Here is a 57,345-nt window from a genome sequence, read left to right on the forward strand (position 1 = left end):
CAGCGTCGGGGCCAGCACGGCTGGCAGTGCGTCGGCGGCAAGGTCGGGTCGTCCGCCCCTCGACACGATCGCGCCGATCCGATCTCCCTGCTGGGCGCTGGCCACGAGCGCCGCCGCGGCGCCGGTGCTCGCACCGAAGTAGCCGACTGCCGCCGTCCGGCTGGCCCGGTCGTCGAGCCACGCGACCGCGGCCACGAGCCGCCCAGCAAGAAGCGGGATGTCGAAGCGCAGACGACCTGCTCGCGCGTCGATCGCTTCCTCGTCCCGCGTCAGCAGGTCGACGAGCATCGTGCCGAACCCGCGCCCTTCGAGCCGGCGCGCCACCTGCTGGTTGCGGGGGCTGTGGCGGCTGCTCCCGCTGCCGTGGGCGAACACGATCACTGCGCGCGCGTCCTCGGGGAGTCGCAGGTCCGCCCCCACGACCGCATCCCCCGCTCGGACCTCGACCGCTTGGTGCGACGTCACGGCACCAGCTCACCGGCCGCGAGGAGGTGATCCTCCCGACGCGGGCGTGCGGTGGCGAGCCTGGAGCGGCGCCACCGGCCGTGGCGCGAGCCCCATCGACAACGCACCGGGCGAACGGGCGCGGGTGTACCGGGAGTTCGGCTCAGCCGGCGCGCGACAGCACCTGTCGCTCGTAGGCGACGACCGTCTGGATCTGTCGGCGGCTGAGGATGCCCGCGCCGAAGGCGGGCATGACTCCCTTGCCGTTTGACACGAAGGTGACCTGGTCTTCCGCGTTGGGAAAGTCACGCACCAGTCGGCCCATCGTGAACGATGGCCCGACGCCGCCCTGGCCGCGAAGGCCGTGGCAGGTCACGCACTCGGCCGTGTAGACCTTGCGCCCGGCAAGCAGGGTCGGGTCGTGGGCCAACGCGCCGGTGGGAAGGGGCGCCGAGGTGCTCGCGCCTCCGCCACCCCCGCCGCAGGCAGTGAGCGCGACGACCGCGGCGATCGCAAGTGTCCCCGTTCCCGCCCGCAGGTGCCACCGGTGAGGCACGGCTCGCTCTTACTCCGGCGGAGCGGACGGCGCAACCACAGGCGCTCTCGCTCCGACTCTGTCCGGGCGCTCAGCCGCCCCTCGCGGCCTTGGTGAGCAGGAGGACGGGTGCGGGATGCTGAGGAGCGGGTGCGCCCTTGGTCGGAAGCTGGATCCACGACACGACGTCCCCGTTGCTGTAGGTCTGGATCGCCTTGAACGTGAGCTTGTTCGTGTTCTTCGGCAGACCGGCGAAGACCGGGAAGAGGTCGAACGCCCCCGGTGCGATGCCGCCGTTCGTGGCGGTCCAGGTGACCTCGGTGACGGCGCTGGTGAAGGTGCCGTCGTCGGTGGTGATCGGCTTGGCCAGCGTTTGGCTCTGGGAGGTGAAGCTCCACCCCGTCTTCTGGCCCACCAGGACGTTGGCGAAGGGATGGTCGAGGGGGAACTGGACGTCAACCTTGACCGTGTTGGCGTTCGGCTCCTCGTTGGGGACCCGGAACGAGAACACGGCGGTGCTGCCCTTCGGCTCGGAACCCGGGTCGATCTCGACGTGTGCCCACGCCGGGCTCGCCGTAAGGACCACGCCCCCGAGGACGGCAAGTGCGCTCAGGATCCGCGAGCGGCGACCGGGATGGCTCATTCGGGGCTCTCCTTGTGGTGGAACGGGTCGTGAGGTAGTCGCTTGACCGGCCCGGCGAGTTCCCAGATTTGCTTTCTTCGACCGGCGAAATTGTGGACCGGGGGAACTCCGGCGCCTCCGGCGGCGACTATCTGGGCATGGACTGTGTACAGATGCGTGCTGCGATCTCGGCCGATCTCGATGGCGAGGACCTGCCGGTGGCTCGGGCCGTCCTCGAGCAACACCTGCTTGGCTGTCCGGGCTGTCGGGAGTACCAGACCGCGGCGGACGTGCTGAATCGGCGGGTGAGGCTGACTCCCGCCCCGCTCGTACCGAACCTGACCGGTCGGATCCTCGGCACGATCGGCGACGGGGCTCAGCCGGCACCAGCGACCCAAGGGCTTCGACTGGGCGTGGGCGTGCTGGGCTTGCTCCAGCTCGGCCTGTCGACCCCGGCGCTCGTCTTGGGAAGCGACGCCGGCCTGCCCGTGCACCAGGCTCGCCACCTGGGCTCGTTCGGGGTGGCGCTCGCCATCGGCTTGCTGGTCGCGGCATGGCGGCCGGAGCGGATCGCCGGGCTCTTGCCGCTGGCCACGGTCCTGGTGGTGTGCCTCGTCGGGAGTGCGATCGCCGACACGAGCACCGGTGCGGTCGCCTGGACCGCCGAGTTCCCACATCTCGTCGAGGTCCTCGGCCTGGTCGGCCTGTGGCTGCTGGACCGCGCCGACCGAGGGGTCGACCCGGAGATCTCCCTCGCGTGACCTCGCGTCGCGCTCTCGTGCGCGTTGGCGCCCTGGGCGGGCTCTCGGCGGCGTTCGTGGTGATGCTGGCGACGCCGGCCTTCGCGCACGCGGTGCTGCTCCAGACGGTCCCAGGTGAGGGAGCGGTGCTCACCACGCCACCACGAGCCGTGAGCCTGCGGTACAACGAGCAGGTCACCGTCAGCCCCGGGTCCATCCGCGTGTACGACAGCAGGAGCAACCGGGTCGACTCGGGAGCGATCAGTGCCAGCGGCGACACCGTCCGCGTCGGAGTCCGCCCCCATCTCGCCGACGGCGCCTACGTGGTCACGTGGCGGGTGATCTCCGCTGACACCCACCCCGTGGAGGGCGCGTTCGCGTTCCAGGTCGGGCTGGCCGCCAACGCCACGGCGCCCAACGTCACCGGGCTGGCGCAGAGCTTGCTGCACAACCAGAAGGGCGACCAGACCGTCGGCGTGGTCTACGGCGTCCTGCGCGGGACGTTGTATGCCGGCGTCGCCCTTCTCGTCGGCGCGGTGGCGTTCGCCCTCTTCGTCTGGCCCGACGCTCGTGGCTTGCGCCGCACCGCTCAGCTGCTCTGGGCGGGCTGGATCACCACCGCCGCCGTCACGGTCGTACTGATACCCGTCCAAGGGGTCTACGGCGCGGGCTTGAAACTGGACGCGCTGCTCCGCACCGATCTCATCCGGGGAGTCCTTGGCACCCAATTCGGGCACATGTCGGTCCTGCGCCTCGCGCTCCTCGTCGGCTCGGTCCCCTTGCTGCGCCTCCTGCTCCGCGATCCGGCCCGGCATCCCGTGCCCACCTGGGCCCGGCCCGCCGCGGTCGGCTTGGCGGGCGTCCTCGCGCTCACGTTCGCGCTGTCAGGCCATGCCCACACCGGCGACTACACCCCGGTCGCGATCACCGGGGACCTCGTCCACATCAACGCCATGGCCGTCTGGCTCGGCGGGCTCGCGGTGCTGGCCTACGCGGTGTTCCCCGGACGGCCCGTCGACCAACTCCGTGAGGTCGTCCCGCGCTTCTCGCGCACTGCGGTGGGCTGTGTCGCGGCGCTCGTCATCAGCGGCAGCTTTCAGTCGTGGCGTCAGGTTCGAACCTTCCACGCCCTCCGCACGACCACCTACGGCCACACCCTCATGGTCAAGCTGTTCCTCGTTCTGATCCTGGTCGTCTTCGGGGCCCTCAGTCGCCAGGTCGTCGGCTTCCTCTTCCCCTCCCGGGCGCCCGGCCGCGAGGATCGCCGGGTGCCGGTCGTGGCCGGCGGCGCCGATGACGACCGATCCGGCGCTCAGGACTCGTCCAATGCGGAGTTCGACGACGAGGACTGGGAGATCGACGAGGAGTTCGAGCTCAAGCGGCTCAAGCGGTCGGTCGTCGCGGAGGTGCTGCTCGGCGTCGCCGTCATCGCGGTCACGGCGCTGCTCGTCAACGCCGCCCCGGCGAAGGTCGCCGCCGCCAACCGCAACGGGGGCGTGGCGGGCGTCACGCTGAAGGCGTCCCAAGTCTGGGTGGACGTCACCGTCGCACCCGGCGTCGCGCCGGGCGCCAACGACGTCCACGTCACGGCCATCCTGCCCAGCGGCGCGCCCACCAATCTGCTGAACCTCACCACGACCATCGACTACCCCAATCGCCACATCGCGCCCCTGACGATCCCGATGCGACGCCTTGGACCCGGCCACTACCTGTCACCAGGTTTCACCATCCCCTTTCAAGGCAACTGGCGCATCACCGCGCACGCCCAAACCGACCCGTTCACCGAGGTCACGCTCGTCGGAACGGTCCCGATCGCGTAAAACACGAGTTTGAGTTGGGCGCGAACGAGTCGGTCTCATCGATGCCCTGAGTGAATGCCGAAAGGCACGGCTCGGTACGAGTACCGCGGTGGGCGGCCTCGTAGCTTCCGCAGCTGGGCTAGCGGGCCCGGTCCGGGCGGGCCTGGCGAGCTCGACCCGGACGAACGAGGGAGCAGGACGATGGAGCTGCCGCGGATCAGATCCGCAGCTGAAGTGCTGGCAGGTTCTCGAGCCGTTCGACCGCGCTGCTTGCGCTCGCGATCAGATCATCAGTCTCGAGGTCATCCGCATCTCGGGAGATGGCCAGCCCAAGCTCGGCCAGCGCCGAAGCGGTTGCGACTTGATGGTCATCCACGTGCTCTCGATAGGTAGCCCGTCGGGGGATGACGACCGGACAGCGACCCGCGTCAAGTGCAAGCAAGACCGAACCCACGCCAGCGTGCGACACGACGACGTCGGCCTCGGCGATTGCCTTGGTCAGAGCCGTGTGGGTCAGGAAGCGGGTCACCGCTGTATCAGCTCTTGGTGGTTCGGTATGGCCGACCTGCCACGTGAGTTCGGCCCCCTCGGGCAGCGCTCGCAACACTCCGCGGACAAGTCGATCGAATGTGAAGCGCATCGTCCCGAGCATCACGACGACTCGCAGGGGTCGATTCGGCGTTCTTCTCGGAACGGAAGGACAGAATGCCTCGAAGACCGAGCCGGCGAAATGCCAGCGACTTCCATTCCAACCGCGGGACTGGTTGTAGAGCCGTACGCCAGGAACCGCGGCGACGAGGCGGCCCGTGAGCGACGGTCCCGTGGTGCGGGCTGCGCTCTCAATGAAATGGGCCGGGAGCCCAGTGAGCCGGGCCGCGGCGAGGTACGGAACGGCGATCGCCGCGCCCGTGCTGAGCACGAAGTCCCAACCCTCGGCTACCTGTCGGCGAGCCGGGCCAAGGGCTGCCAACGCACCGCGCCAATCGCGCGGCGGCAAGTGCGGGGCTAGATAGACGTGCTCGGAGACCGGCAACTCCTCGGCCCGTTCTCCGGGGGACGTAACCCACCCAACATGGTCCACGCCGGCCATGCGCCGACGAAGACGGACGAGCTCTGACAGATGACCGCCAGCGGACGCGACCAGTAGCGCGTTCACTCAGGAGCCCGTCGAAAAGCAGCCGGCAGGTCCTTGGTCAGGCTCCCCAGTGCGGCGGTTCGGACAGTTCTCGGCTGGGATGCTCGTTGCCGGTCGAGACATCCGAATATTCGACAACGAAGGCCAACTCCCCCTCGACCCGACCCGCGACTACTGGCCCCGGCCGTGAACTACGCGCCGTCCGTCTCGCGACATCCGCCTCCGATGTCTTGCGACAGGACATGCGTCCGTGGGCGAGGGGGGACTTGAACCCCCATGTCCTTGCGGACACAGGAACCTGAATCCTGCGCGTCTGCCAATTCCGCCACTCGCCCGGCAGGCGAAGACCCTACTTTCAGAGGACACGCGCCCGAGACTCGGGCCCGAGCGATACTGCCTCCGCTGCTCGCGTCTCCTGGTCGACATTGGTAATCGCGGGTGGTCTAACTACTCGGGACACACGGCTGGTGCGGTTCAATGGGGTCACAGATGATCACGTGGTGGGTTGTGGGTGGCGTGCCCGGCTGCGATGGGCCTCCTTGCTGCGATGGGCCTCCTGGCTGCGGCACGGACGGGGGCACCGTGTACTGCGGGGGCGCCTGGTAGAGCGGATACGTCGTCGATGTCGTTGGCAACGTGAGCGTGGTGGAAGCGCTTGGGTGGACCGTCTTGACGCCGCCACTCGATCCGCTGCGGCTCCATGCCCACCCACCGAGCGCGAGCAGGGCCGCGATGAGGACGCCGGCCCCCACACCCGCCCAGCCGCCGGGGGCCCCCCGGATCCCTCCCGCGACGAGGGCGCGCAGCGTCTGCCCGGCGGCGGCCCGTGCCGCACCCACGGCCACGGGAATCGTGACCAAGGCCGCCGGGTTTTCCTCGACGCCTGCGACCAACCCTTCGGCCTCGGCCTCGACGGCCGGCGCCACGCCCGACAGCCCCATCCGAGCCCTGAACCAGCTGTCGTAGACGTTCGCGCGGAAGAAGTCCACGATCGCTTGGCTGCTCTGGCCGACCATGGCTCGGGCCTGGGCCAGTTGGGCTCGGACAACGGCGATCTCCTGGCGGGCCAGGTCGATGGAGGACTGTTCGGTCCACCCCCCGGAATCCTCGACGGCCCATCGAAAGTTCGGGTCGATTCCTTTACTGAGTTGGGCCTGCAAGCTGCGCTCAGCGGATTGCTGGAGGGTCTGGAGGCCCTGGATCCACTGATCCAGCACTTGGGCCTCAAACCCGGGGACTGCTCCCATCGCTCAGTCCTCGACCGACGATTCGTCCGGAGCGCGGGCCGGAAGTTCCAGCGTTTGCAGACTCAGCCCGTCGTAGCGGTGGACCCGCTGACCTTGCAGGTCAACGAGCCACGCGGTGTCATCGCGCACCACGAGGCCGATCTCGAACGCCTTGCGCCGGAAGGTGTCGGCGTCAAGGCGCCGGGCAGCGAGGTCGTCGAGGAGCCGCCCGTACTCGCCGAGCGTGCCCTCCAGGACCGCGAGCACCTCGTCGGCTGCCTCGGCAGGCGCGTCCAGGGCCACGAGCCGCCGGCCGTCCGTCCACGCGGACCACCCGTTGGAACACAACACCCTGGCCCAGCCATCAGCGCGCTGCTCCAAGACACGCACCTCGAGACCAGCGTCCAAGGTCGCGTCTGCCGACCGGGTCGGGTCGGGCTCATTCCAGGCCCACAGCCCTCCCGCAGGAACCCGATGCGTCGGAACGAACGGCTCGGTCATCACCATCCCCACGTGCCGATGGGCGGTCGCCGATCGGCGCGGGCGGCGCGCTCTACGCCCCAGCGCCCGCGCATGCTGCCGCGATACCGCCGACCTCGATCACGAGAACCACGGGCGGCCGACCGGAAGTTGCCGACACCCACCCTGACCACCCCCCGACGCCGCCCGTCGGGCCCTTCACCCCAAACCATGCGCCGGTCTCACCCACCTGTCAATCCTGCCGAAGCCAGCGGTCACCCGGAACAGCGGGGCGCGCCGCGGTACCGCCCGCCGGGACGGCGGGTCACGGCGACTCGCGGGAACGGCACGCACAAGCAGGTCAACGGGAGTATGCGTTACCGATGCGGACGAAGGCGCAGGAGCCCGAGAAACCTGAATCCTGCGCCTCTGCCGATTCCGCCACTCGCCCGCGCGGCGAGGGAGCGTACGAGTCAGCTTCGCAGCATCCCGCCGGACACGACGTGGTCCTCTCCGGTGACGAAGGACGAGGCGTCACTCGCGAGGTAGACGACGGCGCCGACGATCTCGGTCGGTTCCGCGACCCGCCCGAGCATCGTGGCTGCCGCCGTCCGCTCGAGGAGCCCGGGGCTGGCGCGCTCCGCGCCCAGCATCATCTCAGAGACGAATGGTCCTGGCGAGATGACGTTGGCGCGCACCTTCCATGGCGCCCATTCACGGGCCATGACCTTCGTGAGCACGACAAGGCCAGCCTTGCTGGCCGCGTAGGCGCCGTTCCCCCAGCCGCCGACGTACGCGCCGACCGAGGAGACGTTGATGATGCTGCCTCCCTGGCCGTCTCGCATCCGCGGCGCGATGAGCGCGCTGAGCCGCAACGGCCCCTCGAGGTTGACCGCCTGCAGCTTGCGCCAGTACTCGAGCGTGAGGTCGACGACGGGCGTCGAAGCGGGGTTGATGCCGGCGTTGTTGACGAGCACGTCGATCCGCCCAAAGCGCTCGAAGACCCGGTCGACGAAGGCGGGAATGGCGTCCCACTCGCCGACGTGGCAGGCCAGCCCGACCGCGTCGCGTCCGGTAGCGGCGGCTACGTCGGCGGCGACGGCGACGCACCGCTCTTGCTTCCGGCTCGACACGACGACGGACGCCCCGGCGCGGGCGAGTCCCTCGACCACGGCGCGCCCGATCCCCTTCGTGGCGCCCGTGACCACGGCGACTCGGCCAGTCAGGTCGAACAACTCGGGGAGCTGCCGGGTCGTCATTCTCTGGCCCCCTGCGGGTCCGGACGGGATGGGCACCCTGAGTGCTCAGTCATCACGCTGATCTCCTCGGGGGGCGTGAGTCTGGCAGCGTTCTCCGGGCGCCGCCGCCGTACACTCGCTGGCCGTGGGACTCCAGGGTTTCGAACGCAGGCTCGAGCAGCTCGTCGAGGGCACGTTCGGGAAGGCCTTCCCGAGCGGCCTCCAGCCGGTCGAGGTCGGCCGGAAGGTCACCCGGACCCTCGACTCTGAGCGCACCGTCGGGGTCGACGGCGTGCCGATCGCCCCGAACAATCTGGGCGTGTACCTGGCCCCGCAGGACTTCGACCGGTTCCACGACTTCGCTGACGTCCTCGCCCGGGAGCTCGCCGAGGTCGCCCGCGAGCACGCCCGCTCCGAGGGCTACCACTTCGTGGGGCCGGTCACCGTCACGCTCGTCGCCGACGACGAGCTGCGAGCCGGCGAGTGCGACATCGCGGCGGAGATCCACGAGGGCGGGCGAGTCGGCTCACTCGTGCTGCCGGACGGCCGGCGCATTCCCCTCGGGGAGGAGCCCGCGCTCATCGGGCGCTCCCCGGACTCGACCGTCGTGATCGCAGACCCGCGGGCGTCCCGACGACACGCCGAGATCCGACCCGCGGGGCATGGCTTCCTCGTCGCCGACTTGGGCTCCATGAACGGGACGGTCGTGAACGGGGCCGCGGTGCGCGAGCACGTCCTGCAGGACGGCGACGAGCTCCGCATCGGATCGACGACGCTGCGGTTCGAGGAATCGTGAGCCACCAGCGCCGCCGCGAGGCGGCGCTGGACGCGGGGGTGCCGTGCCCGAGTCGGTCCTGACCGTCCTCAAGTTCTGCTTCCTGGCCCTCCTGTACCTCTTCTTGTTCCGGGTCGTCCAGGTCGTCGTGCGCGAGCTGCGCGCCCCCGAGGCGGACGAAGTGGCGGACGGCCGCCGGGACCGCAAGACGAGGAAGGGCGTTCGCCTGCGGATCCTGGAGCCGCAGGAACACGAGGGTGAGCTCTACCAACTCGGGGAGGAGATCACGGTCGGACGTGGTGGCGGTTGCAGCATCGTGCTTCCCGATGACCACTACGTCTCGACACTCCACGCTCGCGTCTTCCGGCGCGGCGACGAAGTGCTCGTCGAGGACCTCGGATCGAGGAACGGCACCTACCTCAATGGCAGCCCGGTCACGTCTGCGACGCGACTGCGCCGCGGCGACCGAGTCCAGTTCGGCCAGACCGTGGCCGAGGTCGTCCGATGACGCTTCGGCTGGTCGTCGGCGCCGCGACGGATGTCGGGCGCGTCCGTGGTCACAACGAGGACGGCTATCTGGTCGACGACCAGCTGGGGCTCGTCGCCGTCGCTGACGGGATGGGGGGCCATCAGGCCGGCGAGGTGGCCAGCGCCACCGCGCTCGAGGCGCTGCGCGCCGCCGTCGGCTCGGGTGCCGGCGTACGCGACGCCGTCAACTCGGCCAACGACGCCGTGTACGAGAAGTCGACGACCGACGAGCGGCTCCGAGGGATGGGCACCACCCTCACCGCCGGCACGCTGGCCGCCGGTGGCACGCTCCTGCTCGGCCACGTCGGAGATTCCCGGGCCTACGTGTTCCACGACCACGAGCTCCGGCGTGTCACGACCGACCACAGCCTCGTCGAGGAGCTCATCCAGGCGGGCGAGCTCACTGAGGTCGAGGCCGAGGGCGACCCGCGCCGGTCGATGATCACGCGGGCGCTCGGGATCGAGCCCGCCGTCGACGTTGATCTGTACCCGGTTCAGGTGTCGAGCGGCGACCGACTGCTGCTCTGCTCCGACGGCTTGACCGGGATGGTGACCGAAGGCGAGATCACCGACGTGCTCTCGAGTGAGCTCGATCCCGCGGCCGCGGCCCGGCGCCTCGTCGAGACCGCCAACCAGGCCGGTGGGATCGACAACGTCACCGCCTTGGTCGTCGACGTCGTGGACGACGAGGACGCCACCGCGTCCCTGCCCGCCGTTCAGCCGGCCCCAGCCGAGGAGCCGCCCGCGGTCGAGCCGGCGCCCCCGGCCGGGCGCGTGCCCCTGCGACAGCGACGCTGGTTCCGCATCCTCCGCTGGGCCTTGCCCATTCTCCTGGTCGTCGGCGTCGGCCTCGGCGTCGTCGCGTGGTACGCCCGGAACACCTACTACGTCGGGTCCGACCTCGGGAATGTCGCCATCTTCCGTGGCCGCCAGGGGGGCGTCCTGATCTGGAACCCGACCCTCGAGCAGCGCACGAACGTGCTCGTCAACGACCTCCCGCCGCAGCAGCGCCAACAGGTCAAGGGCGGGCACGGCCAGTTCTCGTCGCTTGGTGACGCGCGTGCGTACGTTCGCCAGCTCCGCCGTCGGGCGGTCCAGCACCCGACGCCGACGACCGCCGCCCCGCCAACGACGTGAGCACCGCCCCGACGCGCCGCCGGACGTCCGAGCTCGGCCTCGGAGTCCTCGCCGTCATCGTGGCCGCCTTCGGCTACCTGCTCGTGCAATTGGCCCAGAAGCCCGACGTGCCCCCCGACCTCTGGGTGATCTTCGTCGCCGTTCTCGGGCTCTTCCTCGGTGCCCACGTCGCCGTGCGCCGGCTGGCGCCAGAGGCCGATCCGGTTCTCCTGCCGCTGGCCGCGCTCCTGAACGGCCTCGGCTTCGTGACGGTGGCCCGCATCGACAGCGGGCTCGGACGGATCCAGGCCATCTGGACCGCGGTCAGCATCGTCGCCTTCGTGCTGACCCTCCTCTTGGTCCCACGGATCCGGACCCTCGAGCGCTACCGGTACACCTTCTTGTTCCTCGGCATGGTCGCGCTGCTGCTGCCGCTGGCGCCGGGTCTCGGCAAGACGATCAACGGCGCCCGACTCTGGGTGGGGATCGGCCCCGTCAACTTCCAGCCGGGTGAGGCGGCCAAGGTCATGCTCGTGCTCTTCTTCGCGGCCTACCTCGTCGACAAGCGTGAGCTGCTCGCCAGCGGCACCCGTCGGATCGGCCGCCTGCACCTTCCCGAGCCGCGCCACCTCGGTCCGCTCCTGCTCGCATGGGGCATCTCGATCCTGATCATGGTCCGGGAGACCGACCTCGGACAGGCGATGCTGCTGTTCGCTCTGTGCGGGGTGATGCTCTACGTCGCGACCGACCGCGCCGCCTACACGCTCTTCGCAGTCGTTCTCTTCCTCGCGGCCTCGCTCGTCGCCTACCAGGCGTTCGGCCACGTGCAGACGAGGGTCCAGACCTGGGTCGACCCGTTCCGGTACGCAAACAGCAAGGGCTACCAGCTCGTGCAGGGTCTCTTCGGCTTCGCCGCCGGGGGCTTCGGTGGGACTGGCCTCGGCCTCGGCAACCCGAAGCAGATCCCGAACGCAGCCACCGACTTCGTCTTCGCGTCGATCGGCGAGGAGCTCGGCCTGCTCGGCGGCGTGGCTGTCCTCGTGGCCATCCTCTTGTTCGTCGGCGCCGGACTGCGGATCGCGGTGCGAGCTGATCGGCCGTTCCCGAAGCTGTTCGCCACCGGGCTCACCGCGATCATCGGACTCCAGAGCTTTGTGATCATCGGCGGCGTGACCCGCACGATCCCGCTCACGGGCGTCACGCTCCCGTTCATCTCGTACGGCGGCTCATCGCTGGTGGCCAACTGGGTGATCCTCGCGCTGCTGCTCCGGATCTCGGACGACAACGCACGCGGAACGCCGGCGCGACGGCGCGGCGCCGTGGCGCGCGCCCCGTGAACCCGGCCATCCGAAAGCTTGGGGTCGCGCTCGTCGTACTCCTCCTCGTGCTCGTCGGTCAGCTCACATACCTCCAGATCGTCGACGCGAATAGCCTCAACCACAATCCCCACAACACCCGAGCCTTGCTCCAGAACGCCAACCGGGCGCGAGGCGACATCGTCACCGCCGACGGCACCGTGGTCGCCCATTCGGTGAAGGTGTCCGACGGCACGGTCTTCAAGTACCTGCGCGAGTACCCCACGCGTGAGCTGTTCTCGCAGGTGGTCGGGTACCAATCGTTCGTGTTCGGGGCGACCGGCGTCGAGAAGACCTACAGCCGCGATCTCACCGGCCAGAGCCTGCAGCTCCAGTTCAACAACGTCGGCGGGCTCCTGTCGGGCAACCAGATCACCGGCACAGCCGTTCTGTCGCTGCGTGCGGACGCGCAACGGGCCGCGCAAGCCGCGCTCGGCTTTCAACGGGGCTCGGTCGTGCTGCTCGACGTCAAGACGGGTCAGATCGTGGCCATGTACTCGACCCCGTCGTTCGACCCGAACCCGCTCGTCGTCCACGGCACGGCCCAGGCCCAAGCGGCCTTCACCGCGCTCCAGCAGAACCCGGACCGGCCGGCGCTCCCACGCGCTTACCGAGAGCGGTACCCGCCGGGCTCGAGCTTCAAGACCGTGACCGCGTCCGTCGCCCTCGAGAACGGGACCGCCACCCCCGACACCACCTTCGCCGTGCGCACCCAGCTGACGCTGCCCCAGACGACGAGCACCCTGAAGAACTTCGGCGGCGAGGCCTGCGGAGGCAGTCTCGTCGAGAGCTTCACGGTGTCGTGCAACACGACCTTCGGGCAGCTCGGCCTGCAGCTCGGCGAGCAGTTCGTCCCCGGCATAGCGAAGTTCGGGATCGGGCAGGCCCCTCCGCTCGATGCCAGTCCGGGCGCCGTCCCGAGCCTCGGGCCGCCGGCCGGGTCGTTCGGCAGCAACCAGCCCCTGTTCGCGTTCGCCGGCGTCGGACAAGGCGACGTGGCCGTGACCCCCCTCCAGATGGCGCTGGTCGCTGACGGGATCGCCAACGGCGGCGTGATCATGCAGCCGCACGTCGTGAGGGAGATCCGCGACTCCAACGACAAGCTCGTGCGGCGGATCGACCCGACGCCGTGGATGACGGCCACGACGCCGCAGGTCGCGGCGGCCGTGACGCAGATGATGGTGAACGTGGTCAAGAACGGGACGGGCACCGCCGCGCAGATCCCCGGGGTGACCGTCGCCGGCAAGACCGGCACCGCCCAGAACGCGCCGAACCAGTCGCCGCACGCGTGGTTCGTCGCGTTCGCCCCGGCCGAGGCGCCACGCTTCGCGGTGGCGGTGCTCGTCGAGCACGGCGGGAGCGCCGGGAACGACGCCACCGGCGGTCGCGTCGCTGCGCCGATCGCGGCGCGGATGCTGCGGGTCGCCCTCGGCATCCCGTGAGCGCGCGCCAGCGCCGATGGCGCGCCCCTGCGAGTCGAACCAACAGTCGGCGGCAAGACACCGCGCGACGCGTGCCGGCCGGTAGCCTGAAACGCCGATGAGCCAGGGCGAGGGCGTTTTCGCGGATCGGTACGCGATCGAACGGCCTCTGGCCCGGGGTGGCATGGCCGATGTGTTCCTCGCCCACGACCGTGTGCTGGACCGCGCCGTGGCGGTGAAGGTGCTGTTCCCCGAGTTCGCCCGGGACCCCAGCTTCGTCGAGCGGTTCCGTCGGGAGGCCCAGAGCGCCGCGTCACTCACGCACCCCAACATCGTCGGCGTCTACGACTGGGGCCAGGAACACGGGACGTACTTCATCGTCATGGAGTACGTCGAAGGGCGCTCGCTGCGCGAGATCCTGCGCGCGCAGGGCTCGATCCCCGCCGTGCAGGCCGCCGGCATCGCCGCCGAGATTGCCGACGCCCTCGCGTTTGCGCACCGCAACGGGGTCGTCCACCGGGACATCAAGCCGGGCAACGTGTTGATCACCCCGGCGGGCCAGGTGAAGGTCGCCGACTTCGGGATCGCCGCCAACCCGACCGACGCCGGGGCCAGCCTCACCCAAACCGGGGCCGTCATGGGCACCGCCACCTACTTCTCGCCCGAGCAGGCGCAGGGATTCACCGTGGACGGGCGGACCGACGTGTACGCGCTCGGCGTCGTGCTGTACGAGATGGTGACGGGCGTGGCGCCGTTCCAGGCCGAGAGCCCGGTGGCGGTGGCGATGAAGCACGTCCGGGAACTGCCGATCCCACCGTCGCAGTACGTCCCGGATCTTCCGATGGACCTCGAGCGCGTGATCCTCGCCGCTATGGCGAAGGACGTGCGCGCCCGCTACCAGTCCGCGGAGGCGATGCGCGAGGACCTCATCCGCTTCGAGCGCGGGCGGCCCGTCACGGCCGCGTACGCCTCCCTCGGGGACCCCACGGTGCCGGCGGCGACCGAGGCGACCCAGATGTGGCAGCCGCCCAAGCGCCGGTGGGGGCCGATCATCGCCACGGTGGCCGGTCTTGGCATGCTGGCGGCCGTGGTCGTGGTCCTGCTCGTGCCGGCGTTCCGTGACCAGGTGCTGGGCACCTCGGCGACGTCCGCGCCGAGCGTCACGGTGCCCGACGTCACCACGGGCAACCCGACCTACGCCATGGCCCGGGCGCGCCTCGTGAGTACCGGCTTCAAGGTCAAGCGGGTCGATGTCCTCGGCAACGGCCTCGAACCGGGGCGCGTGGTCAAGCAGAGCCCGCCGGCGGGCCAGCTGCTCGGGAAGGGCAAGACCGTCGCCCTCGACGTCTCCAACAACCAGCTGACCCTCCCGAACGTCGTCGGCCAGACCGTCACCCAGGCCACGCAGACGCTGCAGGCGCTGGGCGTCTCGGTCCAGCCCATGGACCAGTCGTCGCCCGACCAGCTGCCCGGCACGGTGCTCGGCATGAGCCCAGCGGCCGGTACGCGGGTGAGCCGCGGCAGCGCGGTCGTCCTCGCCGTGGCCAAAGCGCCGCAGGTCGCGGTGCCGGCGGTGATGGGCCAGGACCAGGTCGCGGCCTCCAACACCGTCACGGCGGCGGGGCTGCAGCCGCAGATCGTCCCGATGAACAGCGACACCGTGGCGGCGGGCAAGGTGATCAACACGAACCCAGCGGCGGGCACGATGGTTGCCAAGGGCTCGACGGTCCAGCTGTTCGTCTCGACCGGCCCCCAGACCGTGACGGTCCCGGACGTCGTCGGTCAGCCGCGCGACACCGCGATCGCGACCCTCACCGGCAAGGGCCTCAGCGTGGCGGCGACCTGCTCGACGAACAGTGCCGTGATCTCCGAGAACCCTGCCGGCGGTTCGATGGTCCAACCGGGTTCGCAGGTCGCGATTTCCTGCGCCATGTAGTGGCCGGCCGAACCGCTGCCCTCGCCGCCTGGTACGAGCAGCACGGGCGGCATGCGCTGCCGTGGCGGGCGACCCGCGACCGCTGGTCGGTGCTGGTCTCTGAAGTCATGCTGCACCAGACCCAGGCTCCCCGGGTCGAGGCCGTCTACCCGGCCTTTCTCGCTGAGTTCCCGACCGCGGCGGCGATGGCGGCCGCTGCCCCGGGCGACGTCATCCAGGCGTGGGGTCGGCTCGGCTACCCGCGCCGGGCGCGGCGCCTCTGGGAGGCTGCCCGCCGAATCGCGGACGCGGGCTGGCCGACCGACCTGCGCGAGCTACCGGGGGTCGGCCGGTACACCGCCGCCGCGGTCCGTGCCCAGGCCGACGACGCCGATGTGCCAGCCGTGGACCTGAACGTGCGGCGCGTCGTGGAGCGGGTGGAGGGTCGGCGCCTCACGATCGGCGAGGCCGAGGCCGCGATGGTGCGGGCGGGCGGGCCGCTCCGGGGGCGCGACCGGCTGCTGGCCCTCATGGACGTCGGGGCGACGGTCTGCCGGCCCGCGGCCCCCCGCTGCCCCGCCTGCCCGCTCCGTCGCCGCTGCGCTGCCCGGGGCCCGCTCGTCGCCGAGCACCGCGCCGCGCCCGCCCCGTACGAGGGCTCGTTCCGGCAACGCCGTGGCGCGGTCCTGGCCCGGCTGCGGGACGGGCCGACCCCCGCAGCCTTGCTCGACGCCGCGGCCCTGACCTCGCTGCGCCGCGACGGTCTCGCCGTGCTCGACGGGGCGACCGCTCGGCTCCCCTGAGCGTTGCGGCAACGGTGGCTCAGGCGGTCGCCGCGAGCCCGGCCCGGTCCAGGAAGTTGCGCAGCAGGTGGTGTCCGGACTCGGTGAGGATCGACTCCGGATGGAACTGGACCCCCTCTACCGGCAGGCGGCGATGACGAAGGCCCATGACGAGCCCGTCCTCGCTCTCGGCGGTCACGTCGAGCTCGGCCGGGACCGACGCCCGCTCGACCACCAACGAGTGGTAGCGGGTGGCGCGGAGCGGGTCCGGGAGTCCAGTGAAGACGCCGAGCCCGTCGTGGCTGATCACCGACGTCTTGCCGTGCATGACGCGCGGCGCGCGTCCGACGCGCGCTCCGTAGACATGGCCGATGCACTGATGGCCGAGGCAGACGCCGAGGACCGGGGTGCCGTGTTCGCCGCAGTCGCGGATCACGTCATTCGAGATCCCGGCGTCCTCCGGGCGCCCGGGGCCTGGCGAGACGAGGACCGCGTCGGGCTGCAGGCGGCGAATGCCAGCCAGGTCGACTGCGTCGTGTCGGTACACCAACGGCTCGGCACCGAGCTCGCCGAGGTACTGCACGAGGTTGTAGACGAAGGAGTCGTAGTTGTCGATCACGACGACCCGACGTGTCATGCACAGGCACTGTAGGGGGCTCCCGCGGTCCCGAGGGCTAGGTTCTTCGGCGTGCCGAAGACCAAGCGCGGCAGGCCGGCGCCGGCCAAACCTTCTCGCTACACGCCCCCGAAGCCCAAGACCGCCAAGCGCAGCCCGCTCTGGGTACCGGCGACGATGTTCACCGCCCTGGGGTGCGGGATGGTCGTGATCCTCGGGAACTACCTGCAGCTCCTGCCCGGCGGGGCCGTTCGGAACGGCTACCTCTTCCTCGGCCTCGGGTTGCTCGTCGGCGGGTTCGTCCTCTCCACCCAGCTGCGCTGACCAAATCACACGCCTGTCATTCTTCCCCAGGTTCATCCCCACCCTGTGGAAAACCCGAGAGTTGCGGCCGACGGCCCACGCCGAGGAGCCCCGGCACGCCGGCGAGTGTGGGGCTGGGGATGGGTTCGTCAACCCGGCAGAGCACCGGCCTCCGCAACCGGGTGAGGATCGCGAAGCAGGTCAGGCGACGGGGCCGATCCGGACCATGTCCTCGCGGCAGTGCCGGGGCGCCTCCGGCTCGTCGCCGGCCTGAGCCGCAGTCATCGTGACCTCGGCGCCGCAGACGATGCACCGGAAGCGGGCGTCGACGGGGACCACCCGGTCCGGGTCGGGCTCGGCGTCGGGCGTGATCATGAACTTGCGGAGGGCGCCGGCGCCGACCAGGTAGATCGCGAGCATCGCGACCACCGCCACCACGGTCCGCACCGCCCACCCGATCGCGGAGACGGCCAGGATCACGGTGCCACCGGCCCGGCCCAGGTCAGCGGAGGCGCTCGAGGACGGTGGCGTTCGCCATCCCGCCCCCTTCGCACATGACCTGCAGGCCGAAGCGGCCGCCGGACCGCTCCAGCTCGTTCAGCAGGGTTGCCATGAGGCGAGCGCCCGAGCACCCGAGGGGATGGCCGAGCGCGATGGCGCCACCGTTCACGTTGACCCGCGCCATGTCGGGGTGATGCTCGCGCTCCCAGGCGAGCACGACCGGCGCGAACGCCTCGTTGATCTCGACACGGTCGATCTCGTCGAGCGTGAGCCCTGCCCGCTCGAGGGCCTTCGTCGTTGCGGGAATGGGCCCGGTCAGCATGAGCACGGGGTCGACACCCGCGAGGGCGAAGGCGTGGAACCGTGCGCGGGGCACCAACCCGAGCTCCATCGCCTTGTCCTCGCTCATCACGAGCACGGCTGCCGCGCCGTCGGTGATCTGCGAGGAGTTGCCGGCGGTGATCACGCCGTCGGGCTTGAACGCCGGCTTCAGCTTTGCGAGCGCCTCGAGGGTCGAGTCGGCGCGGATGCCCTCGTCCCGCGTCATGGTCTCGCTGCTCTCGTCGGTCTGCACGTCGACGGGCACGATCTCACGCTCGAAGCGGCCCTCCTCGGTGGCACGCGCCGCGCGGCGGTGGGATTCGAGCGAGAACTCGTCGTTCTCCTCACGTGAGATGCTCCACTTCTCGGCGATCAGCTCGGCCGAGATGCCCTGCGGCACGAGGTCGTAGCGCACTGGAAGCTGACGGCCGAAGGGGTTCGTTCCCGGGAGCAGCGACGACCCCATCGGGGTCCTGGTCATGCTCTCGACACCGGCCGCGATGACGACGTCGTACGCGCCGGCAAGCACCCCCTGGGCGGCGAAGTGGGCGGCCTGTTGCGACGAGCCGCACTGACGGTCGATGGTCGTCCCGGTCACCGACTCCGGGAAGCCCGCCGCCAGCGCGGCGTTGCGGCCGATGTTGACGGCCTGGTCGCCGACCTGGGAGACGCAGCCCATGATGACGTCTTCGATGAGCGCAGGGTCAAGATCGTTCCGTTCGACGAGGGCGCGCAGGGTGTGCGCGGCGAGATCGACCGGGTGCCAGTCCTTGAGCCTGCCGTTGCGCCGCCCCAGTGGTGTGCGCACGGCGTCAACGATCACTGCACTCGCCATCAGATGCCTCCGCAGGGTGTGCCGTCGGTCGGGCCAACGATACGCTCCGCTCGGTGCCCCGGAATCTCGACGACGCGCTCGGGGACGGCGGGATGCCGTTGCTGGCGCAGCTCGGCCTGTCGTTCGAGCGGTACGGAGAAGGCTGGGCCGAGGCGACGTGGACGCCAACGACGCTGGCGTGCAACCCGCTCGGATCCGTCCACGGCGGCGTCTACGGCGTCGTGCACGACGCGGCCATGAACTTCGCCGCCAGCAGCGCCCTCGGGCGTGGCGACCGTGCGACCACGCTGGACGTCGCCTACCAGACGATGCGGTCCAGCCCCGCCGGTTCGCCTCTTTCGGTGCGGGGTGAGGTCGTCCGGCTCACGACGAGCGTCGCCTACCTGGAGTCGACGGTTCGGGACGCCGACGAGGCCCTCGTCTCTCGCGGGATGGCGACGTTCTTCGTGCGGCGTCGCGACGCGTGACGGCCACCGTCGCCACAGAGCCCCGACTCGACGGACCGCGCTCGGGCCGCGCGCGGTTCGGCTGGGTCGCGGAGCTCGCGGTCATGGCCGGGATCTACGTCGTCTACGACCGGCTGCGCGACCAGGTGGCGGGGCCGACCCACGTCGCGTTCGAGCACGCCAAGCAGCTGGTGGCCGCCGAGCGCTGGCTCGGCATCTACTGGGAGCGGGACGTCCAGCAGGCGTTCCTGCACGTCGACTGGTTCATCGCGTTCTGGAACATCTTCTACGGCACCGTCCACTTCGTGTTTCCGGTCGTCGCGCTCGTCTGGCTGTACCGGAAGGCCCCGGCTCGGTACCGCCGCTGGCGGACGACGCTGGTCCTGATGTTCGGGCTCGCAGTGTTGTCGTTCTGGCTGTATCCGCTCATGCCCCCCCGGGTCATGCCGGCGCGCTATGGGTTCGTCGACACGGCCGCGCACTACTACAACTTCGGCCCGCAGCTGCACGTTCGCTTCCTTCCGAACGGCCAGCCCAGCCGCGAGAGCATCGAGCAGTTCGGCAACCTGTTCGCCGCCATGCCCAGCTTCCACGTCGGATGGTCGACCTGGGCGGTCCTGGCCGTGTGGCCCATGGTGCGGCGGCGGTGGGTGAAGGCGGTGCTCATCGCCTACCCGCTGAGCATCTTGTTCTGCATCACCGTGACTGCGAACCACTGGCTGCTCGACGCCGTCGGCGGGTGGGCGGTGCTTGCCGTGGGCTATGCCGGTGCGGTCGTCCTCGAGCGGAGCGCGACCGCGGCTCGGCGCGTGCGGTCCGGCTAGTCCAGGATCGACGTCCGGACCCGCCGCCGGCGCACCGCCAGCCAGGCGGCGCCGAAGATCCCGAAGGTGGCCAGGCCCGCCAGCCACGGCGTGGCGCTCGGGCCGCCGCGGTTGGCGTTCACGCTCACCGCCGCCCGTCGGACGCCGCTGGGCCGGCCGCGCGTCTTGACTTGACCGGCGGCGGACTGGAACCAGTCCGGCCGCCAGAGCCAGATGACCGTCACGGGTTGCACTGCGCCCGGCTTCGGCGTCGCGAACGCCGGCAGCCGCGGCGTGAACGACACCTGGGTGACGGACTGGGCTGGCGCCGAGGGCCCGGCCACCGGCGGGGAAGCTGGCGACGCGTGCTGCGGAGGTGGGCTGGGCTGCGGCTCGATCAAGAACTGGGCCGGTGGGCTCTCGCTGAACCTGTGGGTGTTCTGGTCCTCGGCGCGGAGGGTCAGCGTGTACTGGCCGGGGGTCTGGAAGATGCTGGCCGGAGGCGTGTAGCTGGGCCCCGACTGCTGATCGATCTGGCCGTTGTTGAAGGACAGAGTCCACGTGTAGGTGACGCCGGGAGCGTTCGGGGAGTTGAACGTGAAGTGATCGGCTGGAGTGAGCTGGTTGTTCGGAGGGCCGGAGAAGAGTGCGCTGGGCGGGGGAGGTGGCGGTTGCGTTGGGGGCGTCGTCGTCGTCGGGCTCGGCACCGTGATGTTCTGCTGCAGGTTCTGCACCTGATCTGGGGGCACGTTGACGCCGAACAACACGTTGTTGTAGGTCCCCGGGCTCCCCGACACCTTGAACGTGCAGGACGTCGCGGGGTGCAGCGCGAGCGAGCACGGGTTCGTATCCACCTGATCGAGGGTGAAGCCTCCCGGGCCTGAAGACCAGCTAGCGGGCCAGTTCCCTCCCGGCCACAGCTGAGCCGGGGTCGCGGTGCTGCCGCTGGCCACCGAGAGCGTCACCGTCTGCCCCGGGCTCGGGCTCGGGGGGTTGAGCACGAACGCGATCCACTGGTTGGGAGGCAGGGAGTTGGCTGGACCCGGTACGGGGGTCACTGCGCCAGCCAGCTCGCTCAGGGCTCCGACCACCAGGACGGCGGCGACAACCCCGAGGCCGAGCGCTCGAGGCACATATCCCCACCCTGGCGGCCGCGCCATCGGATCATCATCGCGCGCGCGCCGAGCGTGAAATTCAGCACCCTGGGTGGCCTCGAGGCCCAGCCGGGCCGCTCAGATGCCAGCCACCGCCGTGACGGCCTCGGGGGTCAAGTCCGCCAGCGATGCGACGACGCGCGCGGCCAGGTCGAGGGCACTGGCCTCGGGTGGGAAGCGGCGGTTCGGGATGGCCACGACCAGGGCGCCCGCCGCGTGGGCGGACCGGATCCCATTCGTCGAATCCTCGACCGCGACGCACTCGCTCGGCGGCACCCGCAGCCCGGCGGCCGCCGCCAGGTACACGTCCGGAGCCGGCTTGCCACGCTCGACCTCCTCGGACGACACGACCGCGTCGAAGCAGCCTCGCAGCCCGCTGCCGTCCAGGAAGGCGTCGATGACCGGTCGGTTCGACGACGACGCCAGTCCGAGGGGCCAGCGTTCAGCGAGAGCCCGCACGGTCTCGACCGCGTGCGGGAGCAGTGGCAGGCACTCACGGTACGCGGCGAGGACCATGGCCGCGACGCCCTCGGAGATGGCGGCCGGGGAATCGCGAACGCCGAGCTCGTCGTGCAGGTACCGCGACCACTCCGGCGCGCTCATGCCCATCAGCGTGCGGGTCGCGGCCGGTTGCCACGTGCCGCCGTGCGCGGTGACGAACGACTTGCGGGCCTCATCCCAGGTCTGCTCGGAGTCGAGGAGCACCCCGTCGAGGTCGAAGAGGACGGCGGCCGTCACCCGGCGTCGCCCATGCGCAGCACCCGCTCACGAGGCATTCGCAGGAACTTGCCGGTCGCCTCGACCGTGACCACACCGGCCTGCAGCGCCCGCCCAGTCGCGGTCGTGACCCGTCCCGCGCGTGCACTCACCCAGCCCTCGAAGATCGTCTCGGTCTCGAGTCGCGTCGGGCGCCGGTACCGGACGTTGAGCTCCACCGTCGGCCCGGCGGCGGCCGCCAGCCGGTTGGCGGCCGTGAAGACCATGTCGAAGACACCGCAGAGCACGGCGCCGTGCACGCATCCAGGCGGGCCCTCGTAGGGCTTCGTGAACCGAGCCCGGCCGACGGCCCGGGGCGGCTCGAGGGAGATCCGCACCGGGAGGGCGAGCGGGTTGTACTCGCCGTGGATCACGTCGAACGGCGCGATCTCGTCGGGTCCCGCCTCCGGATCCGCCGCCGTCACGTAGAGGTACGGGACCTCCGACGGCACGAACGATGCCAGCCGTCCGGCGACGGCCTCGAGGTCGGCGGCGGCGACGCCGGTCTCCTCCGGAGGCGCCGTCGTGGTCACGGTCAGGGCGATCAGGCGACGCACCGCCGAGGCCAGGGCGCCGAGCTCGCGCTCGCGACCCCGAACCGTCGGGTGCAGGTGTGGCTCCACCGCCGGGCGAGTCTTCCAGAACCGTCCCGCGCGAGCCGCCGGGGCACCAGCGGGCCGGCCGTCGACGTCGTCGTCGGGTGATCGCTGGAGCCGCGGGCCACGGCCGGTCGTGGAGCGGACCGGGGTCGAACCGGCGACCTTCGGCTTGCAAAGCCGACGCTCTACCAGCTGAGCTACCGCCCCTCGGGGCCCAGACGAGCGTATAGGGGACGAAGCACGCGTCGCCGACCGTGGTCACGCCCGTCGGCGAGCAGAGGCGGGCAGGCGGGTGAACCGATCGATGTCCGCGTCGCGGAAACGACGCACGGGGCGGCCCGGTGGAGCGCGCCGCGCCGCGATCGATCGCCGATTCAGGCGACCGTGACTCCTTCGAACGCGGCGGCCTTGACCCCCCGTCGGGCCAGCTCGGCGAGGAAGGGCGCCGGTTCCACGAGCGCACCGAGCCCTCGCGCGCCAGGCTCGGGTGCTCGGAGCCGAACGTCCGGCAGCAGCCCGGCCACCCGCGCCGCGGCCACGGCCAAGACCGTGCCGGCGGCGACCCCGGGCCGCTCGATGACCCCGTAGACGACGCCCTCGCGAGCACCGGCCCGCGCGCCCCATACCTCGACCCGGGCGGCGCCCCAGTCGCCATCGTCGCGTCGCCGGCCCGTGAGAAGGTGACGGCGCGTCGTCGCGACGTCGGCGGCGCGGACCGTCACCCGGCTCGCTGTCGGGACGGCCTGGTGAAGCGTCTCGACCCCGCCCACGGTGATGCACTCGCGCGCGCCGATCGGGTCGGGGAACCAGACCAGCTCAGGCCCGACCCTTCGCTCGACGCGGGCGGCGCCGTGCGACCACTCGACCGGGCGCTCCCGCCGGGCCCGGCGCAGCGAGTTCACGCACGCCCCGCCCGCGGCTCCAACGCGGGCGACGTGCACCTCGTCAGCGCGGTCGAGCGCGTCGGCGGCGTGGCGCGCGAGCACGTCGGTGAGTCCCGGCGCGAGGGCACAGCCGGCCACGACGGTGACGCCGTGATCGCGTGCCGCCGCGTCGAGGGCGAGGAGCTCGCCGATACCGTCGTCGCCGACCGCCGCGACCGACCTCCCTTCGGCGACCGCACGCTCGGCCAGCGGTAGCGCGGCCTCTCCGGGCACTGCGAGCGCGACGGCGTCGACGTCGGCGGGGATGGTGCCGAACGGCGCCGGCTCGATCCCGAGCGCCGCCGCCACCTCGTCGGCCCGGTCCGCCCGGCGTGCGGTCACCAGGACCCGGTCGACGCCGGGGGTGTCGATGAACTGTCGGGCGGCCCGAACACCGACCGCGCCGGCGCCCGCGAGGAGCAGCGTCGTCACCGGAAGTCGGGGCCCTCGAGCTCGCGCCACCCGCCGGTCGTCGGCGGGACGCTGCCCTTGGCCCGCAGGCGCACCACGATGCCGGCGAGCAGGCCGCACAGCACGACCAGCGCCCAGCGACGAAAACTCCTCATCGTGGGGCTAGGTGGAATCGAACCACCGACCTCACCCTTATCAGGGGTGCGCTCTAACCGACTGAGCTATAGCCCCGGGGACGGGTCAGGGTAGTCCGCACGTCCTTCCTCTCTCACCGTGATCTCAACGCCGCCGAACAGCTCGGCGAAGATGTTGTAGAAGGACGCCGAGATCACCGTGATCACCACCTGCAGCGCCACGACCACGAGCCCAACGAGGATCGCGCCCCGCAGCACCGTCGCCGACAGGAAATGGAAATTCTTGGCCGACAACAGGTCCCCGAGGAACTTCTCGATGCTATGGACGATGCCCACGGACACCGCGATGAACCACAGTGACACCAGGGCAACGATGGTCACGAACATCGCGCTGAGATAGAAGCAGAGCGACAGCTTCGTCACCGACCACAGATCGACCTTCGTGACCGTCTGGCGATAGTGCCGCTCCGCGCCGACCGTCGCGGCACGCGTCGTCGCGGTCATGGGTGCCACGATCGGCGGAGCGGCAACCACCGGCGCTGGGGCCGCGATCGGCGGGGTCGCTGGCGGCGGGGCGGCGGCGACGGTCGCGGTAGTCACGCGGCCCGGGAACCGGAACCGCCGCGAGGATGTCTTCGGCTCCTCGACGAGCACCGCCTCGGCGTCCGCTTCCGACGTGACCGCTGCCGGTGGGTCGGCGGCGCGGACGGGCTTCGGCGGCTTCGGCGCGTCCGGCGTCGACTTCGCGATCTCGGGCTCCGACCGCGCCGGCGCCGGGCTGGACGCCTCGGCGGGCAGCTCTGCGGCTGCCGGAGGCTTGGGGGTCCTCGCAGGCTTCAGCGGCTTCGGCAGCTTCGGCCCGCGTCTGGACTTGGCCGTCCGCTCGCTCGGCTCGGCCGCGGGCTCGTCGGGGCCCTCGAGCGCACCGGCTGGCTCACTCGGCGTCGCAGCCGCTGAGGCTGCCGATGCTGCTGCCGCGGTGACCGCCGACGCGGCCGCGCCCGGTGTGCGTCGTCCACGACGGGGCGGTGCCGGCGCGTCGGCGGTCGAAGCGACGGTGACCGTCGCGTCGGCGGACCCCGCGCCGTCCCGGCTCGCGCGCGTTCGTCGCCGTGGTGGAGCTGCGGCCTGGTCGCCGGACGCGGGAAGTTCCTCAGGCGGAGTGCTCATGGGGATCCGTCGGCGTCCTCTCCGTTGTCACCCTCCAACACGGGGGCGACCGCAACGATCGCGTCACCGTCGCCGAGTCGGGCTACCCGCACGCCGGTCGCATCGCGACCTTGCGCCGAGACCTCGGCGGCCGGAAGACGAATGATATTGCCGGCCGAGGAAAACACCAGAATCTCGTCGTCCTCACTGACCGTGAAGGCCGCCACGACGGACCCGCGGGCGGCGGTGATCTTCATGCCCCGCACGCCTTGCCCGCCCCTCCCCTGCCGGTGAAACAGGTCGAGCTTCGTCCGCTTGCCGTGCCCGCTCGAGCTCACGAAGAGCATCACGGCGCCTCGGCGGTAGAGATCGCAGGCCACGACCTCGTCGTCGGCTCGCAGGCGCATGCCCCGGACGCCGGCGGTCGCTCGCCCGGTCGGGCGAACGCTGCTCTCGGCGAACCGGATCGCCTGCCCGTTTCGACTCACCATCACGATGTCGTCCCGGCCCGTGGTTTGGATCACGCGCACGAGCTCGTCGCCGCGGGGCAGGTTGATAGCAATCAGCCCGTTGCGCAACGATGAGTCGTACTCCGACATGCGCGTCTTCTTGACGGTGCCCTTCCTCGTGGCGAAGAAGAGGTACGCCCCGTCCTCGTAGGTGCGAGTGTCGATGATGGCGTGGATGCGCTCGCCGGAGACCAACGGGATGAGGTTCACGAGGGCCGTGCCACGCGCGGTGCGGTCTTTCATCGGGATCTCGTGCGCGCGCAGCCGGTACACCTTGCCGCGATTGGAGAACAGCAGGAGGTACGAGTGCGCGCTCGTGGTGAGTAGCTGATCGACGTAATCGTCGGAGCGGCTACGGCTCCCGCGCACGCCACGCCCGCCCCGGCCCTGCCGGCGGAAGGTGTCGGCGGCCACGGTCTTGATGTATCCGCTGTTGGTGAGTACGACGACGACCTCCTCGTCCTCGATCAGATCGAGGAGGTCGATGGCACCGGTGTCAGCCGTGAGCCGGGTGCGCCGCTTGTCGCCGAAGCGGTCGCGGAGCGCGAGCAACTCGTCCTTGATGACCTTGCGGAGCTTCGGCTTGCTGCGCAGAATCGATTCCAGCTCCTTGATCGTCTCGCGGAGCTCGGCGAGCTCGTTCAGGAGCTTCTGACGCTCCAGTGCCGTCAGCCGACGCAGCTGCATATCGAGAATGTGGTTGGCCTGAATCTCGGTGAACACGAACGGCTCCGACATCAGCCCGGCGCGGGCGGTTTCGACATCGGCGGCGGCACGGATCAGCGCAATGACGGCGTCGAGCATGTCGAGGGCCTTGCAGAGACCCTCAACGATGTGCTCGCGCTGCTTCGCCTTCTGGAGCCGGAACTCGGTGCGCCGCGTCACGACCTCCATCTGGTGCGCGACGTACACGAGGATCGCCTGGTCGAGCGAGAGCAGCCGAGGGACGCCGTCGACGAGCGCCAGCATGTGGACGGGGAAGCTCGTCTGCATCGGTGTGTGCTTGTAGAGCTGGTTCAGCACGACGTTCGGGTTGCTGTCTCGACGCAGCTCGACCACCAGCCGGGTGGTGTCGCCGGCGGACTCGTTGCGGACGTCGCGGACGCCCTCGAGCTTCCGATCGTTGACGAGCTCGGCCACCTTCTGGCCGATTACCTCGATGGAGGTCTGGTAGGGCACCTCCGTCACGACGATGCGCTGCTCACCACGCCGGCCTTCCTCGATCTCGGCGACGGCGCGCATCTTGATGGAGCCGCGGCCCGTCGTGTAGGCGTCCTTGATCCCCTGCTTCCCGAGGATCAGCGCGCCGGTCGGGAAGTCGGGCCCTTTGACAATCTTCATGAGCTCCGAGGGCCGGGCGTCAGGGTGATCGAGTACGTGGACGGCGGCGTCGATCACCTCGCGGAGATTGTGGGGCGGGATGTTCGTCGCCATTCCGACGGCGATACCGCCGACCCCGTTCACGAGCAGGTTCGGGAACCGCGCCGGGAGAACGATGGGCTCGTCGCGCTGGCCGTCGTAGGTCGGGACACGGTCGACCGTGTCCTCGTCGATCTCGCCGATCAGCTCCATCGCCAGCGGCCCGAGGCGGGCCTCGGTGTAGCGCTGTGCGGCAGGACGGTCGTTCGGGTCGGGTGACCCGAAGTTCCCATGTCCGTCCACGAGTGGGTACCGCAACGAGAAGTCCTGGGCCATGCGGGCCAAGGCGTCGTAGATCGCACTGTCGCCGTGCGGGTGGTACTTGCCCATGACCTCGCCGACGGCCTGAGCCGCTTTCTGGTACTTACGGTCGGGGCGAAGACCGAGGTCGTACATCCCGTAGAGGATCCGACGGTGGACGGGCTTCAGACCGTCGCGGGCGTCCGGCAACGCCCGAGCGGTGATGACGGACATCGCGTAGTCCAAGAAGGAGCGCTCCATCTCCTCCTGGATCTCGACGAGCTCGACGCTGCTCGAACCCGCTGCTTGCGTGTCGTCGCCCTCAGGCATCGATGAAGCGCACGTCCTTCGCGTTGTCCTGGATGAACCGGCGTCGCGTTTCCACGTCGTCGCCCATCAAGGTCGAGAACATCTCGTCGGCGATGGCGGCGTCCTCGACCGAGACGCGCAGCAGCGTACGCGTCCCCGGGCTCATGGTGGTCTCGCCCAGCTCTTGCCAGTCCATCTCTCCGAGGCCCTTGAAGCGATTGATCTCGATCTTCTTGCCTTCGTGCTCGGTCTCGAACGCCCGCAGGGCGGCCTCGTCCTTGAGGTAGAAGCGCTCCTTGCCGATATCGGCTCGGTAGAGCGGCGGCTGGGCGATGTAGATGCATCCGTAGCGCACGAGCTCGGCCAGCTGACGGTAGAAGAACGTGAGGAGCAGCGTCCGGATGTGCGCCCCGTCGACGTCGGCATCCGCGAGCACGATGATCTTGTGGTACCGAGTCTTCGACCCGACGAAGTCATCGCCGATGCCCGCACCGATCGCCTGGACGAGGGTCTGGATCTCCTCGTTCTTCAGCATCCGGTCGATACGCGAACGCTCGACATTCAGGATCTTGCCCCGGATCGGAAGGATCGCCTGGAACCGAGGATCGCGCGCCCGCTTCGCCGAGCCACCGGCGCTGTCCCCTTCGACGATGAACAGCTCGGACTCGGCCGGGTCCTTCGACGCACAATCGGCCAGCTTGCCGGGCATCGCTGCGCTCTCGAGGAGCGACTTGCGGCGGGTGAGGTCGCGCGCCTGGCGGGCGGCGACGCGGGCTCGGGAGGCCTGGATGGCCTTGTTGACGATCAAGCGCCCCTCGGGCGGGTGCTCCTCGAGCCACTCGGCGAGCTTCTCGTTCGTGGCCCGCTCCACGGACGACCGCATCTCGGTGTTCCCGAGCTTGGCCTTGGTCTGACCCTCGAACTGGGGTGAGCGGAGCTTCACCGAGACGATCGCCGTGAGCCCCTCGCGGATGTCCTCGCCGAGAAGGTTCGAGTCCTTGTCCTTCAGCAACGCCTTCGCCTTCGCGTACTTGTTCAGCACGTTCGTCAACGCCTTCTTGAAGCCCTCCTCGTGCATCCCACCTTCGGTCGTGGCGATGTTGTTCGCGAACGAGTGGAGCCCCTCGTAGAACCCGGTGTTCCATTGCATCGCGATCTCGATCTCCGAGCCGGGGCTGCGATCTTCGAACGCGACCACGCGCTTGAACAGTGGCTCCTTGGCCGTGTTCAGATGCTTCACAAAGTCCACGATGCCGCCCGTGTACCGGAAGCTCTGAGCCAGCGGCGGCTCCACGCGCTCGTCCCGGAAGCGGATCTCGAGGCCCTTGTTGAGGAACGCCATCTCTCGGAGCCGCTCGATGAGCGTCTGGGCGCGGAACTCCGTGTCCTCGAACACGGCCGGGTCGGGCCAGAACGTGATGACGGTTCCGCGCCGCTTCGACGTCCCCACCTTCTTGAGCCGGCCCTGGGGAACGCCGCCCTTCGCGAAGTGCTGCTCCCACCGCGACCCGTCCCGATGGATCTCGAGATCGAGCCGGGCCGACAGCGCGTTGACCACGGATACCCCGACGCCGTGCAGGCCACCGGAGATCTTGTAGCCGTCTCCGCCAAACTTCCCGCCGGCGTGCAGTGTGGTCATGATGATCTCGGCCGCCGACTTCTTGGGGTCGTCGGGGTGCGGGTCGACCGGGATCCCGCGGCCGTCGTCGGAGACGCGGCAGCCACCGTCAGCCAACAGGGTGACGTCGATGCGGGTGGCCTCTGCGGCCATCGCCTCATCGACCGAGTTGTCGACGACCTCGTAGACGAGATGGTGCAGACCGGACGGACCGGTCGAGCCGATATACATCCCGGGGCGCTCGCGCACCGGCTCGAGGCCCTTGAGAACGGTGATGTCCTTAGCTGTGTAGCTCGCTTTACGAGTCAAGGCGCGCGCACCCCGCTGGGGATCAGCGACGATTTCAGCGTCGCGGGAAAGGGAACACGCTCTGGGCCTCGGTGATCAAGGGTGGCGAGGTGGGCCACCACGTCAACGCGCCCGAACGACACTTTCGAGTGTACCAGAGCGCACCCACGAAACAGTGTCCACGCGGCGTCAACGCGCCGGCTCGACGATGACGCGGATGGCGTGAACGCTGTCCTGGCCGCTGATCTCCGCGAGCCGCGCGCGGATCTCGTGTTCGAGGTACCGGAGCTCGGTCGCCCAGGGTGCCGCGTCCACCGCGATGGTCAGCGTTCCATCGCGGAGGCTGCTGGGCCGGGCGTGCTCGGCGACCGTCGCGCCGACGACGTCGGGCCAGCGGTCGCTGAGCGAGGCCACCAGCCCCGGGTCGGGCAGCCCGAGCTCCTCGCCGACGGCGCGCAAGGCGTCGGCGAGCGGCGTCGGCACGTCGCCGCGGCGGCGGGAGGGCTCGTTCACAGGCTTGGCTGGGCCCCGGTCACCCGACCGGCTCCCACCTCAAGATGACACGCGGGTGTGATGCCCGCGGGCAGGGTTCCGGCCGTGGTGACGACCGTCTGGGCGCCGCTGGGGAGCGCCGCGACGAGGGCCGCGGCTCGCTCGCCGTCGAGCTCGCTGAACACGTCGTCGAGGAGCAGCACCGGCTCACTGCCCACGACCTCCGCCACCACCCGATGCGAGGCCAGGCGGAGGGCGAGCGCCAGGGTGCGCTGCTCACCTTGGGAGGCGTGCGTGCGGCTGTCACGCTCGTCGATGGTGAGCCGGCAATCGTCCCGGTGGGGGCCGACGAGGGTGACCCCACGGTCGAGCTCGCGTCGCCGCTCTCGCTCGAGCGCAGCGCGCAGCGCGGCCTCGACCTGGTCTACGGGGGGATCCGGATCAGCCCAGCCCGGGTGGTAGGCGGTGCGGACGTGGAGCGTGTGCGGGGCCAACGCCCGGTACGCCGCATCCACGGCGGGTGCGAGCCGGGCCAGGAGCCGCAGCCGCCCCCGCACGAGCTCGCCTCCCGCCTGAACGAGCTGATCATCGAACACGGCCAGCGTGGCGCGGGCCTCCCGGTCCCGCACGCCGGCACGAAGCAGGGCGTTGCGGTGGCGCAGCACCCGCTCCACGTCCCCGCGCACGCCGGCGTAGCGGGGCGCCGACGCGGCCAGGAGCTCGTCGAGGAAGCCCCGCCGCTCACCGGGGCCCCCCTTCACGAGCTGCAGGTCGTCCGGCGCGAACACGGTCACGCGGAGGCTGCCGAGGAGATCGCGGGTGCGGGCCGCCGGATGTCCGTTCAAGAGGATGCGGTGCCGGCCGACCTGTCGGAGCTCCACGTCCACGCTCCGGGTACCGGAGCCGTTGCCCACAACGCCACGGATGACCGCCCGCTCGGCTCCGTCACGGATCAGTGCCCCATCGGGAACCCGACGGAACGAGTGACCGAGCGCCAGCCAGCCCATTGCCTCCAAGAGACTGGTCTTGCCCTGGCCGTTCGCGCCGGTCACGCCGATCACCGCCGCCGGCAGCTCGAGCGCGACTGACTCGTAGCAGCGAAAGTCGAGGAGCTCGAGTCGGGCCAGGTACACGCTGCGTCCACGGCACGGCACACCGGGGGCGAGCCCGCCGCGCCGATCAGGCGATCCGCACCGGCATGAGCAGGTACAAAAAGTCCGCCCCGTCGCTTCCCCGCAACACCGCCGGCTTCAACGGGTCGATCGTCTCGATCACGATCTCAGAGGATCCCGCCGCCTCCAGCCCGTCGAGGAGGAACTGTGAGTTGAACGCCACCGTGAGCTCGGCGCCTTCGTACTTTGCCTCGACCGGCTCGTACGACTGCCCGACGTCCTGGGCCGTGGCCGACAGCTCCAGCCCGCCGGCGCTCATCGCGAGCCGGATGGGGCTCGAATCTCGGTTCTGACCTGCCACCAGTCGAACGCGGTTCACAGCGTCTGCCAGCGCGTCCCGCTCGACCGCGAGCCGGTTCGGGTAGCCGCTCGGCACCAGCTGCTGGTAGTTCGGGAAATCCCCCTCCACCAGACGAGCGGTCAGCTCGGTTCCGTTCAGGCGGAAGGTGACGTCGCGCTCCCCGAGGAACACCTCCACTTCGCCGTCGGTCGGGAGGAGCCGCTGCAACTCCCCGAGGCCTTTGGCCCCCACGAGCACCGAGCGACCTTCCGTCAACAAGCTGACGCCGGGCAGGTCCCGGACTGCGAGCCGATACGAATCCGTGGCGACCAAGCGAACACCGTCCGCCGTCGCCGCGACGAGCACGCCGGTCAGAATCGGGCGGGCATCGTCTTTCGAGGCCGCCGGGACGACCTGGCGCAGCCCCTGGGCTAGCGGACCCGCCGCCACCTTCACCCCTTGACCCTCCGGCTCCGGGAGTCGCGGAAAATCCGACGCGGCCAGGGTCCGAACCTCAGACCGGAACCGGCCCGCCTCGATCTTGGCCTGGTCGTCTCCGAGCTCCACTTGCACGACGCCAGCGGCGAGACGGCCCATCAGCTCCTGCAAGAGCCGGGCGACGAGCACCGCGCTCCCCTCCCCCTCCACCTCGGCCGGCACCCGCACCCGGATCGTCAGCTCTAGGTCGGAACCGACCAGCTCCACCTGGTCGCCCTGGAGCCGGACGAGTAGCCCCGACAGGACCGGTAGGGCCCCGCTCCGAGACGCCACAGCGCGGTAGGCGCTCGCCACGGCGTCGGCGAGGGTGTCACGTTCGCAACGGAACTTCACGGGCACTCCTGTGAGGTGGCCTACCGCTTACTACTAAGTACCAAGGGTTGTCGTTGTTATAGGGGGTGTGGATTGTGGACAAGCCCCCCGTTTAGGCAGGTCAGAGGGCAGATCGGTCCTCCCCAGCTATCCCCAGGTCGGACGCTCGCTCCACTGCCCGTCAGCGGTCTGGTCCCTGGAACGCCAGCGTATCCAGAGGGGGTGAGGGGAAATCCCCAGGCTTCCACAGCGTCGTCCACACGGGGTCAGCTGGCGCTGCCGCGGCGGATCCGCTTCATGAGCTCGTTGACTTGGTCGAACGTGTGGTGCCGCTCGTGCATCTGCTCGCGGATCTTGTCGACCGCGTACATGACCGTGGTGTGGTCGCGGCCGCCGAACTCCTCGGCGATTCGCGGGTAGCTGAGGTCAGTGAGCTCGCGCATGACGTACATGCCGATCTGCCGAGCGTTGACGAGCGGCCGCCGCCGGCTCTTGCCACAGAGTTCGTCGAGGGTCCAGCCGAACTGCTTCGCGGTTTCGTCGAGGATGAGCGTGGGTGTGATCTCACGCGGTTTCGTGGCGGGCAGGAGGTCGGCAAGGACGGACCGCGCCACTTCTTCCGACAGCGGCGCTCGGTTCAGGCTCGAGTAGGCGGCAACTCGGATCAGCGCGCCCTCGAGCTCCCGGATGTTGTCCTGGATGCTTGAGGCGATGAAGGCGAGGACCTCGTCCGGGATGCCGTGGAGGTGTTCAGCCTCTGCCTTCTTGCGAAGGATCGCCAGGCGGGTCTCGAACTCGGGGGGCTGGACATCGGTGATGAGGCCCCATTCGAACCGGCTGCGCAGCCGGTCCTCGAGGGTAGCGATCGACTTCGGTGAGCGGTCTGACGAGATGATGATCTGCCCGCCTGCGTTGTGGATCTGGTTGAAGGTGTGGAAGAACTCCTCTTGCAGTTCCTGGGTGCGCTCGAGGAATTGGATGTCGTCGATGAGCAGCACGTCGAGGTCGCGGTAGCGACGCTTGAAGAGGGGCATACGCGTGCGATCTCGGATGGCCTCCACGAAGTCGTTCATGAATGCTTCGGTGGTGAGGTACCGCACCCGGAACTTTGGAAGGACCGCCCGTACGTGATGACCGATCGCGTGGAGCAGGTGCGTCTTGCCGAGGCCGGCGCGGCCGTAGATGAACAAGGGGTTGTACGCCTGCGCCGGCTCCTCCGCGACGGAGAGCGCGGCAGCGTGCGCGAACCGGTTCGAAGCACCGATCACGAACTGGTCGAATGTGTAGCGGGGGTTCAGCATCGTCGACGACAGCGGCGTTGTGACCGACGGCGCCGGGGTCGGTGGCTCCGGTGCGGCAGCCACTGTTGGCTGGCTCAGGGCCAGGAGGACCTCGTCGCCACGGGCCTCAGTGTCGACCTGCAGGTCCACGGCCAGGGCCCGGCCGGTGGACCGCAGCAGGGCTGACTCGAGGATGGGCAGGTACTGAGACCGGATCTTCTCGGCTGCGAAGGCGTTAGGGACCCCGAGGTACAAGACGTCGTCGTCGAGGCCCAGCGGGTGGAGGCCGTGGAACCAGGTCTGCCACGCCGAGTCGGCGAGCTCGGCCCGGACTCGCCCGCGGGCCTGGTCCCAGATGCGTTCGGCCAGGTCGTCGGCGGGGGTCAGATCCGGCGGGTCTTCGTTGTCCACAGGCGCGTCCACACGTTGTGGAGAAACGGGAGTGGCGCCCGCCGCTCCCCCCTCCGGGCTGGCCGGCCGGTCGAGGCGGAGGCCCCGCAGGGAAGTGCGCCGCCGGAGGCCGGAACGACGGCGAGCGGGGAACGTAGCACCGGGTGGCGAGACGTCACAAGGGGCGATGTCGAGGCGAGACCAGTGCGCGCGAGCCCGGGGGCGGCGCGGCACGGGCGCGTTGCGACGTCCTTCGAAGGGGCCCGGTACACTGCTCCGTTACCGCGGCGGCGTGTCCTCGTAGCGCTCCGCCCCCTCGGCGGAGGCCCAGCGTCTCGGGTGCGCTCCAGGAGGCCATGCGTGAAGCGCACGTTCCAACCCAACACTCGGAAGCGCAAGAAGAAGCACGGCTTTCGCGCGCGGATGCAGACGCGCGGCGGCCGGGCGGTGCTGAAAGCGCGACGCGCCCGAGGCCGCAAGCGGCTCGCGGCCTGACTGACGCTGTCCGCGACCGTGGGACGTTCGAGGCGCTCGCTCAGGCCCGGCCGGCGCGACGCGGACCGGTTTCGGTGCGGGCGGTCGCGGGAGTCGGCGCCGGACCGCCCCGGGTCGCGTACGCGGTGGGGCGGGCCGTGGGGGGCGCGGTGGCGCGCAACCGAGCACGGCGGCGTCTCCGGGCCGCCGTCGGTGTCCACGCGGACGCATTGCAACGCGGCGCGGCGTACCTCGTGGCGGCCGGTCGGGAAGCCGTGACGATGCCTTTCTGCGAGTTGGCTCGGCACGTGGGGGAAGCCGTCCGCGCCCAGGAGCTCCGACGATGAGCGGGAGCGCTCGGCCACGCCTGGCCGCCCGCTTGCTGATGGTGCCGATCCGAGCCTGGCGGCTGGCGAGCACGCGGCTGCCGTCGCGATGCCGGTTCTATCCGTCCTGCTCCGAGTACGCGCTCGAGGCGCTTGCCGAGCACGGGGCTACGCGCGGCAGCTGGCTGGCGGCTCGGCGCCTCGCTCGATGCCACCCCTGGCATCCCGGGGGCGTGGATCACGTCCCCCCGTCGAACAGACGTTCCCCGAGGGCGGCGCCCGGCGCCGCCACCTCCTGAGAGGCCGAGATGCAGCAGTTCCTGAACACGATCTACAACGCGCTCGGGGCCGTCCTGGCCTTCTTCTACTCGCTGATCCCCAATCTGGGGGTGGCGATCATCCTGCTGACCCTCGTCGTGATGGTCGTGCTCTACCCGCTGACGGCCAAGCAGGCGAAGTCGATGATGGCCATGCAGCGCGTGCAGCCCGAGATCAAGAAGCTGCAGGCGAAGTACAAGGGGGATCGTCAGAAGCTCAACGAAGAGATGATGAAGTTCTACCAGGAGAACAAGATCAACCCCCTGGCTGGGTGTCTGCCCCTGGTAGTGCAGCTGCCGATTTTCTTCGCGCTCTTCCGGGTATTGCGCGACCCGTTCAAGCACATCCCGAAGACCGGTAGCTTCTCAAGCCTCTACACGGCGTTCTGCGGGGGCGTGAGCAAGTGCACGAGCAGCTCCGTCCACCACCTGAAGTTCCTGACCCTCGACCTCCAGAAGACCCCCACAGAGGCGCACGGCCTGAACGCGGTGCTGGCGTTCCTCCTCGTCGGTCTGGTGGTCGTCACGGGCATGCTGCAGACCAAGCAGGCCCAGTCCCGCACGCCGGCGGCGAGCAAGCAGATGGGCACCGTGATGAAGATCCTGCCGGTCTTCTTCGGGCTGATCTCGCTGCAGTTCCCGGCCGGGCTGGTGCTCTACTTCTTCGTGAGCAACCTCTTCCGGGTCGGCCAGCAAGAGCTCATCTTCCGCCGGCACGGCACCGCGGCCAGCCCGGCCCGCGGAGGCCCGAAGCTGCCGCGGGGAGGCGGCGCGGCCATCGACGTCGCCAGCAGCGACCGAACGGAGCCCGAGTCGGGGACCCCAGACGGAGACGGTGAGGGCGCACAAGCCGAGGCGCCGCCGCCGGCGTCGAAGCCCAAGCGCGTCAACCGCTCGCCGGCACGGCCGGCGCGGCCGGAGCGCGCGACGGTTCCGGAGCAGCGCGTCCGAGGCGGTGGGCTCCGGTCCTTGTTCCAGCTGCCGCCGCCCCCAGGCGGCAACGGGGGCGGGCGAACGAAGGCCCCGAGCCGTCCACCGTCGGCAGGGACGCCACGGCGCCCGGGGCCGAGCGTCTCGGCGGGCAGCGGATCGAGCGGGCGACCGCCCCCGCAGCGTCGGCGCCGGAGCTCCAAGAAGAAGCGGAAGCGCTGAGGCCAGTCGCATGGAGTGGGTGGAGACGACCGGGCGTACCGTTGCCGCGGCGTTGGACGTCGCGCTCGACACCCTGGGCGTCGACGAGGACGAGGTCGAGTTCGAGGTGCTGGAGGAGCCGCGCGGCGGCCTGCTTGGGCGACGCGAGGCTCGCATCCGAGCCCGAGTGCGGCCGATCTCCCGGGAGAAGCCGGGGGAGCGGCGGCCTCGAGCCCGCCGGACGCGGCCGGGCGAGGCCCGCGGCCGGGAGGGTGGGCGGGGCGCTGGCCGCCGGGGCCGGGCCGGCGGCGCCCGGGCTCGCAGCAGCGGCGACGAGGCGGCGGTGGCCACGGCCGCGGAGGCCGAGCGAAGCCGCCCCCGGCGGCGTCGGGGTGGGTCGAGTGGCGCCGGGCGAGAGGCGCGAGGCGACGAGGAGACGAGGGAGGAGCCGGTGAGCGAGGTGCCGGTGGAGGACCAGGCCCGCGAGGCGGAGACGTTCACCCGGGGGCTCATCGAGGCCTTTGGCGCCGCGGCGACCGTGGCCGTCACCATCGACGAGGAGGGCGGGGTGCTGGTGGACGTGACCGGCCAAGACCTCGGGCTGCTCGTCGGCCCTCGGGGCGCCACGCTCCAAGCCATCGAGGAACTGGTGCGCACGGTGGTGCAGCGGCGGACCGAGGGCCGGGGCGCCCGGATCAACGTCGACGTCGCTGGCTATCGGGCCAAGCGGCGGGAGGCACTCGCCCGGTTCGCCGAGGAGCTGGCCGACAAGGTCCGGGAGACCGGGCGCGACCAGGCCCTCGAGCCCATGCCGCCGGCGGACCGCAAGGTCGTTCATGACACCATCGCCGCGCTCGACGGTGTGACGACTGCGTCGGAGGGCGAGGAGCCCCACCGCCGCGTGGTAGTCCGGCCCGGCTGATCGTGCCCGGCGGGCTGCCCGCCGTGCTCGCCCGGGCCCAGCGGCTCGGGTTCCTCGGGCCGGGCCCGGTGGAGGACCACATCGAGCACGCGCGCCGCCTCGCCAGGCTCATCGAGCCGCCGTCGTCGTTCCTCGACCTCGGCAGCGGGGCTGGGGTCCCCGGCCTGATCCTGGCCCAAGAGTGGCCCGCCGCCACGGGGGTTCTGCTCGACTCGGTCGGCCGGCGGGGGGCGCACCTCCGAGCCGCTTGCCACGAACTGGGACTGACGGGGCGGGTGTCGGTGGTCGTCGCCCGGGCCGAAGACGCGGCGCGGCGCGAGGAATGGCGCGGCCGGCTCGCATGCGTGGTGGCTCGAGGGTTCGGGGCGGCGGCGGTCACCGCGGAGTCCGGCGTGGGATTCCTGGCGCGGGGAGGCGAGCTGGTGGTCTCCGAGCCCCCCGGCGGCGATGCCGGGCGGTGGGATCCCGCCGGGCTGGCGCGGCTGGGCCTTTCGGGACCGGAGATGGTGGTGAGCGCCGGCGTCGCGGTCGCCCGGCTCCGGCGTGACGGCACGCTGGACGAGCGGTGGCCGCGTCGATCGGGGGTGCCGGCCCGGCGGCCCCTCTGGGACTGACGTTTCACGTGGAACCACCCCCACGGGAGGAGGCTCCGGGCGGGGGCGCGATGGCGTCGGCCACCACCGCCCCAGGTCTCCGGTTCCACGTGGAACCCCGCCCAGGGAGGAGGCCTCGCAACAGGGAGGGCCATGGCGCCGGCCCAGCCCCAGGTCTCCGGGTTCCACGTGGAACCCACCCAGGGGAGGAGGCCTCCCGGCGTGGAGCCCCATGCCGTCGGCCACCACCGCCCCAAGTCTCGGGTTCCACGTGGAACCGAGGGCGTGGGTCCAAGGAACGGGCGCGGGGGAGGGACTGGCCAGCAGCGCCGGCGAGGCTCGGCCGCTCTCCCAACGTCCACCCGCCCTGAGGCTGCACCGGCGCCGAGCGGACGAGCCGAGGTGGACAAACCGGAGGTGAACTCTTTCCAAGCGGCTCCGAGTCGCGTATCCTGCAAGCCCAGCCTCAAGTCGACGTCGAGACTCGCGGAGGAGCGGTGAGCGACATCAGGCTCGACGACGAGCACGCCGCGGACCCGCGCCTCCCCGACGGCCCGATCCTCGACCGGCACGCGCTGCCGACCGGGGAGCAAGCTCGGGCCGCACCCCTCGAGCTGCCCCAGGTCGTGGCGATCGCCAACCAGAAGGGCGGGGTAGGGAAGACGACCACGGCGGTGAACCTGGGCGCGGCCCTGGCGGAGGCCGGCTTCAGGATCCTGGTCGTCGACCTCGACCCGCAGGGCAACGCCACCACCGGCCTGGGCCTCAACCCGCGGGACGTGACCGCATCGGTCTACGACGTCATCCTCAGCAACATGCCACTCGAGGACTGCGTCGAGCCCACCAGCCTGAAGAACCTGTTCGTCGCGCCGGCCACCATCGACCTGGCCGGCGCCGAGATCGAGCTCGTGGCCCAGATGAGCCGGGAGCTACGACTGCGGCGGGCGATCGACGCCGTGCGCGACCAGTACGACATCGTCCTCATCGACTGCCCACCCTCGCTGGGCCTCCTCACCGTGAACGGTCTCGCCGCCGCCGACGACGTCATCGTCCCGATCCAGTGCGAGTACTACGCGCTCGAGGGCCTCGGGCAGCTGCTCCGCAATGTGGCGCTCGTGCACGCCAACCTGAATCCCTCGCTTGAGGTCCGCGGGATCGTGCTCACCATGTACGACGCCCGCACGAAGCTGGCCGACCAGGTCGAGGCCGAGGTCCGCGAGTACTTCGGCCCGAAGGTCTACAAGACGGTGGTCCCGCGCACCGTCCGCCTGTCCGAGGCGCCGTCGTTCGGGCAGCCGATCATCGTGTTCGATTCGACGTCTCGCGGCGCCCGGGCCTACCGCGATCTGGCGAGGGAGGTGTGCGATGGCGCGACCAGGCGGACTCGGTAAGGGTCTCGGCGCTCTGATCCCGACCGGTGCCGCCGAGCGGGTCGGCGGGCCGGCGGTGGAGCCGGGGCTCCAAGAGCTCCCAATTGCCGCGATTCGCCCAAACCCCTATCAACCCCGCGATCGGTTCGACGAAGAGGGCCTCGGGGCCCTGGCGGACTCGATCCGCGAGGTGGGGCTCCTGCAGCCGGTCCTGGTCCGGCCGGCGGGAGACGGCTACGAGCTCGTCGCCGGCGAGCGTCGCTGGCGGGCGGCGCGCCGGGCCGGGTTGCAGGTGATCCCCGCGATCGTCCGCCAGACCGAGGACCACAAGGCGCTGCAGGCGGCCCTGGTCGAGAACCTGCAACGCGACGACCTCAACCCACTGGAGGAGGCCGCGGCCTACCAACAGATGATCGAGGACTTCTCGATGACCCACGACCAGGTGGCGGCGACGGTGGGCAAGAGTCGGGCCGCGGTCTCCAACACCCTCCGCCTCCTCCTGCTGCCCCCATCGATCCAGCGCGCGTTGCGCGACGACCGGCTCTCCATGGGTCACGCCCGGGCGCTGCTCGGGACACCCGATCGCGCGTTCCAAGAGTCACTCGCCCGGCGGGCCATCAAGGACGATCTGTCGGTCCGCGCGGTCGAAGACGCAGTGCGCGCGCGCAACGAGGGCACTGACGATGGGGAGCGAGCGCGTTCGACGACGGCCCGGATTCGGCCGCCGGGCCTGCTCGAGATCGAGGAGCTCCTCGCCGAGCACCTGCAGACGCGAGTGCGAATTCGGCTCCGCGCCGGGAAGAAAGGCACGCTGGCCGTGGACTTCGGCGGCCTCGACGACCTCGAGCGGATCTACCGCCGCATGACCGGCGACCGCGGCGCCCCGAGCGCCGCGTCGGCCTAGCGGTCGCCCTCCACGACGACCGGCGCTTCGACGGCGCGGCGAATGCCGCGCACGACAGCCCGGGCGACATTGCCGGCGCCGGCCACGATCCCGCGCATCGCGTCGACGTCACCGTCCGGAACGACCTCGCAGACGACCGCCGCCATGCGAGTCTCGCGCAGGACCGCGTAGGCCTTGCCGGACACGTCGACGGCGGTGGGCAGGAGGTCGCGCAGCTCATCGTGGACGGCGGTCGCGATGGCGCGTCCGGACTCCGACCTGAACCGGCCGAGGGCGAAGTACGCGCAGTGGCAGCCGACCGAGTCGCCGGGCCGTAGGCCGAGGAACAGGTCCGCGTCGAAGCGGTTGGCGGAGCCAGCGAGGAGCGAGTCGTCGGCGCCGGAGGCGTCGAGGAGCGCGCGCGCGCCGCTGTCGAGAAGTCCGCGCGTCACCTCCTCGCCGAGCACGGCCAGCCCGGGCGCAGCGGCGACGTACGCGACGTGACCGGCGAGCCGGCGCGGCTCTCGTCGCAGGGCCTCGCGTTCGCGAACGACGGCCACCGAGCCTGCGGCCATGCCTCCGACCCTGCGCAGTACGGCCACGGTCGCAGGGCCGCAGATCCCGTCCGCGGGAATGCCGGCATCGCCCTGGAAGGCGGCCAGGGCGCGCTGGGTCGCCTCGCCGAGGATCCCGTCCTCACGGCCGGCGTCGAAGCCGAGGGCGTTCAGGCGGCGTTGGAGTTCGAGGACGTCGTCGCCGCGGGCCATCGGGCGGCGCAGGTAGAGCAGGCGGTCCGCCAGGCCGTACCCGCTCTCGACCAGTGCGGACCACGTCTGGCGGCCGACGAGCCCATCCACCCGAAGGCCCCGGGCCTGTTGGAACGCCCGAACCGCGGCCTCGGTCCCGGCGCCGAAGCAGCCCATCGGGTCGGCGGTGACGTGGTAGCCCAGCCCGCCGAGGCGACGTTGGAGGTCGCGAACCTCCTCACCGCGGCCGCCGGTTCGCAGCGGCGCGGGCACGCGGCTCAGCCGACGAACTCGGCGAGCTCCTGGAGGAGCTGGGCCTTGCCCTTGGCGCCGACCAGTCGGCGCGCCTCCTGTGACGATTCTCCGGCCTTGAACAAGAGCAGCGTGGGGATGCTCATCACGTTGTAGCGCATCGCCGTGTTGGGGTTGTCGTCCACGTTGAGCTTGGCGATCTGGAGCTTGTCGCCGTTCTCCGACGCGATCTCCTCGAGCACAGGAGCAATCATCTTGCAGGGACCACACCACTCGGCCCAGAAGTCCACCAGCACCGGCCGCTCCGACCCGCTGATGGTCTCGTCGAAGGTGGAGTCGCTCAGCGCCAGGATGTGCTCAGACACGCCAATACCTTTCGTCAGGGCCGCGCCGTCCGCGGGACGAGTCTACTGACGGGGAGAACACGGGCCCCGACACGCGAATTCCGGGCTGGGCTCATCACCGCCGCGCGTGCGCTCGGGCCGACAGCCAGCGCTCGGCCTCCATGGCGGCCATGCAGCCGCTCCCCGCCGCCGTCACGGCCTGCCGGAACACATGATCCTGGACGTCCCCAGCCGCGAACACGCCGTCGACTGACGCGCCGGTCGAGTCTGCGGCGGTCTTGACGTACCCGGCGTCGTCGAGCTCGAGCTGGCCCTGGAAGAGCGCGGTGTTCGGGTCGTGGCCGATGGCGACGAACAGGCCGCCGACGGCGAGCTCGGAGGGCTCGTTGGTGACGGTGTCGCGCAGGCGCAGTGCTTCGACCTGGCCGTTGCCGAGCACGTCGTCCACGACCGCGTTCCAGCGGAAGCTGATCTTGGCGTTGACGCGCGCACGCTCGGCCATGATCTTGGAGGCGCGGAGCTCGTCGCGACGATGGATGAGCGTGACCTCGGTCGCGAACTTCGTCAGGAACAGCGCCTCCTCCACTGCGGAGTCGCCGCCGCCGACCACGGCCAGCGGCTTGCCACGGAAGAAGAACCCGTCGCACGTGGCGCACGTCGAGACGCCGTGGCCGAGCAGCCGCTGCTCGGACTCAAGGCCGAGCATCCGGGCCGACGCGCCGGTGGCGACGATGAGCGCCTCGCCTCGGAACTCCTGGCCGTCGACCCACACCCCGAACGGCGACTCGCTGAGGTCCACCCGCTCGGCGTCGGCGGTGACGAACTCGGCGCCGAAACGCCCCGCCTGCTCGCGGAACTTCGTCATGAGCTCCGGGCCGAGGATCCCGTCGGGGAAGCCCGGGTAGTTCTCGACGTCGTTCGTCAGCATGAGCTGCCCGCCGGCGGCGAGGCCCTCGATGACGACGGGGGCCAGGTTCGCCCGGGCGCCGTAGACGGCCGCGGTCAGCCCCGCCGGCCCGGAGCCGACGATGACGAGCGACCGCTCATCGCTCACTGGGAGCCGCACCTCCTCCGGACGCCGGTCAGGCCGTCCGCTTGGTCCGCCTGCTCCAGCAGAACGCGCCCCCCAGCACGAGCATTCCGCCCGCGATCAGGTACGCCAGCCACACGTCGCCGGCCAGGAGCACGAGGCCCCGGAAGGCCCCGACCGACGCCAGCACGAGCGCGGTGAGCACGAAGAAGGTGACGAGGAGGCCGTAGACGACGGCTCGGGTGGCCCGCTCGGCCGGTACGACGGCGCGCCGACGGACCGCCGAGACGGCGGCCTCGATCGCGTCCGCGGCTTGGGTGGTCCAGTCGGCCATGTGCTCTCGATGAGGGGCCCGCCAGCGCTGGGAGCGTACCGGGGACGCGGAAGGGACCGGGAGCCTCGTCGCCGATCCGCGCCTCAGCGGCCCGGAGCGAGGGGGTGCACCACCGGCGCTGGCACCGGGGAGGCCCCCGCCCCAGCGGCGCGGACAATGAGGTACCCGGCGGCGACCCCGGCGATGAACAGCACCGCCGCGAGGACGGCGACCGGGCCGCGGCGGGCGGGGCGTGGCGTCGGGCGGATCGGTGGGGCCGCCCGGGCCGGAGCGGGCGCGGGCTCTCGCGGGGGCATGACCACCGTGCGCGCGGGCTCGGCCCGAGGGGCGTCGGCGACGGTGGCGTCCTCGCGGGGACGGTCCGAGAGGGCGTCGGCGACGGCCTGGGCGGTTGGGGGACGGTCGGCCGGGTCGAGGGCCAGGCAGGCCATGATCAGCCGGGCCAGCCCCGACGGGCAGTCGGGACGGGTCTGGCGGACCGGAGCGGGCGGAGTGCTCAGCCTGGCAAGGGCGATGGCCATCTCGGTGTCGCCCTGGAAGGGGAGCTCGCCGACGAGCATCTCGTAGAGCACGAGGCCGAGGGCGTAGATGTCGGTGCGCGGGTCCACGGGCTCGCCCCGCAGCTGCTCCGGCGCGAGGTAGCGGGCGGTGCCGACGACGGTGCCGGTCCGGGTCAGCTCGCCGCCCCCGGCCTTGGCGATTCCGAAGTCCGTGACCTTGACGGAGCCGTCCGGCGGCACGAGCACGTTCGCGGGCTTCACGTCCCGGTGCACGACGCCCTGCCGGTGGGCGGCCTCGAGGGCGGCGGCGACCTCGCGGCCGATCCGCACGGACTCGAGGATCGGAAGCGGGCCCTTGACGTCGAGGACGCGTCGCAGGTTGGGACCGTCGACGAACTCCATGACGATGTAGCCGAGGCCCTCGTCGTCGCCGGTGTCGTACGTGGCGACGATCCCTGGATGGCTGAGCCGGGCTGCGGCCACAGCCTCGTTGCGGAACCGGGTGCGCAGCGCCTCGTCGAAAGCGAGCTCTGGGTGCAAGATCTTCACGGCCACCCGTCGAGCGAGCAGCGTGTCCTCCCCGACCCAGACCGTCGCCATCCCGCCCCGGGCGAGGACGCTCACGAGCCGATACCGGCCACCGAGCACGCGACCCGGCGCGGCAGGAGCAGACACCGGCGTCACGCTACCCAGCCCGGCGCTCCGGGCCCGCGTCAGCCCGCGACCTGGAAGGTGACTCCGAGGACCCCGGGCCCGGCGTGGGTCCCGATCACGGGGCCGACGTCGCCGACCACAATCTTGTCGCGAGGCGCGACGTCGTCGACGAGGTCGAGGAACTCGTCGAGGTCGGGGGCGGCGCCGTGGAGGACGGCCACTTCCTCGACCGACTGCTCATGGACCTTGTCCGCGAGCAAGCGGAGCGCCTTCGATCGGGTGCGGACCTTTCCGGCCTCCTCAACGACGCCATCGCGCACCTCGATGACGGGCTTCACCGCCAGCATCGAGCCGAGCAGGGCGCGCGCGTTCCCGATCCGGCCTCCCTTCCTCAGGAACTCGAGGGTGTCGAGGGTTCCGAAGAGCCGGGTGCGGTCGCGCCGGTCGGTGACCTCTTCGACGACCTCCTCGAGGGGGGCGCCCTCGTTGGCCCTGCGGGCGGCGGCCAGGCACAGGCTGCCGAGGCCCATCGAGCAGGTGAGCGAGTCGATGACCTCGACCGGGCAGCCCTCCGCGACCGATGAGGCCGCGACCTGCGCGGCCTGCATGGTGGCGGACAGCCGCGACGACAGGTTGACGCAGACGATCCCGTCGGCACCGGCCTCCGCGAGGGCGCCAAAGCAGGCCGCGAACGCGCCGGCGGACGGGGCCGCGGTCTCGGGCAGCGCCGACGCGTGGGTCAGGCGGCGCCAGAACTCCTGGTTCGAGAGCTCCTCGCGATCGATGAGCTCCTCGGCACCGAACCGGATCGTGAGCGGCACGATCTCGATGCCGAGCTCGGCGACGAGCGGCTCGGGCAGGTCGCAGGCGCTGTCGGTGACGACTCGGACTGGCACGGCTGCCTCCCCTGGCGCCCGGGTAGGTGTCATCGTCGCACGCCGGCGCCTCCCTGGGCCGCTCGGCGGCGGGCAGGGCGGAACCCCGCCGCCAGCGCTTGCCACTCCTCGACCCGGGTCAGGGTGAGCCCAGTGGCCAGGACGAGGGTTGCGACGAGCAGCCCGGCGGCGGTGGCGGCAACGGCCCGGATGCCGCCGGCCCAGCCGACGGCGCCCGCTGCGAGCCACGCGGCGGTTCCGGCGACGGCGCTCACCAGCGCGACCTTGCTGGTCGTCGTCTCGATCCCCCGACCCTGGAGGCCGCCGATGCGGCGGCTCAGCACCGCCAGCGTGACGACCGCCGCGACGGCGTACGCGCCCGAGAACGCGTAGGCGAGGCCGGGGATGCCCAGCGGTCCGAACAGAGCCAGCGCCAGCCCGACGTTCACCGCGTTCTCGAGACAGTTGAGCAGAAATGGCGTACGGGTGTCGTGGACGGAGTAGAAGACGCGCAGTGCGAACAGGTAGACGGAGAAGAAGGGGAGACCCACCGCGAACGCGACCACGGTGTGCGCGACCAGGGCGGAGTCTCCGCGGGAGAAGGCCCCTCGTTGCAGCAGCGCTACGACCGCAGGTCGGGCCAGGGCGACCGAGACCGCGGCGGCGGGGATCACGATCGTGAGGACGAGCCGCAGGGCGCGCGCGAAGCGGTGCCGGAGGGCAGGCAGATCCCTCGCCACCGCCGCCAGCTCGGGACCGGCCGTGGTCATGATCGACACCGCGAACAGCCCGTGCGGGAGCTGGAACAGGGTGTACGCCAAGAGGTAGGCGGCGGGCCCCCCGGTCCGCCCGTTGGCCAGGACGAGGACGATCCAGAGCGCGACCTGGTTCGCCACGACGTATCCGACCGTCCAGCCCGACAGCCGCAGGACGGTCGCGACCGCCCGGTGCCGCCAGGCGGCGAGGAACCGGAGCCGTACCCGAGCGCCCTTCAGGGCGGGGACGAGGCCGAACGCCATGACCGCCACCGCCGCGGTGGTCCCCAGACCGAGGTAGAGCAGCAACGGCGTGTCGCCGAGGACGCGGCCCACCGTGATCGGCCGGCCGGCGAGGCGCGGGAGGGACAGAAACAGGGCGACGAGAACGAGATTGTTCAGGTTTGGCGCGAATGCAGCCGCGGCGAAGCGTCGCCGCGCTTGGAGCAGGGCGGTGGCGAGGGCGGTGAACCCGTACAGCGCGATCTGCGGCATGAACAGGCGGACCAGGTCGGTCGCGAGTTCGCGCTGCGGCCCTTGCTGGGCCCCGGACACACGGAGCGTGAGCAGGTCGGCGATCCAGGGGGCGAGGACGACGCCGAGCACCGACACCGCGATCAACGCGAGGATCGACACGGTCACGACCGCGCTCGTCGCGTCCTCGTCGTCGTCGGCGAGGTGCCGCACGAACTGGGGGACCAAGGTCGCGGTGAGGACGCCGCCGACCAACAGCTCGTAGAGCATGTTCGGCGTCTCGTTCGCGAACGCGTACGTGCCGGACAGCGCGCTGAGCCCGATGGCGTAGGCGGCCGCCGCCCGCCACAGCAGACCGGTGATCCGGGACGTGGCGGTACCGACGCCGACGACGACGCTGGACCGGACAAGGCGACCGGTGTCGTGAGGGCGCAGGCCGCCTTGCCCGCGCCGGGTCATCGCACCGTCTCGAGGCGGGCACGGCGTCGCCGCCGGATGTCGAAGGCCCACCAGGCCACGATGAACACGGCGGCGCCGATCGCCAGCGCCAGCCCGACGCTGCTGATGACCGTCGATCGCACCTTGAAGCGGCCCTCGGCGATCAGCAGCGACCCGTCGGCCGACCGGACGCTCATCACGAGCGGGAAGGTGCCGGAGGTCCGCGACCGGACGTCGAACCGGATCGTGGTGCTCCGTGGTGGGAGGGCGACGAGCTGCAGCGCTCCGCCGGGAAAGTCGAGCTTGTGGCTGCTCAGGCCGACGAGGACCCGCACCGCCTGACCGGTGTCGTTCCGGAACGTGATCGGCACCGCGCCCGACCGGGCGGTCAGCGTGATCGTGCCCGGAGCCGGGACCCGGATCTGGGCGATGAAGGCGTTCACGGTCGCATTGGCGGCCGCGAGCGCGCCGCGCGCCAGTGCCGGCCCGGCGGGCGGCGGCGGCCACGCCGACGAGATCGATGACAGGAGGAACCGGCCGCCTCGGGCGAGCCGCGGATCGCTCGCCGGCACCAGCGAGCCGAAGGCGGTGAGGTGGGCCTGGGCGGCGCGGTACGAACGGTCGCTGACCGCGGGGGTTCCGGGCGTGTACGGCGTCAGCGACCGGACGTCGCCGATCGTCGCCGGCGGGACGCCGCTGAAGACGCTGCGGACGGTCGTCGGTGTCAGCCACGGGTTCCCGGTCAGCCCGCCGAGCACCGCTTCGAGCAGGGCCGCCGACGCGTCGAACCCGTCCGGATTCACGACGACCACGGCGCGGGTCGAAGCCGGCGCCTCGATCGCAGTAAGGGCCAATCCCGCCAGGAACCGCTGGGCCCGCAACGCGGGCGGCGAGCTCCCGCCCAGGGTCCCGGCCAGCCCGTCGTCGTTCGCGACCGCCGCGACCGGCCCGCTCGGCGCCAGGCTGGCCGAGGGTTCCAGGCCGAACGGCGCCGCGCTGGTCAGCGGGCTCCGACCCGGCGTGACGGCGCGGCCGTCGACGATGACTTGGTCGACGCCCCGGGCCCGGAGGCGGGTCAGCGAGTCGGCGTCGACGGGCACGGCGAGCACGGTCCGCTGGTCCAGGCGGGACCCGAAGAACCGATCCGTGGCGGCGGCGCCCAGCAGCACCGCCGCGTCGTCCGCGCTGCCGAGCCCGCCGCGAAGTAGCGCGGGCAGGTCGACCGGCACGTACGGACCCGCGAGCGCCTGGACCTGGCCGGTGTCAACGGCGCCACGCAGCTCCGACGCGCCGGCGCCGGCGCCCGGATCGACGCGGGCCAGCGTGCTCCAGGTGTCGAGGGTCTCGGGTGACGGAGCGAGGGTTACCGGCACGCTGGGATGGCGGGCGAGCGCCGCGACCTGGCGACCGAGGATGCCCTCGGGCTGCAATGCCGTGGTGACGGCGGGCGCGATCGAGCCGTCGGGCTGCAGGGCCGGGCGGGCCGCCAGCGGCCACACCCACGCCACGCCGAGCCGGGTGGTGAGCGGCTGAGGCTGGCCGCCCAGCCCAGCGTCGACCGCGACCAGGTAGGTCACGAAGCGCGCCAGGCCTTGCTCCTGGCTGTCGCGCAGCTCGATCTCGAGGGGGTACACGCCCCGCTGCGGCACCGCGAGTCGACTGGCGTCGAACGCGCCGTTCGGCCCGCTCACCCCGATGGCCACGTCGCGGCTGCCGTCGGCCTCGGTCGGCAGCAGGTCCACGGGGAGCGTCAGCGTCTTCAGCACCGGCCCGAGGTCCTGGCTATCGAAGCTGGATCGCGCGCTGAGGGCGTCGTGTGCGACGACGTTGAGCTGCTCGCCGGGCGTCGACGCCGCGACGGCCAGGCGGGCCCGGAACGTGCCACCGAGAATCGTCCACGGGTCTTGGGCCACGAGCGCCAGGCGGCTCGGGACGTCCGGCGGGACGGTCGGCGCCGGCGTCGGGGCCGCTCCGGCGCGACCCGGCAGACACGCGGCGAGGATTGCCGCGGCGGCGCCCGCTCGCGCGAACCGGGGGATCACAGTGCGCAGCCGAGCACGGCCAAGCCCGACGGCAGTCGCCGGAACCCGCACGCCTCGTACAGCGCCACCGCCTCGTGGTTTTCCACTTGGGTGTTGACGAGGCAGCGGTGCCCGCCTCCTCGGCGAACCCACCCGAGCGCGTCCGCCACCAGCGCGCGCCCGAGGCCCCGCCCGCGGACGGCGGGATGGACCGCGAGCCGCTGCAGGTAACCCTGACGGCCCGATCGGCCGGTCACGGCGTAGGCCACCGGGATCGGATCATCCTCGCGTTGCCCCACCCGGAAGCGCGAGGCCGGGGTGGCGCGCAGGGCGTCACGCAGCCCGGACGAGCCGAGTCGCCAGGCCGGCGGGAACGCCCGGGTGTCGAGCTCCACGACGGCGGTCCAGTCGCCCCGGCGGGCTCGACGCAGCCTCGCGGTCCGGTCGGGGGGCAGCGTCGCTCCGAGCGAGTGGACGAGCAGGTGGAGCTGCTCTCGCAGCGTGAAGCCGGCGTCGAGAAACGGAGCCGCGGCGGTGGCGGTGAGTGGGCCGGTGACGAGCTCGCGGTAGCCGGCAGCGCGGACCCGGGCGACGCAGTCGCGGACCGCGGTCGGCGCAAGCACGGTCTCGGTGGTCACCGCGACCAGCGCGACGCCGGGACGGTCGTGCCACGGTCCCACCCGGGCCCAGCCTCCCGCGCAGCGAAGTGTTCGCTCACCGGTGCGTGAGGCCACGGGCGGCGAGCGTACCCGCAGCCCCCAAGGAATTGGCTCAGCGCGCGGCGGCCCGCGACCGAGACCGCCCGGATACCCTCGCTCGGTGCTGCTCGTCGCGGCCGATCCGGCGTTCGGGAGCCACGACCCCGGCCCAGGCCATCCCGACCGACGGGCGCGCCTTGACGCGGTAGCGGCCGGCACCGCCGCGGCGGCAGTGTCGGACGCCATCGTCGCCCTGCCGCCCCGGGCAGCGACCCGCGAAGAGCTCGGCCGGGTGCACGCCGGCACGCTGGTCGACGCTGTCGAGCAGCTCAGCGCGCGCGGTGGCGGGGCCGTGGACCCTGACACGGTGCTCTCCGCGGGCTCCTACGTGGCCGCGGCCCGGGCCGCAGGCGCCGGCCTGGCCGCGGTCGAGGCCCTGGAACGCGGCGAGGGGACGGCGGCCTTCCTCGGGGTGCGTCCCCCGGGGCACCACGCGACCGGTCGGCGGCCCATGGGGTTCTGCCTGTTCAACAACGTGGCAGTCACGGCCGCCGCGCTGGTGGCGAGCGGCTCCCGCGTGTGCGTCCTCGACTACGACGCCCACCATGGCAATGGGACCCAGGAGATCTTCTGGGAGGAACCGCGCGTCCTGTACGTGTCGCTCCACGAGTGGCCCCTGTACCCGGGCACCGGCCGCCTCGACGAGACCGGCGCCGGGGCTGGCGCCGGGGCCACGTGCAACTTGCCGCTCCCCGCGGGCGCGACGGGCGACGTGTATCAGCGTGCCCTCGACGAGGTCGTCGAGCCGCTCGTCACCGGCTTCGACCCCGACTGGCTCCTCGTCTCCTGCGGCTTCGACGCCCATCGGGCCGATCCGCTCACGGGGCTGGCGCTTTCCGCCGGGGACTACGGGGCCCTGGCCGCCCGGGCGCGGGCGCTCGCCCCCGGACCGTCCCGGACCATCGTGTTCCTCGAGGGCGGCTACGACCTCCAGGCGGTCCGCGACTCGGTCGCCGCCACGCTGCCGGCGCTGCTCGAGGTGACGGCCGCCGCACCCGAGGCCCCGACCAGGGGCGGCCCCGGCGCCGACGTCGTGGAGGCGGCGCACCAGCGCTGGGCGCAGCGCGTCGACTGAGGCAGGTTCAGGGCGGGAGCAGACGCGCCGATACCTCGCGCGTGCTCGACCTCGACCAGCTGCTCCGCGTTGCGGTCGAGCAGCGTGCCTCCGACCTACACCTGAAAGTTGGAGCCCGCCCGTGGCTGCGCGTCGACGGCGCCCTGGTCGAGGCCCCCTTCGACACCCTCGAGCCGACCGACACCGAGGCGGCCGCGGGCCGGCTCCTCTCGCCGGCCCGGGCCGAGACCCTGCGCCGCACCGGCGACGCCGAGTTCGTGTACGCAGTGCCGGGCTTATGCCGGTTCCGCGTCAGCGCGTTCCGGCAACGGGGCCGGATCGGGCTGGTGCTGCGCCGGGTCGTGCCCGGCGTGCCCGGTGTCGACGCCCTCGGTCTGCCGGAAGTTGTCGCGACCCTGGTCGAGGCGCCGTCGGGCCTGGTGCTCGTGACCGGGTTGGCCGGCTCGGGACGCACGTCGACCATGGCGGCCATGGTGGACCACCTGAACAGCACCGAGCGGCGCCACATCGTGACGATCGAGGACCCCATCGAGGTTCTCCACGCCGACAAAGCCTCGATCGTCGACCAGCGGGAGGTGGGTGTCGACGTGAGGACGGTGCCCGCGGCGCTCGCCCGGGTGGTGCGGCAGGACCCTGACATGATCGTGGTCGGCGAGCTCGCCGACGAGGAATCGGCGCAGCTGGTGCTGGAGGCGGCCGACACCGGGCATCTCGTGCTGGCTGCGCTCGCCACAGTCGGGGCCGCCGAGGCCGTCGACCGCCTGGTGGAGCTCTTCCCCTACGACCGCCAGCCTTCGGTGCGCACCCTCGTCGCCCGCACCCTGCGTGGGGTCGTGTGCCAGCGGCTTTTGCCGCGCGCCGGCGGCCGCGGCCAGGTCGTCGCCACCGAGGTGCTCGTCGCCAACGGCGCAGTCGCCGACGCGATCGCTGAGGGCCGTGAAGCGAGTCGCCTCGAGCAGCTGATGCGAGACGGCGACTACTACGGCATGCACTCCTTCGACCAGGCGATCGCCCTCCTCTACGCGCGTGGACTCGTCGAACGAACGGTCGCTCTCGACCACGCGACCGCCGGTCCGCCCCTGCGCCTCGAGCTCGAGCGGATCGACCGCGAGCGGGATCAACCCGTCACCGCACCGGCCTGATCGGCCCCGGGTCGCCATCCAGCCGACCCCAGCGGTGACGAGATTCGCGCCGCTGCCGAGCCCCGAAGCCCGCGAGAATGATGGCGGGATGGACGTCCCCGCGCGCCTACGGGCGTACTACCAAGCCGGTTCGCCGACGCGTGAGCTCGCCGACCGGCTCCAGGAGGCCGGCCACGAGTGCTACCTCGTCGGCGGCACGGTCCGCGATGCCTTCCTCGGGGCGTCGTCCCCGGACGTCGACCTCGCCACCGACGCGCCCCCCGACGTCGTCCGACACGTCCTCGACGGGTGGGCCGAGCACGTGTGGCTCCAAGGAGCTTGGTTCGGCACCGTCGGGGTCGAGAAGGACGGCCTGCGGCTCGAGGTCACCACCTACCGGGGCGACGCCTACCGGCCGGAGAGCCGCAAGCCGACGGTGACGTTCGCCAACCGGATCGAGGAGGACCTCGCCCGGCGCGACTTCACGATCAACGCCATGGCGCTGCGATTGCCGGACCCGGTGTTCGTGGATCCCTTCGGCGGCGCCGCCGACCTCCACGCCCGACGGCTCCGAACCCCGGCCGCGCCCGAGGTGTCCTTCGAAGCCGACCCGCTGCGCATGCTCCGCGCCGTCCGCTTCGTCGCCGCGTTCGGCCTCGAGCCGAGCTCCGAGCTCGTGGCGGCCATGGCCGCGTTGCGGCACCGCCTCGAGATCGTCAGCCCCGAGCGCATCCGAGACGAGCTCTGCCGGCTCCTCGGCGTCCCCGACCCCACGCCCGGGCTGTGGCTGCTCTGCGACACCAAGCTCGCCGACGAGTTTCTCCCCGAGCTCAACGCGATGCGCCTCGAACAGGACCCGGTCCACACTCACAAGGACGTGCTCGCCCACACGTTCGCCGTCGTCGCCAGCACCGACCCGGGGCACCTGAGGGTGCGCCTGGCGGCGCTGTTCCACGATGTCGGCAAGCCCAAGACCCGCTCGATCGGGCCCGACGGCGTGAGTTTTCACCACCACGAGGTTGTCGGGGCGCGCATGACCGAGGAGCGGATGCGGGCGCTGCGTTTCAGCAAGGAGATGGTGCACGACGTCGCCCGCCTCGTGTACCTCCACCTCCGCATTCACACCTACATGATGGGCTGGAGCGACCGGGCCGTGCGCCGCTACGTACGCGACGCAGGGCCGCTGCTGAACGAGCTGAACGAGCTGCAGCGAGCCGACTGCACGACCCGCAACCGCCGCAAGGCCACAGCTCTGGCGCGTCGGATGGACGAGCTCGACGCCCGCATCGAGGCTCTCCGAGCCCGAGAGGAGCTCGACGCCATCCGCCCGCCGCTCGACGGGCGCCAGGTCATGGCCTACCTCGGCATCGGCCCGGGCCCGACGGTCGGCGCAGCCCGTGACTTCCTCTTGGAGGCTCGCCTCGACGAGGGTCCGATCGGCGCCGACGACGCCTACGCGCGACTGGATGCCTGGGCCCGCCGGCGCGGGATCGAGCCGCGCGGCACCCGGCCCTCGCAGGAGTGACGCGCCGATGCCGTCAGCCCCGAGCGAAGGCCTCGACCATCTCGCGGGCCTGCTCGTCGCGGTACTGCACGGGGGGCGACTTCATGAAGTAGGCGCTCGGGCCGAGCAGCGGGCCGCCAACGCCCCGGTCCAGGGCGAGCTTGGCGCAGCGCACGGCGTCGATGATCACCCCGGCGGAGTTCGGCGAGTCCCAGACCTCCAGCTTCAACTCCAGGTTCAGCGGCACGTCGCCGAAGTTGCGACCCTCCATCCGGATGTAGCACCACTTTCGGTCGTCGAGCCAGGGGACATGGTCCGACGGGCCGATGTGGACGCTGTCGGCCTCGATGCCTCGGTCGAGCTGGCTCGTGACGGACTGGGTCTTCGAGATCTTCTTCGACTTCAGGCGACTTCGCTCGAGCATGTTCTTGAAGTCCATGTTCCCGCCGAAGTTGAGCTGGTAGGTGCGATCGAGCTCGACGCCGCGGTCCTCGAAGAGGCGGGTGAGGATCCGGTGGACGATCGTGGCCCCGACCTGGCTCTTGATGTCGTCACCGATGATCGGGACGCCAGCGTCCTCGAACCGCTGGGCCCAGGCGGGATCACTGGCGATAAACACCGGGATGGCGTTCACGAACGCGACCCCGGATTCGAGGCACGCCTCCGCGTAGTGGCGCTGGGCCACCTCCGAGCCAACCGGCAGGTAGCTGACGAGAACGTCAGCACGCGTGTCGCGGAGCACGGCCGCGACGTCGACAGGCTCGGCCGGTGACTCCTCGACGGCCTCTCGGTAGAACTCACCGAGGCCGTCGAAGGTCGGGCCGCGCTGGACCTGCACGCCGAGCCCGCCCGGGTCGGCGAACTTGATGGTGTTGTTCGCGCCCGCGAAGACGGCCTTGCCGAGGTCGAGGCCGACCTTGGCCGCGTCGACGTCGAACGCGGCTACGAAGTCAACGTCGCGGACGTGGTAACCGCCGAGGACGACGTGCATGAGACCGGGCACCTCGTCCTCGGGTGCCGCGTCCCGGTAGTAGGCGACGCCCTGCACCAGGCTGCTGGCGCAGTTGCCGGCACCAGCAATGGCGACACGCACCCTCTTCTGAACAGACTCGCGGCTCATGCCGAGGCTTCCTCCTTGACGGCGCGGCGCTCGGCCAAGGGGGCATCCTCAGGGGTGGCCGCTCGCTCCGCGGTGATCAGCTCGTCGACCCACTCGAGGTCGCGCTGGGTGGACTTCGTGCGGTGCTCCACGAGGGAGCGCGTGTAACGGTCGTCGCGACCGCCCCGGGCCTGGAGCTGCCGATCAAGGCGCTCGGCGAGCACGTGGCGACGCCGGAGCAGGAGCGCGAGCCGCTGGGCCGGCTCGACGTGGCGGCAGAAGGCGAGCTTGAGCGCGAACGCCTTCTCGTCGTCGCCGTGGACGTCGTCCCCGAGGAGCAGCTCAGCGAAGAGTGCCTCACCGGCCGCGGTGATCTGATACGCCTTGCGGGTCCGACGGCTCGAGGCGGAGAGCCGCCCGGCCATGGTCCGCAGTCGGGCGGCCGCCAGGTCACCGGTGAGCGACCCGGTCGGCGGGCTCGGCGTCGGCGCGGCGCCCACGACGCTGGCGATGGCACCCGTTCGCTCGAGGCGTCGCAGGGCGGGGTACAGCGAGCCGTACGAGACCCCCCACAGGAAACCGAGGGTCTCACCCAGCCGCTTCTTCAGCTCGTAGCCGTGCAGCGGCTGATCCTTGAGTAGCCCCAAGACGGCAAGCTCCAGCACGATCGCGCTCCAGGTAGCGTCCGATATATCGAGCCGATATATCGGACAACAGTCTGACGGAACACGGCGGGCGGGTCAAGTCGGGCGCCGGCGGCGGGCGCGACAAGGCCCCGGGGGGCGGAACAGCCGTGCGTACACTCGCCCCCGTGCGGCAGCACGTCGACTACGTCCTGGCCCAACGGGCGGTGCTGCGGGACCTGCGGGCCGGCCGGCGCGGGCGCGAGGACGTGTGCGACGCCCACCCGGAGCTCGTGCGGGCCGGGCGGAACATCGGTGAGCCGGCCGGGGGGGCCTGCCCGGTCTGCGGCCACGGGAGCCTCCGCCTCGTCTCTTACGTCTACGGCGACGCGCTCGCCCGCGCCAACGGTCGGTGCATCACCTCCGCCAGCGAGCTGGCGCGGCTCGAGGCCGCCCACGAGGAGTTCACGCGCTACATCGTCGAGGTCTGCCTCGACTGCCGGTGGAACCACCTCCAGCGCCTCGAGCTCCACGGTCGTCGTCACGCCGGCTGACCGGCCCGGCGCGCGAGGGCGCGCCCCCGAGGACCGCCGCCCGGCTGCCGGGTAACCTCCCGGGTGCCGCCGGGAGCCGCACGCGCCCTGGACGGTGGAGGTGAGGCGATGACCGAGCCGATCGCGCCGCGCCAGCGGGTCACAGCCCCGGCGATCGCGGCCAGGAAGGGCCGGGGGCCACTCGTCATGGTCACCGCGTACGACGCGCCGACGGCGCGCGTCGTGGACGCTGCCGGCGTCGACATGATCCTCGTCGGCGACTCCCTCGCCATGGTCGTCCTCGGCTATGAGGACACCCTGCAGGTGACGACCTCGGACCTTGCTCACCACGTCGGGGCCGTTGCCCGAACTCGCCCGCACGCCCTGCTGGTCGCCGACCTGCCGTGGATGAGCTACCACGTCAGCGCCCAGGACGCCGTCCGCAACGCGGCCACTCTCGTGCGCGCCGGGGCGACTGCGGTGAAGCTCGAAGGCGGTCGGAAGCGCCTCGACGCGGTGCGGGCGATCCTGGACGCCGAGATCCCGGTGATGGGCCACCTCGGCCTCACGCCCCAGTCGTTCCATGCCCTCGGCGGATTCAAGGTCCAGGGCCGAGACCTCGAGACGGCACGGGCGATCGTCGACGACGCCGTGGCGCTCGCCGACGCGGGCTGCTTCGCCGTCGTGCTCGAGTGCGTCCCCGACGCGGTAGCCCGGCTCGTGACCGACAGCGTCGCCGTTCCGACGGTTGGGATCGGTGCGGGGCGCCACTGCGACGGCCAGGTCCTGGTACTGCACGACCTGCTTGGGTTCGACGACCACGTGGCGCCGAAGTTCGTCCGGCGCTACGCGACCTTGGCCGACGACGCGACGGCGGCGGTGGCCCGCTTTGCCGACGACGTGCGCGCCGGGCGCTTTCCCTCGAGCGACGAGACCTACCACGCCGCTGACGACGTCGCCGACGCCCTCCGGCTGTACGGCGGGAGCTCGACCGAGCACGCACCGGCGTGATGCGGGCCGGCGTCGCCCTCTGGGTGACGGCCTGCGCCCTCGTCGTTCTCCCGCCCGCGGCGGCGGCGGGGCGGTCGATCGGCACGGCGGTGCGCGCCGCCAGACCAGCCCAGGCGCCCTTCATTGGACTCGGTGCAACGACCGTCCACGTGGCCGGGCGCCCGCTCGACGTCGTCCTAGCCCGCACCGAGCCCGAGCGCGAGGCTGGGCTGCGGGAGCGTTCGACGCTCGGTCCCTACGGCGGGATGCTGTTCGTCTTCGCCGGCGACACGTCCGTCGGCTTCACGATGTCGACCGTTCCCGTGGCGCTCGACATCGGCTTCTACCGGTCCGATGGGCGGGCCGTGGGCCAGCTGCGGATGCGGCCGTGCCCAGGGCCGGAGTCCGCCTGCCCGGAGTACCGAACCCGGCGGTCCTTCCGCTACGCCCTGGAGACCCTCGCCGGCCGGTTCCCCCGTGGTCGGCTCACCGGCTGAAAGTCACAGCTCGCCAGTACGGTGAGGACCCTCGGCGGGTACCATCCGTCGCTCGACAATCCGCGTCCTGCTCGCCGGCCCGACGTGTCTGTAGGCACGCCGGCGTCCGGGCGAGCCCGCAGGGTGCCCGGCGCCGCCGGTGGACCCGCCGGTCCAAAGGAGGGGCGGCCCATGCGGCCGTACGAAGTCATGGTTATCTACGACGCCGAGCTCGACCAGGCCGACATCCGGTCCGCCGTCGAGCGCTCGACGCAGCTCCTCGAGTCGAGGGGCGCCGAGATCGGCCCGGTCGACCACTGGGGAAAGCGGCCGTTCGCCTACCGCCTCAAGCGGCGGTGGGAGGGGTACTACGTGGTGCTCCAGGCCCGGGCCGAGCCGGACGCGATGAGCGAACTGGGTCGCACCCTCACGCTGGCCGACGAGGTGCTGCGCCACAAGGTCCTTCGGATCCCCGAATCGGTGTACGGCAAGACGCTCGGCACGCCCGCCGGCGAATGAGAGAAGCCGGTGAGCGACCCAGGAGCGCCTACCGGCATGAGGAGGTCCAACCGAGATGGCCGACAGCAGTGTCACGATCGTTGGCAACGTCACCCGCGACCCTGAGATGCGCTACACGCCGAGCGGCGTGGCGAAGGCGTCGTTTGGCGTGGCGGTGAGCCGCCGGTGGCAGAACCGCACCACCCACGAGTGGGAGGAGCAGACGAGCTTCTTCAACGTCGTGTGCTGGCGGGAGATGGCGGAGAACGTGTGCGAGTCGATCGGGAAAGGAGCCCGGATCGTGGTGACGGGCCGGCTCGAGCAGCGGTCCTGGGAGACCGAGAACGGCGACAAGCGCAGCGTTGTCGAGGTCGTCGCCGA

The 57,345-nt window shown here is 71.3% G+C and carries 60 protein-coding genes and 3 tRNA genes (1 of these 63 only partly in view); 27 read left to right on the plus strand and 36 right to left on the minus strand.

The window, feature by feature from the left end:
- The 3 genes from VG869_12540 to VG869_12550 all read right to left on the minus strand — a co-directional run.
- On the minus strand, positions 1–465 hold a 465-nt coding region (locus VG869_12540), incomplete at its 3' end, for a dienelactone hydrolase family protein (GenBank protein HEV3452019.1).
- 142 nt (positions 466–607) lie between these two features.
- A complete protein-coding gene (locus tag VG869_12545; protein HEV3452020.1) occupies positions 608–1,000 on the minus strand; it encodes a cytochrome c in 393 nt (130 codons plus the stop codon).
- Positions 1,001–1,070: 70 nt separating this feature from the next.
- Positions 1,071–1,622 (minus strand): YcnI family protein, encoded by a 552-nt coding sequence (locus VG869_12550; GenBank protein ID HEV3452021.1) that lies wholly within the window; start codon positions 1,620–1,622, stop codon positions 1,071–1,073.
- Between the two features lie 92 nt (positions 1,623–1,714).
- Here VG869_12550 and VG869_12555 point away from each other — a divergent pair, with 92 nt between their 5' ends.
- Together VG869_12555 and VG869_12560 are read left to right on the plus strand one after the other, a co-directional pair.
- Positions 1,715–2,362 (plus strand): zf-HC2 domain-containing protein, encoded by a 648-nt coding sequence (locus VG869_12555; GenBank protein ID HEV3452022.1) that lies wholly within the window; start codon positions 1,715–1,717, stop codon positions 2,360–2,362.
- A gap of 17 nt (positions 2,363–2,379) precedes the next feature.
- Positions 2,380–4,161, plus strand: a complete 1,782-nt coding sequence (locus tag VG869_12560; GenBank protein ID HEV3452023.1) for a copper resistance protein CopC — start codon at positions 2,380–2,382, stop codon at positions 4,159–4,161.
- A gap of 196 nt (positions 4,162–4,357) precedes the next feature.
- Here the strand turns inward: VG869_12560 and VG869_12565 are convergent, their stop codons facing one another.
- The 5 genes from VG869_12565 to VG869_12585 form a co-directional block, all read right to left on the minus strand.
- Positions 4,358–5,059, minus strand: coding sequence for a glycosyltransferase (locus tag VG869_12565; GenBank protein ID HEV3452024.1), 702 nt, complete (start codon positions 5,057–5,059; stop codon positions 4,358–4,360).
- Positions 5,060–5,526: 467 nt separating this feature from the next.
- Positions 5,527–5,610, minus strand: a tRNA-Leu gene (locus VG869_12570).
- 108 nt (positions 5,611–5,718) lie between these two features.
- Positions 5,719–6,522, minus strand: coding sequence for a hypothetical protein (locus tag VG869_12575; GenBank protein ID HEV3452025.1), 804 nt, complete (start codon positions 6,520–6,522; stop codon positions 5,719–5,721).
- Positions 6,523–6,525: 3 nt separating this feature from the next.
- Positions 6,526–7,002 (minus strand): hypothetical protein, encoded by a 477-nt coding sequence (locus tag VG869_12580; GenBank protein HEV3452026.1) that lies wholly within the window; start codon positions 7,000–7,002, stop codon positions 6,526–6,528.
- A gap of 431 nt (positions 7,003–7,433) precedes the next feature.
- Entirely contained in the window at positions 7,434–8,219 is a 786-nt protein-coding gene (locus VG869_12585) for a glucose 1-dehydrogenase (protein HEV3452027.1), read from the minus strand.
- Positions 8,220–8,343: 124 nt separating this feature from the next.
- On the opposite strand from VG869_12585, the gene VG869_12590 reads away from it, so the two are divergent.
- The 7 genes from VG869_12590 (at position 8,344) to VG869_12620 (ending at position 16,111) form a co-directional block, all read left to right on the plus strand.
- Positions 8,344–8,994, plus strand: coding sequence for a DUF3662 and FHA domain-containing protein (locus VG869_12590; protein HEV3452028.1), 651 nt, complete (start codon positions 8,344–8,346; stop codon positions 8,992–8,994).
- Between the two features lie 43 nt (positions 8,995–9,037).
- Positions 9,038–9,481: an FHA domain-containing protein gene (locus VG869_12595; protein ID HEV3452029.1), complete on the plus strand. Its 444-nt coding sequence runs from the start codon at positions 9,038–9,040 to the stop codon at positions 9,479–9,481.
- Complete coding sequence (locus VG869_12600; protein HEV3452030.1) at positions 9,478–10,638, plus strand: Stp1/IreP family PP2C-type Ser/Thr phosphatase; 1,161 nt, start codon at positions 9,478–9,480, stop codon at positions 10,636–10,638. Before VG869_12595 ends, VG869_12600 begins: the two co-directional genes overlap by 4 nt.
- Positions 10,635–11,954, plus strand: a complete 1,320-nt coding sequence (locus tag VG869_12605) for an FtsW/RodA/SpoVE family cell cycle protein (protein HEV3452031.1) — start codon at positions 10,635–10,637, stop codon at positions 11,952–11,954. The genes VG869_12600 and VG869_12605 overlap by 4 nt, the downstream gene beginning before the upstream one ends.
- Positions 11,951–13,414 carry a penicillin-binding transpeptidase domain-containing protein gene (locus VG869_12610; protein HEV3452032.1) on the plus strand — a complete coding sequence of 488 codons (1,464 nt, stop codon included), beginning with the start codon at positions 11,951–11,953 and terminating at the stop codon, positions 13,412–13,414. The genes VG869_12605 and VG869_12610 overlap by 4 nt, the downstream gene beginning before the upstream one ends.
- 97 nt (positions 13,415–13,511) lie before the next feature.
- Complete coding sequence (locus VG869_12615; protein ID HEV3452033.1) at positions 13,512–15,329, plus strand: PASTA domain-containing protein; 1,818 nt, start codon at positions 13,512–13,514, stop codon at positions 15,327–15,329.
- Positions 15,329–16,111, plus strand: coding sequence for an A/G-specific adenine glycosylase (locus VG869_12620; protein ID HEV3452034.1), 783 nt, complete (start codon positions 15,329–15,331; stop codon positions 16,109–16,111). Before VG869_12615 ends, VG869_12620 begins: the two co-directional genes overlap by 1 nt.
- A 19-nt stretch (positions 16,112–16,130) precedes the next feature.
- Here the strand turns inward: VG869_12620 and VG869_12625 are convergent, their stop codons facing one another.
- Positions 16,131–16,727, minus strand: coding sequence for an aminodeoxychorismate/anthranilate synthase component II (locus VG869_12625; protein ID HEV3452035.1), 597 nt, complete (start codon positions 16,725–16,727; stop codon positions 16,131–16,133).
- Between the two features lie 51 nt (positions 16,728–16,778).
- On the opposite strand from VG869_12625, the gene VG869_12630 reads away from it, so the two are divergent.
- Positions 16,779–17,030, plus strand: coding sequence for a cell division protein CrgA (locus VG869_12630; protein HEV3452036.1), 252 nt, complete (start codon positions 16,779–16,781; stop codon positions 17,028–17,030).
- A 180-nt stretch (positions 17,031–17,210) separates the two neighbouring features.
- On the opposite strand, the gene VG869_12635 is transcribed toward VG869_12630, so the two are convergent.
- The gene (locus VG869_12635; protein ID HEV3452037.1) at positions 17,211–17,489 is read right to left on the minus strand and encodes a hypothetical protein; all 279 of its coding nucleotides are present in this window, start codon (positions 17,487–17,489) and stop codon (positions 17,211–17,213) included.
- Positions 17,490–17,511: 22 nt separating this feature from the next.
- Positions 17,512–18,666, minus strand: a complete 1,155-nt coding sequence (locus tag VG869_12640) for a thiolase family protein (protein ID HEV3452038.1) — start codon at positions 18,664–18,666, stop codon at positions 17,512–17,514.
- Between the two features lie 53 nt (positions 18,667–18,719).
- Between VG869_12640 and VG869_12645 the strand changes: the two genes are divergently transcribed.
- Together VG869_12645 and VG869_12650 are read left to right on the plus strand one after the other, a co-directional pair.
- The gene (locus VG869_12645; protein HEV3452039.1) at positions 18,720–19,133 is read left to right on the plus strand and encodes a PaaI family thioesterase; all 414 of its coding nucleotides are present in this window, start codon (positions 18,720–18,722) and stop codon (positions 19,131–19,133) included.
- Positions 19,134–19,216: 83 nt separating this feature from the next.
- Entirely contained in the window at positions 19,217–19,936 is a 720-nt protein-coding gene (locus VG869_12650) for a phosphatase PAP2 family protein (GenBank protein HEV3452040.1), read from the plus strand.
- Here the strand turns inward: VG869_12650 and VG869_12655 are convergent.
- The 14 genes from VG869_12655 to dnaA all read right to left on the minus strand — a co-directional run bounded on the left by VG869_12655 (position 19,933) and on the right by dnaA (position 33,869).
- Positions 19,933–20,769, minus strand: coding sequence for a hypothetical protein (locus tag VG869_12655; protein ID HEV3452041.1), 837 nt, complete (start codon positions 20,767–20,769; stop codon positions 19,933–19,935). The genes VG869_12650 and VG869_12655 overlap by 4 nt on opposite strands.
- 378 nt (positions 20,770–21,147) lie before the next feature.
- A complete protein-coding gene (locus VG869_12660; protein HEV3452042.1) occupies positions 21,148–21,807 on the minus strand; it encodes an HAD family phosphatase in 660 nt (219 codons plus the stop codon).
- Entirely contained in the window at positions 21,804–22,448 is a 645-nt protein-coding gene (locus VG869_12665; protein HEV3452043.1) for a PaaI family thioesterase, read from the minus strand. Before VG869_12665 ends, VG869_12660 begins: the two co-directional genes overlap by 4 nt.
- Before the next feature lie 110 nt (positions 22,449–22,558).
- A tRNA-Ala gene (locus tag VG869_12670) sits at positions 22,559–22,631 on the minus strand.
- A gap of 167 nt (positions 22,632–22,798) precedes the next feature.
- On the minus strand, positions 22,799–23,779 hold the full coding sequence (locus VG869_12675; GenBank protein ID HEV3452044.1) for a hypothetical protein: 981 nt from the start codon (positions 23,777–23,779) through the stop codon (positions 22,799–22,801).
- The gene (locus tag VG869_12680) at positions 23,776–23,913 is read right to left on the minus strand and encodes a hypothetical protein (GenBank protein HEV3452045.1); all 138 of its coding nucleotides are present in this window, start codon (positions 23,911–23,913) and stop codon (positions 23,776–23,778) included. The genes VG869_12675 and VG869_12680 overlap by 4 nt, the downstream gene beginning before the upstream one ends.
- 2 nt (positions 23,914–23,915) lie before the next feature.
- Positions 23,916–23,989, minus strand: a tRNA-Ile gene (locus VG869_12685).
- Positions 23,980–24,546 (minus strand): DUF3566 domain-containing protein, encoded by a 567-nt coding sequence (locus tag VG869_12690; GenBank protein HEV3452046.1) that lies wholly within the window; start codon positions 24,544–24,546, stop codon positions 23,980–23,982. Before VG869_12690 ends, VG869_12685 begins: the two co-directional genes overlap by 10 nt.
- 512 nt (positions 24,547–25,058) lie before the next feature.
- Entirely contained in the window at positions 25,059–27,539 is a 2,481-nt protein-coding gene (gyrA, locus tag VG869_12695) for a DNA gyrase subunit A (protein HEV3452047.1), read from the minus strand.
- Positions 27,532–29,445: a DNA topoisomerase (ATP-hydrolyzing) subunit B gene (gene gyrB / locus VG869_12700; GenBank protein HEV3452048.1), complete on the minus strand. Its 1,914-nt coding sequence runs from the start codon at positions 29,443–29,445 to the stop codon at positions 27,532–27,534. Before gyrB ends, gyrA begins: the two co-directional genes overlap by 8 nt.
- Before the next feature lie 168 nt (positions 29,446–29,613).
- On the minus strand, positions 29,614–29,937 hold the full coding sequence (locus VG869_12705) for a DUF721 domain-containing protein (protein ID HEV3452049.1): 324 nt from the start codon (positions 29,935–29,937) through the stop codon (positions 29,614–29,616).
- A complete protein-coding gene (locus tag VG869_12710) occupies positions 29,934–31,049 on the minus strand; it encodes a DNA replication/repair protein RecF (protein HEV3452050.1) in 1,116 nt (371 codons plus the stop codon). The genes VG869_12705 and VG869_12710 overlap by 4 nt, the downstream gene beginning before the upstream one ends.
- 46 nt (positions 31,050–31,095) lie before the next feature.
- Positions 31,096–32,199: a DNA polymerase III subunit beta gene (gene dnaN / locus VG869_12715; protein HEV3452051.1), complete on the minus strand. Its 1,104-nt coding sequence runs from the start codon at positions 32,197–32,199 to the stop codon at positions 31,096–31,098.
- Positions 32,200–32,444: 245 nt separating this feature from the next.
- Positions 32,445–33,869 (minus strand): chromosomal replication initiator protein DnaA, encoded by a 1,425-nt coding sequence (dnaA, locus tag VG869_12720; GenBank protein HEV3452052.1) that lies wholly within the window; start codon positions 33,867–33,869, stop codon positions 32,445–32,447.
- A 339-nt stretch (positions 33,870–34,208) separates the two neighbouring features.
- Here dnaA and rpmH point away from each other — a divergent pair, with 339 nt between their 5' ends.
- The 7 genes from rpmH (at position 34,209) to VG869_12755 (ending at position 39,885) form a co-directional block, all read left to right on the plus strand.
- Entirely contained in the window at positions 34,209–34,343 is a 135-nt protein-coding gene (gene rpmH / locus VG869_12725; GenBank protein HEV3452053.1) for a 50S ribosomal protein L34, read from the plus strand.
- 322 nt (positions 34,344–34,665) lie between these two features.
- Complete coding sequence (gene yidD / locus VG869_12730; GenBank protein HEV3452054.1) at positions 34,666–34,947, plus strand: membrane protein insertion efficiency factor YidD; 282 nt, start codon at positions 34,666–34,668, stop codon at positions 34,945–34,947.
- Between the two features lie 9 nt (positions 34,948–34,956).
- Positions 34,957–36,117, plus strand: coding sequence for a membrane protein insertase YidC (yidC, locus tag VG869_12735; protein HEV3452055.1), 1,161 nt, complete (start codon positions 34,957–34,959; stop codon positions 36,115–36,117).
- A 10-nt stretch (positions 36,118–36,127) separates the two neighbouring features.
- The gene (jag, locus tag VG869_12740) at positions 36,128–37,018 is read left to right on the plus strand and encodes an RNA-binding cell elongation regulator Jag/EloR (GenBank protein HEV3452056.1); all 891 of its coding nucleotides are present in this window, start codon (positions 36,128–36,130) and stop codon (positions 37,016–37,018) included.
- 2 nt (positions 37,019–37,020) lie between these two features.
- Complete coding sequence (locus VG869_12745) at positions 37,021–37,632, plus strand: RsmG family class I SAM-dependent methyltransferase (GenBank protein HEV3452057.1); 612 nt, start codon at positions 37,021–37,023, stop codon at positions 37,630–37,632.
- Between the two features lie 593 nt (positions 37,633–38,225).
- The gene (locus VG869_12750; protein ID HEV3452058.1) at positions 38,226–39,002 is read left to right on the plus strand and encodes an AAA family ATPase; all 777 of its coding nucleotides are present in this window, start codon (positions 38,226–38,228) and stop codon (positions 39,000–39,002) included.
- Positions 38,977–39,885, plus strand: a complete 909-nt coding sequence (locus VG869_12755) for a ParB/RepB/Spo0J family partition protein (GenBank protein ID HEV3452059.1) — start codon at positions 38,977–38,979, stop codon at positions 39,883–39,885. Before VG869_12750 ends, VG869_12755 begins: the two co-directional genes overlap by 26 nt.
- On the opposite strand, the gene VG869_12760 is transcribed toward VG869_12755, so the two are convergent.
- The 9 genes from VG869_12760 to VG869_12800 all read right to left on the minus strand — a co-directional run bounded on the left by VG869_12760 (position 39,882) and on the right by VG869_12800 (position 49,021).
- Positions 39,882–40,883, minus strand: coding sequence for a peptidoglycan-binding protein (locus VG869_12760; GenBank protein HEV3452060.1), 1,002 nt, complete (start codon positions 40,881–40,883; stop codon positions 39,882–39,884). The two genes, VG869_12755 and VG869_12760, sit on opposite strands and share 4 nt — an antisense overlap.
- A gap of 5 nt (positions 40,884–40,888) precedes the next feature.
- Entirely contained in the window at positions 40,889–41,227 is a 339-nt protein-coding gene (gene trxA, locus VG869_12765; GenBank protein ID HEV3452061.1) for a thioredoxin, read from the minus strand.
- Positions 41,228–41,321: 94 nt separating this feature from the next.
- Positions 41,322–42,260 (minus strand): thioredoxin-disulfide reductase, encoded by a 939-nt coding sequence (trxB, locus tag VG869_12770; GenBank protein ID HEV3452062.1) that lies wholly within the window; start codon positions 42,258–42,260, stop codon positions 41,322–41,324.
- A gap of 28 nt (positions 42,261–42,288) precedes the next feature.
- The gene (locus VG869_12775) at positions 42,289–42,570 is read right to left on the minus strand and encodes a hypothetical protein (GenBank protein ID HEV3452063.1); all 282 of its coding nucleotides are present in this window, start codon (positions 42,568–42,570) and stop codon (positions 42,289–42,291) included.
- A gap of 83 nt (positions 42,571–42,653) precedes the next feature.
- The gene (locus tag VG869_12780; protein HEV3452064.1) at positions 42,654–43,745 is read right to left on the minus strand and encodes a protein kinase; all 1,092 of its coding nucleotides are present in this window, start codon (positions 43,743–43,745) and stop codon (positions 42,654–42,656) included.
- Between the two features lie 38 nt (positions 43,746–43,783).
- Positions 43,784–44,620, minus strand: coding sequence for a DegV family protein (locus VG869_12785; GenBank protein HEV3452065.1), 837 nt, complete (start codon positions 44,618–44,620; stop codon positions 43,784–43,786).
- Between the two features lie 29 nt (positions 44,621–44,649).
- Complete coding sequence (murJ, locus tag VG869_12790) at positions 44,650–46,287, minus strand: murein biosynthesis integral membrane protein MurJ (GenBank protein ID HEV3452066.1); 1,638 nt, start codon at positions 46,285–46,287, stop codon at positions 44,650–44,652.
- The gene (locus VG869_12795) at positions 46,284–48,308 is read right to left on the minus strand and encodes a DUF6049 family protein (protein HEV3452067.1); all 2,025 of its coding nucleotides are present in this window, start codon (positions 48,306–48,308) and stop codon (positions 46,284–46,286) included. The genes murJ and VG869_12795 overlap by 4 nt, the downstream gene beginning before the upstream one ends.
- Positions 48,305–49,021, minus strand: coding sequence for a GNAT family N-acetyltransferase (locus VG869_12800; GenBank protein ID HEV3452068.1), 717 nt, complete (start codon positions 49,019–49,021; stop codon positions 48,305–48,307). The genes VG869_12795 and VG869_12800 overlap by 4 nt, the downstream gene beginning before the upstream one ends.
- Before the next feature lie 85 nt (positions 49,022–49,106).
- Between VG869_12800 and VG869_12805 the strand changes: the two genes are divergently transcribed.
- The 3 genes from VG869_12805 (at position 49,107) to VG869_12815 (ending at position 52,766) form a co-directional block, all read left to right on the plus strand.
- Positions 49,107–50,120 (plus strand): histone deacetylase, encoded by a 1,014-nt coding sequence (locus tag VG869_12805; protein ID HEV3452069.1) that lies wholly within the window; start codon positions 49,107–49,109, stop codon positions 50,118–50,120.
- 41 nt (positions 50,121–50,161) lie between these two features.
- Positions 50,162–51,262: a PilT/PilU family type 4a pilus ATPase gene (locus tag VG869_12810; protein HEV3452070.1), complete on the plus strand. Its 1,101-nt coding sequence runs from the start codon at positions 50,162–50,164 to the stop codon at positions 51,260–51,262.
- Between the two features lie 88 nt (positions 51,263–51,350).
- Complete coding sequence (locus tag VG869_12815; GenBank protein ID HEV3452071.1) at positions 51,351–52,766, plus strand: CCA tRNA nucleotidyltransferase; 1,416 nt, start codon at positions 51,351–51,353, stop codon at positions 52,764–52,766.
- Positions 52,767–52,779: 13 nt separating this feature from the next.
- On the opposite strand, the gene VG869_12820 is transcribed toward VG869_12815, so the two are convergent.
- Positions 52,780–53,865 (minus strand): inositol-3-phosphate synthase, encoded by a 1,086-nt coding sequence (locus tag VG869_12820; GenBank protein HEV3452072.1) that lies wholly within the window; start codon positions 53,863–53,865, stop codon positions 52,780–52,782.
- Entirely contained in the window at positions 53,862–54,509 is a 648-nt protein-coding gene (locus VG869_12825) for a PadR family transcriptional regulator (protein HEV3452073.1), read from the minus strand. Before VG869_12825 ends, VG869_12820 begins: the two co-directional genes overlap by 4 nt.
- Before the next feature lie 146 nt (positions 54,510–54,655).
- On the opposite strand from VG869_12825, the gene VG869_12830 reads away from it, so the two are divergent.
- From VG869_12830 to ssb, 5 genes are all read left to right on the plus strand, one after another.
- Entirely contained in the window at positions 54,656–55,021 is a 366-nt protein-coding gene (locus VG869_12830) for a DUF5318 family protein (GenBank protein ID HEV3452074.1), read from the plus strand.
- 108 nt (positions 55,022–55,129) lie between these two features.
- Positions 55,130–56,011 (plus strand): 3-methyl-2-oxobutanoate hydroxymethyltransferase, encoded by an 882-nt coding sequence (panB, locus tag VG869_12835; protein HEV3452075.1) that lies wholly within the window; start codon positions 55,130–55,132, stop codon positions 56,009–56,011.
- Positions 56,011–56,487, plus strand: coding sequence for a DUF192 domain-containing protein (locus VG869_12840; protein ID HEV3452076.1), 477 nt, complete (start codon positions 56,011–56,013; stop codon positions 56,485–56,487). Before panB ends, VG869_12840 begins: the two co-directional genes overlap by 1 nt.
- Before the next feature lie 171 nt (positions 56,488–56,658).
- Complete coding sequence (rpsF, locus tag VG869_12845; GenBank protein ID HEV3452077.1) at positions 56,659–56,985, plus strand: 30S ribosomal protein S6; 327 nt, start codon at positions 56,659–56,661, stop codon at positions 56,983–56,985.
- 55 nt (positions 56,986–57,040) lie between these two features.
- Positions 57,041–57,345, plus strand: the 5' portion of a protein-coding gene (ssb, locus tag VG869_12850) for a single-stranded DNA-binding protein (protein HEV3452078.1). Its footprint extends 145 nt past the window's final position; the window shows 305 of its 450 coding nt (coding positions 1–305); the start codon lies at positions 57,041–57,043; its stop codon lies beyond the right edge, outside the window.

The sequence above is a fragment of the Acidimicrobiia bacterium genome, assembly GCA_035948415.1.
Classification (GTDB): Bacteria; Actinomycetota; Acidimicrobiia; order IMCC26256; family PALSA-555; genus PALSA-555.

Coding starts and splice junctions, on each gene's coding strand:
- VG869_12840 (HEV3452076.1), top strand. CDS start 56,011: ATGCGGGCCGGCGTCGCCCTCTGGGTGACGGCCTGCGCCCTCGTCGTT.
- rpsF (HEV3452077.1), top strand. CDS start 56,659: ATGCGGCCGTACGAAGTCATGGTTATCTACGACGCCGAGCTCGACCAG.
- VG869_12575 (HEV3452025.1), bottom strand. CDS start 6,522: ATGGGAGCAGTCCCCGGGTTTGAGGCCCAAGTGCTGGATCAGTGGATC.
- VG869_12625 (HEV3452035.1), bottom strand. CDS start 16,727: ATGACACGTCGGGTCGTCGTGATCGACAACTACGACTCCTTCGTCTAC.
- VG869_12550 (HEV3452021.1), bottom strand. CDS start 1,622: ATGAGCCATCCCGGTCGCCGCTCGCGGATCCTGAGCGCACTTGCCGTC.
- jag (HEV3452056.1), top strand. CDS start 36,128: ATGGAGTGGGTGGAGACGACCGGGCGTACCGTTGCCGCGGCGTTGGAC.
- panB (HEV3452075.1), top strand. CDS start 55,130: ATGACCGAGCCGATCGCGCCGCGCCAGCGGGTCACAGCCCCGGCGATC.
- VG869_12585 (HEV3452027.1), bottom strand. CDS start 8,219: ATGACGACCCGGCAGCTCCCCGAGTTGTTCGACCTGACTGGCCGAGTC.
- yidC (HEV3452055.1), top strand. CDS start 34,957: ATGCAGCAGTTCCTGAACACGATCTACAACGCGCTCGGGGCCGTCCTG.
- VG869_12815 (HEV3452071.1), top strand. CDS start 51,351: ATGGACGTCCCCGCGCGCCTACGGGCGTACTACCAAGCCGGTTCGCCG.
- VG869_12820 (HEV3452072.1), bottom strand. CDS start 53,865: ATGAGCCGCGAGTCTGTTCAGAAGAGGGTGCGTGTCGCCATTGCTGGT.
- VG869_12640 (HEV3452038.1), bottom strand. CDS start 18,666: ATGGCGAGTGCAGTGATCGTTGACGCCGTGCGCACACCACTGGGGCGG.
- VG869_12600 (HEV3452030.1), top strand. CDS start 9,478: ATGACGCTTCGGCTGGTCGTCGGCGCCGCGACGGATGTCGGGCGCGTC.
- VG869_12650 (HEV3452040.1), top strand. CDS start 19,217: ATGGCCGGGATCTACGTCGTCTACGACCGGCTGCGCGACCAGGTGGCG.
- murJ (HEV3452066.1), bottom strand. CDS start 46,287: ATGACCCGGCGCGGGCAAGGCGGCCTGCGCCCTCACGACACCGGTCGC.
- VG869_12615 (HEV3452033.1), top strand. CDS start 13,512: ATGAGCCAGGGCGAGGGCGTTTTCGCGGATCGGTACGCGATCGAACGG.
- VG869_12680 (HEV3452045.1), bottom strand. CDS start 23,913: ATGAGGAGTTTTCGTCGCTGGGCGCTGGTCGTGCTGTGCGGCCTGCTC.
- yidD (HEV3452054.1), top strand. CDS start 34,666: ATGAGCGGGAGCGCTCGGCCACGCCTGGCCGCCCGCTTGCTGATGGTG.
- VG869_12775 (HEV3452063.1), bottom strand. CDS start 42,570: ATGGCCGACTGGACCACCCAAGCCGCGGACGCGATCGAGGCCGCCGTC.
- gyrA (HEV3452047.1), bottom strand. CDS start 27,539: ATGCCTGAGGGCGACGACACGCAAGCAGCGGGTTCGAGCAGCGTCGAG.
- VG869_12755 (HEV3452059.1), top strand. CDS start 38,977: ATGGCGCGACCAGGCGGACTCGGTAAGGGTCTCGGCGCTCTGATCCCG.
- VG869_12580 (HEV3452026.1), bottom strand. CDS start 7,002: ATGACCGAGCCGTTCGTTCCGACGCATCGGGTTCCTGCGGGAGGGCTG.